At 53.9% G+C, this 57671-nt stretch carries 47 protein-coding genes (1 of these 47 only partly in view); 30 read left to right on the top strand and 17 right to left on the bottom strand.

Annotation, left to right across the window (positions count from 1 at the left end):
- Positions 1 to 768 precede the first annotated feature (768 nt).
- Entirely contained in the window at positions 769 to 2685 is a 1917-nt protein-coding gene (dhaR, locus tag CMR03_RS16375) for a dihydroxyacetone kinase operon transcriptional regulator DhaR (protein WP_096012064.1), read from the bottom strand.
- A gap of 101 nt (positions 2686 to 2786) precedes the next feature.
- Positions 2787 to 3884 (bottom strand): glycerol dehydrogenase, encoded by a 1098-nt coding sequence (locus CMR03_RS16370; protein WP_096012044.1) that lies wholly within the window; start codon positions 3882 to 3884, stop codon positions 2787 to 2789.
- Positions 3885 to 4473: 589 nt separating this feature from the next.
- Between CMR03_RS16370 and dhaK the strand changes: the two genes are divergently transcribed.
- From dhaK to CMR03_RS16340, 6 genes are all read left to right on the top strand, one after another.
- The gene (dhaK, locus tag CMR03_RS16365) at positions 4474 to 5544 is read left to right on the top strand and encodes a dihydroxyacetone kinase subunit DhaK (RefSeq protein WP_063878570.1); all 1071 of its coding nucleotides are present in this window, start codon (positions 4474 to 4476) and stop codon (positions 5542 to 5544) included.
- A gap of 10 nt (positions 5545 to 5554) precedes the next feature.
- A complete protein-coding gene (gene dhaL / locus CMR03_RS16360) occupies positions 5555 to 6187 on the top strand; it encodes a dihydroxyacetone kinase subunit DhaL (RefSeq protein WP_063878571.1) in 633 nt (210 codons plus the stop codon).
- Positions 6188 to 6197: 10 nt separating this feature from the next.
- On the top strand, positions 6198 to 7622 hold the full coding sequence (gene dhaM, locus CMR03_RS16355; RefSeq protein WP_096012043.1) for a dihydroxyacetone kinase phosphoryl donor subunit DhaM: 1425 nt from the start codon (positions 6198 to 6200) through the stop codon (positions 7620 to 7622).
- Positions 7623 to 8065: 443 nt separating this feature from the next.
- On the top strand, positions 8066 to 9730 hold the full coding sequence (locus CMR03_RS16350) for a ShlB/FhaC/HecB family hemolysin secretion/activation protein (RefSeq protein WP_096012042.1): 1665 nt from the start codon (positions 8066 to 8068) through the stop codon (positions 9728 to 9730).
- Positions 9731 to 9745: 15 nt separating this feature from the next.
- Positions 9746 to 21580, top strand: a complete 11835-nt coding sequence (locus CMR03_RS16345) for a hemagglutinin repeat-containing protein (RefSeq protein WP_096012041.1) — start codon at positions 9746 to 9748, stop codon at positions 21578 to 21580.
- Positions 21581 to 21582: 2 nt separating this feature from the next.
- A complete protein-coding gene (locus CMR03_RS16340; RefSeq protein WP_096012040.1) occupies positions 21583 to 21915 on the top strand; it encodes a DUF6572 domain-containing protein in 333 nt (110 codons plus the stop codon).
- A 659-nt stretch (positions 21916 to 22574) separates the two neighbouring features.
- Here CMR03_RS16340 and CMR03_RS16335 read toward each other — a convergent pair.
- Entirely contained in the window at positions 22575 to 23456 is an 882-nt protein-coding gene (locus CMR03_RS16335) for a LysR family transcriptional regulator (protein WP_096012039.1), read from the bottom strand.
- Between the two features lie 102 nt (positions 23457 to 23558).
- Between CMR03_RS16335 and CMR03_RS16330 the strand changes: the two genes are divergently transcribed.
- From CMR03_RS16330 to ymcF, 3 genes are all read left to right on the top strand, one after another.
- The gene (locus tag CMR03_RS16330) at positions 23559 to 24341 is read left to right on the top strand and encodes an NAD(P)H-dependent oxidoreductase (protein WP_096012038.1); all 783 of its coding nucleotides are present in this window, start codon (positions 23559 to 23561) and stop codon (positions 24339 to 24341) included.
- Positions 24342 to 24617: 276 nt separating this feature from the next.
- Positions 24618 to 24830, top strand: a complete 213-nt coding sequence (gene cspE, locus CMR03_RS16325) for a transcription antiterminator/RNA stability regulator CspE (protein WP_009091867.1) — start codon at positions 24618 to 24620, stop codon at positions 24828 to 24830.
- A gap of 3 nt (positions 24831 to 24833) precedes the next feature.
- Positions 24834 to 25007 (top strand): cold shock small protein YmcF, encoded by a 174-nt coding sequence (gene ymcF, locus CMR03_RS25625; protein ID WP_096012037.1) that lies wholly within the window; start codon positions 24834 to 24836, stop codon positions 25005 to 25007.
- Between the two features lie 295 nt (positions 25008 to 25302).
- Here ymcF and CMR03_RS16315 read toward each other — a convergent pair whose 3' ends face one another.
- Positions 25303 to 26265, bottom strand: coding sequence for a chemotaxis protein (locus CMR03_RS16315; RefSeq protein WP_096012036.1), 963 nt, complete (start codon positions 26263 to 26265; stop codon positions 25303 to 25305).
- Between the two features lie 165 nt (positions 26266 to 26430).
- On the opposite strand from CMR03_RS16315, the gene CMR03_RS16310 reads away from it, so the two are divergent.
- Positions 26431 to 26823, top strand: a complete 393-nt coding sequence (locus CMR03_RS16310) for a YgiW/YdeI family stress tolerance OB fold protein (protein ID WP_063878577.1) — start codon at positions 26431 to 26433, stop codon at positions 26821 to 26823.
- Positions 26824 to 26860: 37 nt separating this feature from the next.
- On the opposite strand, the gene dbpA is transcribed toward CMR03_RS16310, so the two are convergent.
- The gene (dbpA, locus tag CMR03_RS16305) at positions 26861 to 28240 is read right to left on the bottom strand and encodes an ATP-dependent RNA helicase DbpA (RefSeq protein ID WP_096012063.1); all 1380 of its coding nucleotides are present in this window, start codon (positions 28238 to 28240) and stop codon (positions 26861 to 26863) included.
- Positions 28241 to 28647: 407 nt separating this feature from the next.
- On the opposite strand from dbpA, the gene CMR03_RS16295 reads away from it, so the two are divergent.
- Positions 28648 to 28866, top strand: coding sequence for a hypothetical protein (locus CMR03_RS16295; protein WP_063878579.1), 219 nt, complete (start codon positions 28648 to 28650; stop codon positions 28864 to 28866).
- 66 nt (positions 28867 to 28932) lie between these two features.
- On the opposite strand, the gene CMR03_RS16290 is transcribed toward CMR03_RS16295, so the two are convergent.
- Positions 28933 to 30321: an amidohydrolase gene (locus CMR03_RS16290; RefSeq protein ID WP_096012035.1), complete on the bottom strand. Its 1389-nt coding sequence runs from the start codon at positions 30319 to 30321 to the stop codon at positions 28933 to 28935.
- Positions 30322 to 30412: 91 nt separating this feature from the next.
- Positions 30413 to 31273 (bottom strand): LysR family transcriptional regulator, encoded by an 861-nt coding sequence (locus tag CMR03_RS16285; protein WP_096012034.1) that lies wholly within the window; start codon positions 31271 to 31273, stop codon positions 30413 to 30415.
- Between the two features lie 86 nt (positions 31274 to 31359).
- Here CMR03_RS16285 and CMR03_RS16280 point away from each other — a divergent pair, with 86 nt between their 5' ends.
- The 5 genes from CMR03_RS16280 (at position 31360) to CMR03_RS16260 (ending at position 36842) form a co-directional block, all read left to right on the top strand.
- Positions 31360 to 32523 carry a cyanate transporter gene (locus tag CMR03_RS16280; RefSeq protein ID WP_096012033.1) on the top strand — a complete coding sequence of 388 codons (1164 nt, stop codon included), beginning with the start codon at positions 31360 to 31362 and terminating at the stop codon, positions 32521 to 32523.
- Positions 32524 to 32740: 217 nt separating this feature from the next.
- Positions 32741 to 34396 carry an L-lactate permease gene (gene lldP, locus CMR03_RS16275; RefSeq protein ID WP_096012032.1) on the top strand — a complete coding sequence of 552 codons (1656 nt, stop codon included), beginning with the start codon at positions 32741 to 32743 and terminating at the stop codon, positions 34394 to 34396.
- Complete coding sequence (gene lldR / locus CMR03_RS16270) at positions 34393 to 35178, top strand: transcriptional regulator LldR (RefSeq protein ID WP_096012031.1); 786 nt, start codon at positions 34393 to 34395, stop codon at positions 35176 to 35178. Before lldP ends, lldR begins: the two co-directional genes overlap by 4 nt.
- Positions 35178 to 36350 (top strand): FMN-dependent L-lactate dehydrogenase LldD, encoded by a 1173-nt coding sequence (gene lldD, locus CMR03_RS16265; RefSeq protein ID WP_063878585.1) that lies wholly within the window; start codon positions 35178 to 35180, stop codon positions 36348 to 36350. The genes lldR and lldD overlap by 1 nt, the downstream gene beginning before the upstream one ends.
- Before the next feature lie 63 nt (positions 36351 to 36413).
- Positions 36414 to 36842, top strand: coding sequence for an OsmC family protein (locus CMR03_RS16260; protein ID WP_063878586.1), 429 nt, complete (start codon positions 36414 to 36416; stop codon positions 36840 to 36842).
- A gap of 318 nt (positions 36843 to 37160) precedes the next feature.
- On the opposite strand, the gene CMR03_RS16250 is transcribed toward CMR03_RS16260, so the two are convergent.
- Together CMR03_RS16250 and CMR03_RS16245 are read right to left on the bottom strand one after the other, a co-directional pair.
- Positions 37161 to 37391, bottom strand: coding sequence for a hypothetical protein (locus tag CMR03_RS16250; RefSeq protein WP_063878588.1), 231 nt, complete (start codon positions 37389 to 37391; stop codon positions 37161 to 37163).
- 97 nt (positions 37392 to 37488) lie between these two features.
- Positions 37489 to 37668, bottom strand: coding sequence for a hypothetical protein (locus tag CMR03_RS16245; RefSeq protein WP_063878589.1), 180 nt, complete (start codon positions 37666 to 37668; stop codon positions 37489 to 37491).
- Positions 37669 to 38081: 413 nt separating this feature from the next.
- Here CMR03_RS16245 and CMR03_RS16240 point away from each other — a divergent pair, with 413 nt between their 5' ends.
- The 4 genes from CMR03_RS16240 (at position 38082) to CMR03_RS16225 (ending at position 41541) form a co-directional block, all read left to right on the top strand.
- Positions 38082 to 38390 (top strand): PTS sugar transporter subunit IIB, encoded by a 309-nt coding sequence (locus CMR03_RS16240; protein ID WP_063878590.1) that lies wholly within the window; start codon positions 38082 to 38084, stop codon positions 38388 to 38390.
- 85 nt (positions 38391 to 38475) lie between these two features.
- Positions 38476 to 39780, top strand: coding sequence for a PTS sugar transporter subunit IIC (locus tag CMR03_RS16235; protein WP_096012029.1), 1305 nt, complete (start codon positions 38476 to 38478; stop codon positions 39778 to 39780).
- Positions 39781 to 39783: 3 nt separating this feature from the next.
- Entirely contained in the window at positions 39784 to 40098 is a 315-nt protein-coding gene (locus CMR03_RS16230) for a PTS lactose/cellobiose transporter subunit IIA (RefSeq protein WP_063878592.1), read from the top strand.
- Positions 40099 to 40110: 12 nt separating this feature from the next.
- On the top strand, positions 40111 to 41541 hold the full coding sequence (locus CMR03_RS16225) for a glycoside hydrolase family 1 protein (RefSeq protein ID WP_096012028.1): 1431 nt from the start codon (positions 40111 to 40113) through the stop codon (positions 41539 to 41541).
- 25 nt (positions 41542 to 41566) lie between these two features.
- Here the strand turns inward: CMR03_RS16225 and CMR03_RS16220 are convergent, their stop codons facing one another.
- Together CMR03_RS16220 and CMR03_RS16215 are read right to left on the bottom strand one after the other, a co-directional pair.
- A complete protein-coding gene (locus CMR03_RS16220; protein WP_128604225.1) occupies positions 41567 to 42580 on the bottom strand; it encodes a LacI family DNA-binding transcriptional regulator in 1014 nt (337 codons plus the stop codon).
- Between the two features lie 94 nt (positions 42581 to 42674).
- Complete coding sequence (locus CMR03_RS16215) at positions 42675 to 43322, bottom strand: CPBP family intramembrane glutamic endopeptidase (protein ID WP_063878595.1); 648 nt, start codon at positions 43320 to 43322, stop codon at positions 42675 to 42677.
- Between the two features lie 501 nt (positions 43323 to 43823).
- On the opposite strand from CMR03_RS16215, the gene CMR03_RS16210 reads away from it, so the two are divergent.
- On the top strand, positions 43824 to 44120 hold the full coding sequence (locus CMR03_RS16210) for an I78 family peptidase inhibitor (protein ID WP_063878596.1): 297 nt from the start codon (positions 43824 to 43826) through the stop codon (positions 44118 to 44120).
- A 210-nt stretch (positions 44121 to 44330) separates the two neighbouring features.
- Positions 44331 to 44651, top strand: a complete 321-nt coding sequence (locus CMR03_RS16205) for a hypothetical protein (protein WP_063878597.1) — start codon at positions 44331 to 44333, stop codon at positions 44649 to 44651.
- A gap of 12 nt (positions 44652 to 44663) precedes the next feature.
- Here the strand turns inward: CMR03_RS16205 and CMR03_RS16200 are convergent, their stop codons facing one another.
- Entirely contained in the window at positions 44664 to 44915 is a 252-nt protein-coding gene (locus CMR03_RS16200) for a biofilm development regulator YmgB/AriR family protein (RefSeq protein ID WP_096012026.1), read from the bottom strand.
- Positions 44916 to 45655: 740 nt separating this feature from the next.
- Between CMR03_RS16200 and iraP the strand changes: the two genes are divergently transcribed.
- The 3 genes from iraP to CMR03_RS16180 all read left to right on the top strand — a co-directional run bounded on the left by iraP (position 45656) and on the right by CMR03_RS16180 (position 48082).
- Positions 45656 to 45910: an anti-adapter protein IraP gene (gene iraP, locus CMR03_RS16190; RefSeq protein WP_063878599.1), complete on the top strand. Its 255-nt coding sequence runs from the start codon at positions 45656 to 45658 to the stop codon at positions 45908 to 45910.
- Between the two features lie 117 nt (positions 45911 to 46027).
- Positions 46028 to 46330: a PsiF family protein gene (locus tag CMR03_RS16185; protein ID WP_096012024.1), complete on the top strand. Its 303-nt coding sequence runs from the start codon at positions 46028 to 46030 to the stop codon at positions 46328 to 46330.
- Positions 46331 to 46549: 219 nt separating this feature from the next.
- A complete protein-coding gene (locus CMR03_RS16180) occupies positions 46550 to 48082 on the top strand; it encodes an FAD-dependent oxidoreductase (protein ID WP_096012023.1) in 1533 nt (510 codons plus the stop codon).
- 51 nt (positions 48083 to 48133) lie between these two features.
- On the opposite strand, the gene proC is transcribed toward CMR03_RS16180, so the two are convergent.
- The gene (gene proC / locus CMR03_RS16175) at positions 48134 to 48946 is read right to left on the bottom strand and encodes a pyrroline-5-carboxylate reductase (RefSeq protein WP_063878602.1); all 813 of its coding nucleotides are present in this window, start codon (positions 48944 to 48946) and stop codon (positions 48134 to 48136) included.
- A gap of 366 nt (positions 48947 to 49312) precedes the next feature.
- On the opposite strand from proC, the gene CMR03_RS16170 reads away from it, so the two are divergent.
- The gene (locus tag CMR03_RS16170) at positions 49313 to 49762 is read left to right on the top strand and encodes a YaiI/YqxD family protein (protein WP_096012022.1); all 450 of its coding nucleotides are present in this window, start codon (positions 49313 to 49315) and stop codon (positions 49760 to 49762) included.
- A gap of 1 nt (position 49763) precedes the next feature.
- On the opposite strand, the gene CMR03_RS16165 is transcribed toward CMR03_RS16170, so the two are convergent.
- A complete protein-coding gene (locus CMR03_RS16165) occupies positions 49764 to 50489 on the bottom strand; it encodes a DUF2076 domain-containing protein (protein WP_096012021.1) in 726 nt (241 codons plus the stop codon).
- Between the two features lie 282 nt (positions 50490 to 50771).
- On the opposite strand from CMR03_RS16165, the gene aroL reads away from it, so the two are divergent.
- The 3 genes from aroL to ppnP all read left to right on the top strand — a co-directional run bounded on the left by aroL (position 50772) and on the right by ppnP (position 52042).
- Complete coding sequence (gene aroL, locus CMR03_RS16160) at positions 50772 to 51296, top strand: shikimate kinase AroL (RefSeq protein WP_063878605.1); 525 nt, start codon at positions 50772 to 50774, stop codon at positions 51294 to 51296.
- A gap of 110 nt (positions 51297 to 51406) precedes the next feature.
- Positions 51407 to 51598: a YaiA family protein gene (locus CMR03_RS16155; protein WP_063878606.1), complete on the top strand. Its 192-nt coding sequence runs from the start codon at positions 51407 to 51409 to the stop codon at positions 51596 to 51598.
- Positions 51599 to 51751: 153 nt separating this feature from the next.
- Positions 51752 to 52042: a pyrimidine/purine nucleoside phosphorylase gene (ppnP, locus tag CMR03_RS16150; RefSeq protein ID WP_063878607.1), complete on the top strand. Its 291-nt coding sequence runs from the start codon at positions 51752 to 51754 to the stop codon at positions 52040 to 52042.
- Between the two features lie 34 nt (positions 52043 to 52076).
- On the opposite strand, the gene rdgC is transcribed toward ppnP, so the two are convergent.
- Positions 52077 to 52988 (bottom strand): recombination-associated protein RdgC, encoded by a 912-nt coding sequence (gene rdgC, locus CMR03_RS16145; RefSeq protein ID WP_096012020.1) that lies wholly within the window; start codon positions 52986 to 52988, stop codon positions 52077 to 52079.
- Positions 52989 to 53132: 144 nt separating this feature from the next.
- Between rdgC and mak the strand changes: the two genes are divergently transcribed.
- A complete protein-coding gene (gene mak / locus CMR03_RS16140; RefSeq protein ID WP_096012019.1) occupies positions 53133 to 54038 on the top strand; it encodes a fructokinase in 906 nt (301 codons plus the stop codon).
- Positions 54039 to 54104: 66 nt separating this feature from the next.
- Here the strand turns inward: mak and CMR03_RS16135 are convergent, their stop codons facing one another.
- The gene (locus tag CMR03_RS16135) at positions 54105 to 54476 is read right to left on the bottom strand and encodes a cell envelope integrity TolA C-terminal domain-containing protein (protein ID WP_096012018.1); all 372 of its coding nucleotides are present in this window, start codon (positions 54474 to 54476) and stop codon (positions 54105 to 54107) included.
- Positions 54477 to 54486: 10 nt separating this feature from the next.
- Positions 54487 to 57671, bottom strand: partial view of an SbcC/MukB-like Walker B domain-containing protein gene (locus CMR03_RS16130; protein ID WP_096012017.1) — the 3' portion only. Its footprint extends 490 nt past the window's final position; only the last 3185 of its 3675 coding nucleotides appear in the window; the start codon falls outside the window, past its right edge — the gene reads right to left on this strand; the stop codon is at positions 54487 to 54489.

The raw sequence follows: 57671 nt of genomic DNA, 5'->3' as shown, positions 1-57671 counted from the left end.
CCGTGGCGCAGCCGTCCTCGTCGCGGCGTCCCTGCCGCGCCGTCCTGGCCTCCGTTCTTTCCTCTGCGCGCCGGATGCCTCCAGCAAACCCTCGCCTGTTAGGGCTTATATTTTTCCGAAATACTGCTTCGCCTGTTATTAACATGCGTAATCAGAACTGAAGACAGGGAAGCCTGACGAAAATGAAAAAATGAACAGCAATAAGATGTGAAGCTTTTCTGGCATCTGAAGCGATGTTTTCTGACATCTGAAGCGACGCGGAAAGTAGTTTTGGCACAGGTATCAAAGCGGGGGAGTGGGCCGGCCTTCCCGTCCCGCTGAGCGGATGCAGGATTTCCGGATGAGCCGACAGGACGTCGGCGAAAGTCAGGCCGCGCCAGGGACGGCGCGTCCTGACGGTCCGGCAGAAATCCTGAAGCCGCGAAGGGACCGCGCAGCGGCGGGTGGGCAGGACGGGAGCCCGGGGTCAAGGGGCCGCGGCGACTGGCGGCCCCTTGTCGGTCGCCCGCACGGGGCGGACTGAAACTGCCCGCCGCCCGGCGAGCGAAACCTTCTCGGAGCTTTATGACTGAACGCCGCTCAGGCTGGCAACCCGGCAGCCCGGGGTCAAGGGGCCGCGGCGACTGGCGGCCCCTTGTCGGTCGCCCGCACGGGGCGGACTGAAACTGCCCGCTGCCTGGCGAGCGAAACCTTCTCAGAGTTACATGACTGGATGCCGCCCAGGCAGGCAAAGCCATGAACAGCCCCCCACTCAGGCTAATTCCCCCACTATTTCTGCCTGAACTGGCTCGCATCAATGGCATAGCGTTTCATCTTTCGCCACAGGGTCGTGCGTCCAATATTCAACAGATTCGACATCTCCTGCACCCGACCGTGGGTAACACGGGCGGCATGAATAATGGCTTCTTTTTCAATCGCGCTAAACGATAAATTATCCGGTAATAACGAAGAGGACGTTTCGCTATAAGGCTGTTCAGCGAATAAAGACTCAGGCAGGTTACTCAACCGAATGTGACCGTGCTCGCTACTGATAGCGATATTCTCAATGACGCTGTTTAATTCAAAATCATTACCCGGCCAGCCATAGTTGACTAACCTTGCCATCGCGTCGTTATCAAGTTTAAACCGGGATGAAAACTGTTTTTCCAGTCGGCGCAGGCGGTGAGTGACTAACGTGGGAATGCTGTTACGCCGCGCCCGTAAAGGAGGAATAACGATTTCAAACGAATGCAGAGCGTAATAGAGCTGGCGGCTAAAACGATTTTGTTCCACCCGTTGTGCTAAATCGACCGACGTGGTGGCAATGATCTTCACATCAACGGGGATTAACCGCTGTGCCTCAAGACGCGTCAAAACCCCTTGCTTGATCACCTGTAAAAGAATCGATTGCAAGGCAGGAGCCAGATACTCAATTTTATCCAGAAACAACGTACCACCGTGTGCCAGCTCAAGACGACTCAGCCGACCATTTTCCTCCTCGCTGGGCGCATTACCGATAAAATCCTTCCCCAACGTGCTGTCGGCATATAACTGACAGTTAACGGCAATATAGGGCCCGCTCGCCCGGTCACTTTCGTTATGAATAGCCTGACTCAGCAGCTCTTTGCCCACGCCTTCTTCTCCACTCAGCAGTACGGGAAAGCTGCCTTTGGCGGCCTGACGACCAAAATGTATTAAACGCCGCGTGTCCGCATCCTGTTCTGGCATCTGTTCAAAGGTGTGGCTGACCTTTCCCAGTTGGCGAGTCATCAGTTGACGAACCTGCTCAACAGGATGGAGCAGTAAAATAAAGCTGTTGCCCTGAACTTCAACAATAGGCTTCAGGGTAATCACCGCATCAACAAACTGATGCTGGCTCTCAAAGGTGACTTCCACATGCTTTAATCCCTGCGCCTGCTTAATTGCCCGGCGCAACAGGGCGGGCAGGGTAATAAGGTCAGCAATGTTCCTCCCCTGACTGCTTAAGGCATCCAGATGCAGCAGCCGGGCTGCCTGTGCATTCAGAAATTGCAGAACGCCTTGCTCATTCCATGCCATAACACCATCATCCATGCTCTCCAGCAGGCCATAAAGCTGGTTCAGATGGCGGTTGGATTCGGCTAATAAATTGTCTGTTAATAGCGAATTACCCACTTCCCGGGCGATAGACAGCGTGAGGGAAAGATCAGAAGACGCCTGATCCTGACGCAGACAGGCCAGCGCGATAGAGCCAAATAAACGGCCATGATTATCAAATATCGGGGTTGAGCAGAAAGACCAGGCATGGAGCGCCCGTTTAAAGTGATGTTCGCCGTGGGTTTTTACTGGCTGGCCTTCTAAAGCCGCCAGCGACAGGGCGCAGGTACCAATGATGCTTTCAGCACAGTAGCTGCCGTCGTGCAGACCTAATGCCTCAAGCTGCATCAGCGTCTGTGCATCACCACAGCGGTTCAAAATACAGGCGGATTCATCCAGGATAAACAGGGCACAAGGCCGGTTCTCCATGTACTCCCACGCATCCTCAAGTGTTGCCTGACCAAGGGTGAGTAAGGCGGTTTTGCGCCGACAAATTGATTCGTAGGTTAATCCCTGCGCCTGATGTGGCGTTTGCCAGTTATCCCGCTGCATATATTTACTGCAACGCTGCCATGACTGAGTGATCACCGCAGAAACGTCCTTATCGCTATCGGGAGTTAACGCTGTCATATCCATTTCCGCTAAAAGACCATAGAAAATCCCCTTAGCAGACGCGGCCAAGGGGAAGTTGGTGCCCTTACTGATTGGGCCAGCGGTTTACCGGTGACAGATTAACGCGACAGCCACTGCTGTCCCAGCAGGTCGGCAGTGATAATCGCCGCATAAACGCTGTCTGGTGTAACCGGGAACGGCATGTTGTGGATGGTTTCCCCTTCCACACAGGCCGCGTCGGCAACCGCCCGAATTTTTTTCTCGATATCCTGTTTCACGCCCATCTGCCCCAGGGTAACAGGCAGTCCTACTTTCTGGCAGAAGGCCAGCACGGTTTCGATCTCTTCTGTCGGGCTGTTCTGCAGAATTAACTGTGACAGCGTACCGAAAGCGACCTTTTCACCGTGGTAAAGATGATGGCACTCCTCCAGCACGGTAAACGCATTGTGGATGGCATGCGCAGCGGCAAGGCCACTGCTTTCAAAGCCAATACCGCTGAGATAAGTATTGGCTTCAACAATACGTTCCAGTGCCTCTGTCACCACACCAGCCTGGGCCGCAAAGCGTGCCTTTTCGCCCTCAGCCAGTAGCGTGTCGTAGCACAGTCGCGCCAGGCTTAACGCGGCGGCGGTGGATTTGCCGCCTGCCATGCTGGTTGCGCCAGAGTCATAACACGCTTTTGCTTCAAACCAGGTCGACAGGGCATCGCCCATTCCTGCTACCAGTAAGCGTACCGGTGCTTTAGCAATGATCGTAGTATCCATCACCACCATATCGGGATTTTTGGGGTAGATCAGATACTCTGCAAACTCACCGGTTTCGGTATAAATCACAGACAGTGCGCTGGTGGGCGCATCGGTTGACGCGATAGTGGGAATCACCACCACAGGCAGTTTGAGATACCAGGCAATCGCCTTGGCAGTATCCAGCGTTTTACCACCGCCTAAGCCGATCACGCCACGACAGCCGTTCTGTTCTGCTAACGCCATCAGGCGGTCGATTTCAGTTCGGCAACATTCCCCGCCGAAGCGCTCTGCATGGCAACTGACGTCATGGTCGGCAAGGCCGCTCAAGACCTTATCGCCCGCCAGTTTCATTACAAAATCATCTGCAATCACAAAAAAACGATCGGCCAGATCCTTTGCATACTGACCAAAGGACAGGGCGGCATTGGGTCCCTGAATATATTTGGCTGGAGACTGGATAATTTTTGGCATTCCTTTCACCCTCAAGTAAGAACATGTTCGCATGGTGTACGCTGGCGTCTCTCTCTGGCTTAACTGGACATGAAAGCCGGATGATGGCCGACGTCGCTACTCACTCTACGATCGACGGTGGGGTGAAAAAGTTTTGCGGGCAACGTTCTTATATGGAACACCTTGCCGCCCTCCATGTTTCATACTGGAACAATAAACCACGGTAAAAAGTGATGTTGCGATCGGGATCGTCCCCGGCAATGTTAAAATGGCAAAACGATACCGCGATAAGCGCGGTTAAAACGCCAATGTCATAGCCAGCCCAAAAAATCGTGCTTAGTCAGTGGGATTTGCCTGTCACCACGGGAATCATTACCTGCTTTGCCTCTCATTTTTACCCGATAGCCGCGCATGATGTTTCATTATGGAACATAAAAATCATCATATTGTTCCGTTATGAAACCCTTCTGGCTGACATTTTTTTTATCCTGAACTCCCTGAGAATCAGTGCATCGACGAGCGGCCTCCCGCCGTCAGGATTTCCCAACAATCGGGTTGTCTTTGCCTCAGGCACAGACGACAGCACACCGCCTCCGACGGAGCATGAATAATGAAAAAGCTGATTAACCGAGTGGAAGATGTATTGAGTGAACAACTTGCAGGATTGGCGCTGGCCCATCCTGAACTGACGCTTCATCAGGACCCGGTATGTATGACGCGAGCCGATGCGCCTGTGGCAGGCAAGGTTGCGCTGCTTTCCGGCGGCGGCAGCGGTCATGAACCAATGCACTGTGGTTTTATTGGCCATGGCATGCTGTCCGGTGCCTGTCCCGGCGAAATCTTTACCTCGCCCACGCCAGACAAAATGTTTGAGTGCGCCATGAAGATTGACGGCGGTGAAGGCGTGCTGATGATTATCAAAAATTACACTGGCGACATCCTCAACTTTGAAACGGCAACCGAGTTACTGCATGAAAGTGGCGTAAAAGTGACGACGATCGTTGTGGATGATGACGTTGCCGTCAAAGACAGCCTGTATACGGCGGGACGGCGTGGCGTAGCGAACACCGTGCTGATTGAAAAACTGGTGGGGGCCGCCGCAGAGCGAGGCGATTCACTTGAGGCCTGCGCTGCGCTGGGGAGAAAACTCAACAATTGTGGTCATTCCATTGGCATCGCACTGGGTGCCTGCACCGTGCCTGCCGCAGGAAAACGCTCGTTTGAACTCCAGGATAATGAAATGGAGTTTGGTGTGGGGATTCATGGTGAACCCGGTATCGATCGCCGCACCTTTACTTCGCTGGATAACACCGTCGATGAGATGTTCGAAACTTTGCTGGAGAATGGCACCTACAGCCGCACATTGCGTCACTGGGATTTAAACGCCGGCGCCTGGCAAGAGGTGCAGCAAAGTAAGCAGGCCTTGACGCGCGGCGACAACGTCATTGCGCTGGTCAATAACCTGGGCGCGACGCCGCTGTCAGAACTATATGGTGTTTATAACCGCCTGGCGCAACGCTGTGAAGAACATGGCATCACTCTCGCACGGAGCCTGGTGGGCAGTTACTGCACGTCACTGGATATGGTGGGCTTTTCCATCACGCTGCTGAGTGTGGATGATGATTCTCTGGCGCTGTGGGATGCGCCGGTTCATACACCTGCCCTGAACTGGGGCCATTAAGGAGTTCGACATGTCACTTACCCGCTCCCAAATTGTGCGTTGGCTTTACCGTTGTGGCGAGGTTTTTACCCGCGAAAGTGATTTTCTTACCGGCCTGGATCGCGAAATCGGCGATGCCGATCACGGCTTAAATATGCATCGTGGCTTCAGCAAGGTTGTTGAGAAACTGCCTTCTATTGAAGATAAAGACATCGGTTTTATTCTCAAAAATACCGGTATGACGCTGCTCTCAAACGTAGGAGGAGCCAGCGGGCCGCTGTTTGGTACGTTCTTTATTCGTGCGGCTCAGGTTACCCAGGCGCATCAGAGCCTGACGCTGGAAGAACTGTATCAGATGATACGTGAGGGCGCAGAAGGGGTGATCAACCGCGGCAAAGCTGAGCCGGGTGATAAAACCATGTGTGACGTCTGGCTCGCCGTGGTGGAGTCACTGCGTCAGTCCAGTGAGCAGAATGTGTCGCTGAGTGCAGCACTGGATGCCGCCTGCGAACAGGCAGAGTCAGCCGCCCAGTCCACCATTACGATGCAGGCCCGTAAAGGGCGCGCCAGTTATCTGGGCGAGCGCAGTATTGGTCATCAGGACCCTGGGGCAACCTCGGTCATGTTCATGGTGCAAATGCTGGCCGCCGCCGCCCGGGAGTAAGGAGAAGCGAATGGTAAACCTGGTGATCGTGTCCCACAGTGCGATGTTGGGGGAAGGCGTAGAAATGCTGGCCCGGCAAATGTTAACCGGCGATAAGTGCAAGCTGGCCGTCGCCGCCGGCATTGACGATCCTGATCATCCCATCGGCACGGATCCGCTGAAAGTCATGGAGGCCATTGAGTCTGTGGCGGCGGATACCGATCATGTTCTGGTGATGATGGATATGGGAAGTGCTCTGTTAAGTGCTGAAACGGCACTTGATCTGCTCGATCCTGCCATCGCTGCCAAAGTGCGCCTGTGTGCGGCACCGCTGGTGGAGGGCACACTGGCCGCGACCGTCAGTGCTGCCGCAGGTGCCGACATCGACAAGGTTATTGAGGTTGCCATGCATGCGCTGGAGGCTAAGCAGGCCCAGTTGGGCATAATCCCTGCCGTGCACACCACCACACTGACCACAACGGATCGCGATCCGGATGCCCGTTCGGTAACGGTCATCATCAAGAATCATCATGGCCTGCACGTTCGTCCTGCCTCACGGCTGGTTGCTGCCCTGGCAGGACTCAACGCGGAACTTGTATTAGAGAAGCAGGGCCAGTGTGTTAAACCAGACAGTATCAATCAAATCGCCTTGCTGCAGGTGCGCTGTAATGATGCCGTCACCTTGTCGGCGAGTGGGCCCGATGCCGAACGCGCCCTGGCGGCGTTTGCATCCCTTGCGGCGGAAAACTTTGGCGAGCATTCCGAGTCGATGTTACTAAAAACATCGGCCTCCGCCATCGAAAAGATCGAGGGTAAGGCGGTGTTTTATCCCTTGCCGCTGGCGCAGCCTGCCAGGTATCACTGCAGCGATGTCGGAGATGAGCATCGGCGGCTGCAACAGGCAATCGCGGCTACGCTCAGCGACCTGAATGCGCTGGCTACACTGGCAGAGAAAAAATATGGTTCTTCGGTGGCCGCTATTTTCTCAGGCCACCATACGTTGCTGGACGATGACGACCTGTTTGACGCTGCCTGTGAGGTCATTCGCAACGACCAGTGTTGCGCGGAATCTGCTTGGTATCAGGTGCTTATGGAACTGAGCGAGCAATACCAGCAACTGGACGATGCCTACCTGCAAGCGCGTTTTATTGATATCGAAGACATCCTGTATCGTAGCCTTTGCCATCTGAAAGGCAGTGACATCAGGATGCCGACTCCAGACATCCCGGCGATTATTGTTGCCGACAACATCTTTCCTTCTGCGGTCGTCAGTCTGGATGCGCGACAGGTAAAAGGCATTTGTTTGCGGGAAGGCAGTGCGCTTTCTCATGCTGCGATTATTGCTCAGCAGGCCGGGATCGCTTTTATCTGCCAGCAGGGCGCAGTACTGGATATTATTCAGCCGGGGGACAGGCTAATGATTGATGCCGACGGACCGCGCGTGAGCAGCTTATAGCTCGGTTTTTATTTGCCTCTGATGCGTGACTCAGGGGCTTTATTTTATTTGGCTGTCACTCAAATTTTTAGTCAGATTTCTCTCTCCCGCCCTTTTAAATTCAACGCATCCCTTTACGTTCTGACGCATTTTTAGCCAGTAATCACTCGATATTTCAAGCAGAAAACATAAATAAATGTATTTACATCAATGCATCTCAGGCAGAGGCTGCCTGTAAATTTCATGTTTATTTTTATTGGGGAATACCAGGGAGGGCTGCATTTTAGTTAGGGGAATATTTTTCTGAGGGTATTTGTCTTAAGGTAAATATGATTCGTCCTTTAAATTAAATATTTAAAAACCTGTCGTCTTTTCAGTTTATCCGGAATTTTCTAATAGTTTAGGTGATATTATGCTTTCGCTGCTTTACAAAAAACTTACATTTCTTTTCATTGGGCGTACCTATGAGAATAAAAACAGGGAAGTGGCTGGCGTTGAGCGCGGTGCTCATCACGGCAGGTGCACTGGCTGCACCACTGACGCCGGGCGATCGCGATTTTATTCAGACTCAGCAGCAGCAACGCCTGCAACAGGATCAGCAGCAGCGCGATGCACTCTGGCAGGCGATGTCGCCTCATATTGCACCGGCACCCGATTCTGATGCGGCAGGCCGCTGCTTTACCGTTCACCAGATCGTCATTCGCAACGCCACGCTCCTTTCCGCCAGCCAGCAACAGTCGCTGACGTCTGCTTACGTCAATCGTTGCCTGAACTTAACGCAAATTAATAACCTGGTACATGCCATATCCGACTGGTATATGCAAAGAGGCTATATTACCAGCCGCGCCTTTTTAACAGAACAGGACCTGACTTCCGGCCAGCTTATTATTCCCGTGCTGGAAGGCAAACTGGATACCATCATTCTGGACGATAAACATCCACGCCTGTTGCGCATGGTCTTTCCGGGGCTGGAAGGCAAAATCCTTAACCTGCGCGATATTGAGCAGGGCATGGAGCAGATTAACCGCGTACGAACGGTGCCCGTGCAGATTGAAATTCAGCCATCACCTAAACCGGGTTATTCCATCGTTAATCTCACAGCAAAACCTGAATTTCCCCTCAGCGCAACGTTGGGTTTCGATAACAGCGGACAGCGCAGCACCGGCGTGGGCCAGCTTAACGCGTCACTGACCGGCAATAACCTGCTGGGGCTGGCGGACCGCTGGTTTGTCAGCGGCGGACGCAGCAGCGCGTTCAGCCACTGGCGCGATGCGCAAAACCTGCAGGCCGGCGTCAGCGTGCCTTATGGCTATGGCCTGCTGGATTACAGCTACAGCTGGAGCAACTACCACAGCCATTTTATCAATAACGATTTCACATGGTTCAGCAACGGCGACAACATTGCGCATCGCCTCAACGGCTCATGGGTACTGTTCCGCAATGGCGATATCAAAACCGGCGTGCAGATTGGGCTGAATCACTATTCCAGCCACAACTACCTTAATGATGCGCCGTTAGTGAGCAGCAGCCGCAAATTATCCAGCCTGCAGTTTGGCCTGAACCATACCCAGAAAATTGCTGGTGGCGTTGCCACGCTTAACCCGTCGTTTAGCCGCGGCATGCCGTGGTTTGATGCCGAAAGCGATGAAGGCAAAAACGGTAACCTGCCGAAAGCAGAGTTTCGTAAGTGGAGCATCAGCGCCAGCTATCAAAAACCTCTGACCAACAAACTGTGGTGGCTAAGCAGCCTGTACGGACAGTGGTCGCCCGACACGCTTTACGGCAGTGAACGACTTACGCTGGGCGGTGACAGTTCAGTGCGCGGTTTTAAAGAGCAATACCTGTCGGGCGATGTCGGCGGCTATTTACGTAATGAGCTGGATTACAGCCTGTTCACCTTGCCGGGGTTGGGTGACGTCACGGCACTGGCTGCGGTGGACGGCGGCTGGCTGAGAAGCGATCCGCAAAACCAACAGTTTACCGGCACGCTCTGGGGCGGTGCCGTGGGACTTGGCACCCGCAATCAACATTTTTACACCCAGTATACCGTCGGCATTCCGCTCAGCTATCCCGGTTATTTACAGCCGGATCACGTCAGCATCTACGCCCGCGTCGGGCTGGTTTTCTAAAAAGAGGAACTGATTATGGACGATCGTCAGCCTGTTTCCCTTGCCCGTCGCGCGCTCAGCTATCTCATCTGCTATCTGGTGGCGGTGCAACCAATGCTGCCAGTAATGGCCGCAGAGATCACACCGGTCACGCCGGGGACAAAGATGGACACGGCAGGCAATGGCGTGCCTGTGGTCAATATTGCGACGCCGAATCAGGCGGGCATTTCTCATAACCAGTACGATCAATATAACGTCGGGCAACAGGGGCTTATCCTCAATAACGCCACGGGTCAGCTCACGCAGACCCAGCTCGGCGGCCTGATCCAGAATAACCCCAACCTCAAAGCCGGTCAGGAAGCGCGCGCCATTATCAACGAAGTGGTGGGCGCTAATCGTTCACAGCTGCAGGGCTATACCGAAGTGGCCGGTAAAGCCGCCAATGTCATGGTGGCTAACCCCTACGGCATTACCTGTAACGGCTGTGGCTTTATCAATACGCCGAACGTGACGCTGACCACCGGTAAACCGCAGTTTGATGCCAACGGCAACCTGGCCGCACTGGAGGTCAGTAAAGGTACCATTACCATCGAGGGCCAGGGACTGGACGGCAGTAAAGCCGATGCCGTGTCGATTGTGGCGCGCGCAACGGAAATTAATGCCGGTATCCACGCCAAAGATCTCACCGTGACGCTGGGAGCAAACCGCGTCGGACAGGATGGATCGGTAACGCCCATTAGCGGAGAAGGCCCTGCACCCGGCGTGGCGGTTGATACCAGTGCGCTGGGCGGCATGTACGCCAACCGCATTCATCTGGTGTCGAGCGAAAAAGGCGTTGGCGTCAATCTGGGTAACTTACTCGCCAGACAGGGCGATATCACCCTGGACGCGAACGGGAAACTGGCGGTGCATAACAGCCTCAGCAGCGGGGCGTTAACCGCCAGTGCGCAAAGCGTTGAGCTGAGCGGCGAACACAAAGCGTCTGGCCCGGCGACGATAACCGCACAAAACGGTATCAGTCTGAATAACGGGAGCCTGGGAAGCGATGGTGCCGTTTCATTGCAGGGCGGCAATCGCCTGCAAGTCAGCGGCGGCAAGATAATGGCCGGTGACAGCATCAACCTTGCCGCGACCAGCCTGTCGCTGGACAGCGGCAGTGCGCTCAATGCCACAAATAACATCTCGTTCAACGCGCAGCCAGACTTCACCGGCGGCTTAAGCCTGGACCCGGCCGGTCAGTTTGATAATGCGGGACAGTTAACAGCGGGCAATAGCCTTTCTCTGAATGCCTATAGTGTCAGTAACACCGGCGGGCTGTTAGCTAAGGGGCAGTTCACTGCGGTCGGCAACCAGTTCGCAAACCAGGGCATTCTGCAGGGCAATGACGTCAGGATTAAAAGTCAGAGCCTGAACAACGGCGGGACTTTGCAGAGTGGTGATGCTATTACGCTGGATGGCTTCACGCTGGAAAACAGCGGGACGCTCATTGCTAAAGGACAGTTGAATGCTGTCAGCAACAGTTTTGACAACAGGGGCACATTGCAGGGAAGCGGTGTTGACATAAAAAGTGGTGCCTTACGTAACAGCGGGACTTTTCAGAGTGCTGGTTTACTGACCCTGAACGGCAATTCGCTGGATCAACTGGGTACGCTTGGGGCAACGGGCGACGGCGTTTTAACTTTTCGCGATCGCATAAGCAATGGGCAGGGCGCCAGTTTGTTGAGTGATGCTGCGTTAACCCTGTCAACGGGCGATCTGTTTCAGGATGGTAGCCTGTCCGGGCGCTCGGGCCTGGCAATCCGTAGCAACAATCTGAGCAGCGCAGCCGGTGCTTCAACTGCCAGTCAGGGTGATATTGCGCTTCAGGTAAATAAGCAGGTTGATATCAACGGTGACGTCAACGCCGACGGCGCGCTGACATCAACAAGCAGCAGTTTACATACCGGAACGACGGCGCATTTACAGGGGCAAAACATTGACCTGCGGGCAGGACAGATCGCGCTGGAGGGAGCGCAGGCGGCAAGGCAACAACTGCAAATTGCGGGAACGGACCTGACGCACGCAGGGAAAAGCAGCGGCGATAGCATTGTACTCAACGCGTCAGGCGCGCTGAATAACCAGGGTTCTCTGGTGGCAAACGGTGAGTTACAGGCCACCGCCGCAAACCTGAGTAATACAGGAACGGGCAGCGGTAAGGATATTAACCTCACTGCCGCCGGTACGCTGATAAACACCGGTGCCCTGGTGGCAAAAAAACAGTTGCAGGCGGGAGCCGCATCAGTAAACAACAGCGGTTCGCTGACGGCACCACAGTTGGTCCTCAACAGCGACGCTATCACCAACAGCGGTCTGTTGCAGGGTACGCAGAATCTGACGTTATTAAGCCAGCATCTGACTAACTTAAAAAAGGGCAGTATTGCGACGGCGGGCGATTTGACGCTCAACCTGCCTGACTTCAGCAACAGCGGGCTGCTGAGCACGGAGGGTGCACTGCACCTGAGCGGCAACAGTCTTGTCAACGATGGCGAAATCAACGCCAACACGCTTCATTCTGACAACGGTCAACTGACCAACCTCACAAATGGCAAACTGCTGGCGACAGGCTCACTGCAACTGACAAACGACCAGCTTACTAACGGTGGGCAGATTGCCGCGAATCAGTCTGAGCTCACGGCCGCTACGTTAAATAACGCAGGCAGAATTCAGGGCGCCAGCAGCCTGAACCTGAATGTGGACACCATGAATAACCGCCAGGGCGGCGAGCTTCTGACCTCAGGGCAGCTGACGCTTAACGGCAACGACCTGAATAACGCGGGATTAATTCAGGCAGATAAACTGGCTCTGACGGCGGGCAACTGGCAAAACAGCGGCAATGCGCTCAGCGCAGGCGATGCCTCGCTGAAGGCGAAAACCCTCACCAACAGCGGAAAGATACTGGGTCAGCAAAGCGTCACGCTGCAGGGTGACACAACCGATAACAGCGGCTGGCTGGTGGCAAAAGTGCTGGCCTTCCAGGGGGATTTGATCAACAGCGGCCTGATTCAGGGCGACACGGCGCTGAGCCTGAAGGGCAGCAGCCTGAGCAATCAGACCGCAGGACAGTTGCAGACGGCGGGTCGTGCTGACATTACGGCATCCTCTCTGGATAACCAGGGACAGTTGCAGGGCGATAATCTTGCTGTCACTGCCCAACGCTGGCAAAACAGCGGTAGTGCACAGGCCACAAAAAATATCACCGCCTCTGTGGCCGGGGAGCTTAACAACGGTGGCACCCTGACAGCCCAGCAGGCAATGAACCTGCAGGCTGGCAAAGTAACCAATGCGGGCACGCTTGCTGCCGATCAGTTAACGGTTCAGGCACCGCTGCTCAGTAATGCTGGCCTGCTACAGGGCAACAGTGCTCTGGCTATCACCAGTGATCAGATGGCTAACCTGGCGAATGGTCGGCTTGTCAGCGGCAGCGGACTGAGCCTGGCACCTGTCCAGTTGGTGAATGATGGGTTGTTACAGGTGGCTGGCACCTTCAGCGTCAACGGCGGTGATTTTACGAACAACGGCCAGGTGAATGCGGACGCGTTGAATACCGCGCTGACCGGCACGCTGAATAATGGCGTAAACGGCAAGCTGCTGGCGCGTCAGCTGGCGCAGGTACAGGCGCAGTCACTGACTAATGCCGGTATCGTTGCAGGGCAGCAATTACAGATAACGGGCGATACATTACAAAACCAGGGGCTGTTACAGGGCGATAATGCGCTGACGGCAGGGTTCCGTCAGCTGGATAACCTTGCGGGCGGCCAACTGATTACCGGTGGCGTGCTGACGTTGCAGGGTACGGACGCTCGCAACGCAGGAACCTGGCAGGGTAGCCAGCTCAGTTACCGCTTCGGTACCTTAAAAAACACCGGCACTGTTAACGGCACCGGCACACTGGACGGGCAAACCACCGGGCTGCTGGATAACAGCGGCAACCTGATTACGGGCGGTAACGCCAGCCTGAATGCCGGTAGCCTGCTTAACAGCGGCAAAATCATGGCAAGCGGCCTGACGCTGCGTGCCGGGTCGCTCAGCAACAGCGGCCTGTGGCAGGGCACCATCTCCCTGGATGCACTCAGCACCGGCGATCTCAGCCAGTCTTCAGCAGGCAGAGCGTTAAGTGGTGGCGATCTGCTGCTGGGCGCGGCAACATTAAGCACGGCCGGCACCTTGCAGGGCGGTAATGCCCAGATCACTGCCGGCAGCTGGCAAAACCAGGGATCGCTGCTGAGCACCGGCGATCTTACCGCCGCGATTGACAACGATCTTAATAACGGGGGATCACTCCTCAGTCAGGGCAGTGCGCAACTCAGTGCGCAACATCTGGTGAATACCGGCTCTGTCCTCGCCGAAAAAGCCATGACGCTTAGCGGCGGTTCGCTGAACAACAGCGGCGCCATTCAGGGCGATACGCTGTCGGTTACTCCCGCCAGAGTGACCAACCAGGGCAACCTTATCGGTCTGAAATCCCTGACGCTTGGACCGGCCCCCCAGCGTTTCAGAATGCTGCTGGCGCAGAGCGCGCCGACGCGTGAACTTGTGAATAACGCGGGAGGACAGCTTCTCACGCAGGGCGCGTTAACGATTACAGCCGATAACGTCACCAACAACGGATCGTGGCAGGGGCAACAGATCCTGCTGAATGCGGCAAAACTGGCCAACGGTGGAGCGATTCAAAGTGCCGATGGCCTGCAACTTACCCTGAGCGACAGGCTGGATGCCGCCGCAGGCAGCAAGATCTCTGCCAACGGCACAGCAGCCTTACAGGCGCTGACGCTGGCGAATCAGGGTCAATGGGTGGCTAAAAACCTCACCCTGAAAGGCGACACGCTAAACAATAACGGGGAAATTACCGGCGCGGACAGCCTTACCGTGCAACTCAACGGCGCGCTGACACAGCAGCAGGATAAGAACCTGCTCAGTGCCGGAAAAATCAGCCTGCAGTCGGCATCGCTGAATAATCTGGGCCGTATTCAGGGGAGCGATCTTCAGATTAACACCGGTGTGTTAGATAACGCGGGCCGCCTGCAGGGTGACAATAACCTGCTGCTCAGCGCCGCCGGGCATCTCACCAACGCCGCAAATGGCACCCTTGTTTCTCAGAACGCGCTAACGCTGACCACGCCGGATCTCTATAACTATGGTCTCATTCAGGGGGCCAGCGGCACCGTAAATGCCACCAACTCTGCGACCAACAACGGCAGATTACTGGCTGGCGGCGCGCTGACCTTTACCACACCGCAACTGGTGAATAATGGCTGGCTGCAGGCCGGACAGCTCACACTGAATGCGTCCGGTTTAACCAATAACGGCACGCTACTTGCCGATCAACAGGGCACCCTGAACGGCACCTATTTCCAGAACCAGGGCATGGCGCAGGGCGGCAACCTGGCCGTTAACTATCAGAACCTCAGTAACAGCGGCACCGTACTTGGCACCGGACAACTGAATGTGAATGCCGCACAGGTTAACCTGGCCGGTTCGGGAGGGCTGTTCAGCGGCGGTGGTTTGACGCTGGTGAGTAACGGTTTTGATCAGTTCGGTCAGGTTGTGGCGCTGGGCGATGCGGTGCTGAATCTGGCGAACAGCTTCGTCAGTCATAACACGCTGGCGGCAGGCAACCGGCTGACGCTTAACAGCAACGGCTCGCTGGAAAACCAGAGTACAATGCAGGGCCAGGGCGTGACGCTCAATGCGGGCGGCGACCTCACCAACAACGGCCAGATCACCACCGGCGGCGCTGACAGCAGCCTGACAGGCAACCGTATTGCCATGAACGGCGCTGGCACGCTGCAGGGCGGCGGCAACGTCACCCTGAACAGCCGCAGCGATGTCACCCTGGACGGTTTTACCGGCACGCTCGGTAACCTGACCATCAGCACGCCAGGCAGCCTGGTCAACACGGCACTGCTTTACGCCGGGCAGAATCTCTATTTATTTGCCAACAGCATCCGTAACCAGCGCGGCGATATTCTGGCGGGCAACAGCCTGTGGATGCAGCGCGATGGCGCGGGCAATGCCAACGGGGAAGTGATCAACACCTCTGGGACGATTGAGACGCAGGGTGGGGATATTACAATCCGAACGGGTAACCTTCTTAACCAACGTGATGGCTTAAGAGTTGATCAAAGTACACAAAAAACATCAGGATTACCCAAGGAAGTTGGACAAGCATCTTTTTCTTATTACCTCGGACAGCTCCCAACTGACGAAATTGGTTATTACACTAAGACAATACGTCATGGTGGAAGCGAAGGTAAAGGTAATGGTTCTGAAACCACATATATCTATTCCGCACCTAATCTTAAGGGGGCAGTGAAACGATTTCTAACTGAAACTACTACTTTAACAGCTAATGCAGACGGTGGTATTGCAAGAATTTCCTCGGGCAATAATTTGGATGTTTTTGCTGGTCAGGCTAATAACTTAGCAAGCTTCATTCTGGCTAATGGCGCTATTACACTGAGTGGAAATACATTAAATAATCAATCGTGGTTTAATGGAGTACAAAAAACATATCTCACTTATAAATATAATGGTCCTATTGGCTCTGAGGCGCTTCCCAAATATTCTTCATATTGTGGGTGTATGAGTGGATCCGAAATCAGTAAAGTTGTTTATAATCTTTCTTCAGCACCTGAACAAGAAACTACCTTGAGCGGTGAGGCTTTACGTTCAGTTATTCAGGCTGGAGGTAATATATCCGCAAATTTTAGCGGTAATATTAGTAATACAGCCTTAACACCAAACGCAGGCAGAACTGGCAACACATTATCGGCACCTCATCTGCAAGGTTTGTCTGCATTAAGCGGGGTCGGCACGCAACAGCGTCAGCAGATCGGTGGAACCGATAAGGTCGCGGTAAATTCGCCGCAGTGGCGCGATCAGCTTCAGGGCGCCTTGCAGCAGGTCAATGGTAATAGTTCACTGGATAGCAGCGCACCTGATAAGGCCTCACTTGTTACTCATGCATCGGATAGCTTTGGTCGTGCCGATTTAAGTCAGTCAGGTAGACTGATTTCCGATCCTTCAGTCAGCACAGCAAATCTGCGCAGTTATAAGCCAGCCAGTGTGGACACCAGCGCCTATCCGATTCCGTCTGGCGATAATGGCTATTTTGTTTTTGGTAACAGTAAAAGTCCCTATTTAATCACTCTCAATCCGAAACTTAACGGTCTGGGACAACTGGATAACAGCCTGTTTGGCGATCTTAACGCGCTGCTTGGCAGACAACCGGGACAGGCACCGCAGGAAAGCCGTCAGCTTTATACCGATAAAACCACGTTCCTGGGGTCGTCTTATCTGCTTGATCGGCTGAGCCTCAAGCCAAACTATGATTACCGTTTCCTTGGTGATGCGGCCTTTGATACGCGCTATGTCAGTAATGTGGTGTTGAACCAGACCGGCAGCCGTTATCTGAATGGCATTGGTTCCGAACTGGATCAGATGCGCTATTTAATGGATAACGCGGCATCTGCTCAGCGTGCGTTGGGATTACAGTTTGGTGTGTCATTGTCTGCGCAGCAGGTAGCCTCGCTTGATAAAAGTATGGTCTGGTGGGAAGCCACGACGATAAATGGCGAGACGGTAATGGTGCCGAAAGTCTATTTATCATCCAAAGATGTGGAAATGCATGACGGCAGCGTGATTGCAGGTAACAATGTGGCGCTTTCCGGCGGTGATATTACTAATAGTGGCAGCACTATCACTGCTAAAAATAATCTGAGTGTTAACAGCCAGAATAGTATAAATAATCTCAATGCCGGCATGCTTTATGCTGGTGAAAACTTACAACTAACAGCGATAAATAATATTAACAACGTCAGTTCGAATATCAGTGGAAAAAAGGTCTCACTTGAGAGTATAAATGGCGATATCAATAACACGACGTCGACAACGTTATGGCAATCCAATATTCCTGGCGATAAGAAAAATATCACTTCAGCAAGCCAGACTTTCATTGGTCCTTCCGCAACTATCGCATCGCTGGATAGCCTTAGTCTTAAATCTGGTCACGATATTAATATTATAGGTGCCAATCTCAACGCTGGTGGTGATCTGCTAGTCAATGCCTGGCACGATATTGCCATTAAAGGGGAGCAAGTTACATCAGCCTTTGACTACCAGAATAGTGGTAATCAAAACGTTACCAACACGGCCAGCCAGATTTCAGCGGGTCATAATCTGGCAATTCAGTCAGGCCATGATTTGAATGTGACGGCCAGTAATCTTAATGTTGCAAATGACGCTCTGCTGGCAGCAGGCAACGATCTCAATCTTAATAGTGCTGTTAATAGCCAGAGCAATAGGCGCGGTAACCAAGAATCCCATTCCACCAGTCTGGATCGCACCTCTGTCAGCAGCGGCGGTAATCTCAGCCTGGCTGCGGGTCAGGATATCAACAGTCAGGCCGCCGCCATCGCCGCTACCGGCAACGCCGCGCTGAAAGCGGGCCGTGATATCAACCTGAATGCCGAAGCCACCGGTTCCGGTTACAGCGAGAGAAGCGACAAGAAAACTGTTATCAGTGAAACCGTGCGTCAGCAGGGCACCGAGATCGCCAGCGGCGGCAGTACCTCTCTGGCAGCCGGTCGCGATATCAATACCGAAGCAACCGATGTGACGGCAAAGCAGGATATCGCCCTCCAGGCCGGGCGCGACGTTAACCTGAATACCGCGACCGAAAGCGATTATTACTACAAAGAAGAAACCAAAACTAAAAAAGGCTTCCTGAGTAAAAAGACCACGCACACCATTCAGGAAGACAGTGCGACGAATGAAAAAGGCACCTTGCTGAGCGGCAACAATGTCTCCGTTAAAGCAGGTAATGACCTGCTGGTAAAAGGTTCTCAGGTCGTTGGTGATGCCAATGTGGTACTGGATGCCGGTAACAATGTCGATATTGCTGCCGCAACTAATACCGATTCCACCTGGCGTTTTTCGGAAACGAAAAAGAGCGGCCTGATGGGAACGGGCGGCATTGGTATCAGCATCGGTAGCAGTAAATCACTGCAGGAGATGCGCGATAAAGGGACAACGCAAAGCCAGAGCATCAGTACCGTCGGCAGCACTAAAGGGAATGTTTCAATTACCGCTGGCAAGCAGTTGCAGGTTAACGGTGCCGATTTGGTGGCGGGCGGTAATATGGCGCTCCAGGGTGATAGCGTTACTGTTACACCAGGACACGATCTGCGTACTCACGATGAAAGAACAGAGCAACGTACCAGTGGTTTAACGCTGGCGCTGTCTGGTGCGGTAGCGGAAGCCGTGAACAGTGCAGTCGCTGCGGCGCAGTCAGCCAAACAGCAGAGCGATGGTCGTTTGGCCGCGCTTCAGGCAACCAAGGCGGTCTTGTCTGGCGTGCAGGCGAATCAGGCCAGTCAGCTTGCTCAGGTACAGGGTGATCCTAATAACGGCATCGGCATCAGTATTTCACTTTCTACCCAGCAGTCGAAATCGGAGCAGCATCAGCAGTCAGACACGGTTAACGGCTCAACGATCAATGCAGGCCGTAATCTGAGTATCAATGCCACGGGCAAAGGCCAGGGGCCAGATAGCGGCAATCTGGTGATTTCTGGTAGTCAGCTGAAAGCAGGCGGCGATACGACGTTACAGGCGGCAAACGACATCACCCTAACCGGTGCGGCAAACACCCAGCAAACCACAGGTAAAAACAGCAGCAGCGGGGGCGGCATTGGTGTCAGCTTCGGCGTTGGGGCAGGCAGTGCGGGATTAAGCGTTTTTGCCAGCGTCAATGGTGCTAAGGGCAATGAGAAAGGCAACGGCACGGTCTGGAGCGAAACGACCCTGGACAGCGGCGGCAAGGTTGCCATCAGCAGCGGTCGCGATACCACATTGAGTGGCGCTCAGGTCAATGGCAACAGCGTGAAGGCGGATGTGGGCCGCGATCTGACCATTACCAGCCTGCAGGATAGCGACAAATACGACTCGAAGCAGTCCAGTTTTGGTGCAGGCGGCAGCTTTACCTTTGGCTCCATGACCGGGTCCGGGTATATCAACGCCAGCCAGGACAAGATGCACAGCAATTTCGACAGCGTGAAGGAGCAAAGCGGTCTTTATGCTGGCAATGGCGGCTTTGATGTCACGGTGGGCAACCATACACAGCTTAACGGTGCGGTCATCGCCAGTCAGGCCGATGCGGATAAAAACCGTCTGGATACCGGTACACTGGGCTTTACCGATCTGCGTAACGAGGCCGACTACAAAACCGAGCACCAGGGTATAGGCATGAGTTCAGGTGCCAGCTTGGGCGGTCAGTTTGCCGGTAATATGGCAAACACCATGCTGGCAGGTGCAGGCGATAAAGGCCATGCTGAAGGGACTACCCAGTCAGCTGTGGCTAACGGTACGATAGTGGTGCGCGATCAGGCTAACCAGAAGCAGGATACCGCCACGCTGAGTCGTGACACGGCACATGCCAACGACAGCATCAGCCCGATCTTTAACAAAGAGAAAGAACAGCAGCGACTGCAAACCGCGCAGATGATTGGCGAGATTGGCAGCCAGGTGGCGGATATTGCTCGTACACAGGGCGAGATTGGTGCGCTGAAGGAAGCCCAGAAGGTAAAAGGCCCCGCACCTGAAGGCGCGTCTGAAAAAGTACGTAATGCCTATATTGAGAGCCTTAAAGCGACACCTAAGTACAAAAAAGCAATCGCTGACTCAGGTACCGGAAGTTCATTACAGCAGGGGATTCAGGCGGCCACCGCAGCAGTGCAGGGACTGGCTGGCGGAGATTTTAAAGCGGCACTGGCTGGCGCATCCGCCCCTTACCTCGCCGAACTGATCCACAAAAATACCACCACAACAGGCCCTGACGGCAAGGAAGTGGTGAATACCGCAGCAAATCTGATGGCGCATGCGGTTGTGGGCGCCGTCATTGCACAGGCTCAAGGCAATAGCGCGCTGTCCGGTGCCAGTGGGGCAGCGCTGGGCGAATTTATAGCTCAGGAGATGTATCCGGGTATCGCGCGGAAAGATTTGAGTGAAGAGCAGAAGCAAACTATCAGCGCACTCGGAACGCTGGCCGCGGGGCTTGCTGGCGGTCTGGCAAACGGCAGTGCATCAGGAGCAATAGCGGGCGCTCAGGCGGGGAAAAATGCGGCTGAGAATAACGCTCTTGGATCAATTGATAGCTATTTATTCGGGGATAAGAATGAAGAACATGAAAAAGAAATGGGTGATAGGCCAATTCATGTTTTCACTCTTACCCCGGGGCTTGAGCCTAAACGAGACGAGCAGGGACATCCTCTTACTTATGCTTTTGGAGTAGCAGTTCCCATAAAAACCGATAGTTTGCCTGCAGGCTACAGTCCTACTTCGTCTGGTCAAATTGTCGGACCGAAAGGCGGAGTTTACACAAGTACTGGTAAGTCAGATTCAAATGGGAATACTATTTATAGCAATAGTGGTGGGTATTATGTCTTTGACGGAAAGACGAAAGCATCAGTTGAATCACCCAACGCATCTAATCAAATACGTAATAATTATGAGCAGGGCAAATCATTCGAAGATGAAATGTATAATAAATACTCAAAGGGACAACGAGAATCGGCACGTGAGATTACAATCAAAACAGGCAGTGGCACAAACGTCAGGGTTGATATTATGACGAGGGATGGGAATGGTGGGCTTTCTTGCATCGAATGTAAATCTTCATCAACTGCACCATTAACACAGAATCAAAAGATCGGTTATCCTGACCTAGAGAAAAATGGTGGCATTATAGTGGGGGCAGGCAAACCCGGCTTTGAGGGAGGCACTAAAATCCCTCCAACTCAGGTGATAATTATTAGGCCAGAAAGTAAACGGGAGTAGCTATGTCAATTGAAGAAATAAATAAGATCGACTTTATCAACACATCGAATGAAGATGATGAGCTTGTACTTTTGGGTATTACAGATCATTTATCATGGGGGGATGATGTTAATGAGCATTTACTTTTGCTTCAAGATAAAGTAAATGCTTATTTAAACTTCATTCTTAGTGGGCAAATGATAGAGTTATTCCCCGCTGCATGTGGGAAAAGTAAATTCTGTATTCAGGTTTTTTTTAAGTTTTTACCACCGAAAGAAGTTGATGATTTTTTATCTAAATTTCAGGCAGCATTAAAAGAGTACAATGTTGATCTGATCACTCACCATGTTGGTTGATTTTTTCATTAGTGGGTTTTATTAATATGGGTGCTGTCGATTTTTATTGAATGGATGAGGCCTTAAGCCATCTTATGATTTTTTTCTGAAGCTTAGGCTACGGGTTTCTTGATGAAGGTGACTAAATACTTAATGAATACTGCTTACGCTCTAGAGTGCTTAACAACTTGGTGAGTTGAGGTTGGCTTTTGTAGGAATATCATCAAATAAGGAGTTAAGTGGTTATAATTTAAGGGTTTTTATTTAGAAGGCATGAGTAATGAATAAAGTAATTCAAGGCATAATATTACGGTGGATGGGGGCTTCCACGCGAGGAATATCAACTCACTCAGCATTATATCGGACGCGCTAATCAATCATTTTGCCTCTATGCTTTACGGGGAAATGGACTAGCTTTAGTCTTTTAAAAAAATCGAGTTTGTATGCTCCTGCAAAAATTGTAAAAAGGAAAGTGTAAAAAGAGTAGACTTGCATTAACACAAATTGGCTAAATACAAGGGAAATTATTGTCTCAACCACCCGAATCGAGCGATCTGTGATATTTTTAATGTACTCTTTCACGGAATGCGGAATAATGCCAAAGCGGAATCGTTGTTAAAAGTTCAACATTACGTAGATTCAGCACTAACTCAGAAACTCCTCATTATACAGACATGCTTTTAAAACCTCCCCACCACCCGCTCCCTCAACCACCTATGCCCCAAATCCCGGTGTGATCGCTCATGCCACAGCATCACCAGCTCAAAGCCCGGAATCGCCATCGGCGGTAGCACGGTCATCAATCCCGGCATCATCGCCGCCACTCTCTCCGGCATCAACGCCACCAAATCGCTGGTGCTCAGCACGCTGCCCATCAGCAAAAAGTGGGGCACAGAGAGCACCACTTTTCGGCTCAACCCTCTGGCTTCCAGCACGCTATCCGTCACCCCGCGAAAGCCGCCGCCGTCGGGCGATACCACTACATGCTCCAGCGCGCAGAGCGCTTCGGCGGTGATATCAGAGTGCAGGGCGGGATGACCCTGACGTCCTGCTACAACATAGCGTTCCTGAAACAGCGGGCGGATATGCAGCCCGTCTGGCACGCCGTCACGCAAATGAAGCACCAGATCGACCGTGCCTTTTTCCAACTGCTGGGCGATCAACGCGGGTTTCATATCCAGAATGGCAAGCCGGGTGCCAGGTGCGTCCTGACGTAATGCAGCCATCAGGGGAACCAGTGCCGTCTGGGCACCGTAATCCGTGGCCGCTACGCGCCACTCCTGAACGGCGTCGGCAGGGATAAACGGGCCTGGCGCAGCAACCACCTCATCGATCATGCCGCTCAGTTGCGCCAGCGAAAGGCGTAACGCCTCGGCGCGCGCGGTGGGGCGCATGCCATGAGATACCGGAATCAACAGGGGATCGTTAAACCACTCACGCAGGCGCTCAAGCCGGGCACTGACAGAAGGCTGAGAAAGATTAAGCCGCTGCGCGGTCCGGCTCACGCTGTTTTCCTGTAACAGCACATTCAGGGTCATTAACAGGTTGAGATCGGGTTTCATGGTATCAGTCTTGCCTATAGTGAATATCCATTCATTTACTTTTACTGATAGCACATTCGGATGCAGGCTACATCTCAGATTCCCATCAAAGCAGGTGATTTTATGAATGTGTTAATCGTTGTTGCTCACCCTGAACCTCATTCTCTTAACGGCGCGCTGGCGCGTTTCTCCGTCAGCCACCTGGAGCAGTTGGGTCATCAGGTGCGCGTTTCCGATCTCTATGCCATGAACTGGGAGGCGCGCGTATCGCCCGCTGATACGCAGCATCGCCAGAATGCCGAACGGTTTGATCCCTCTTTTGAATCCACCCAGGCTTTTGAAGGCGGCTTCCAGAGTGAAGATATTGTGCAGGAACAGGAAAAACTGTTGTGGGCCGATGCAGTAATTTTACAGTTTCCGCTCTGGTGGTTTTCCATGCCGGCAATCATGAAAGGCTGGATTGATCGTGTTTACGCCTGCGGCTTTGCCTATGGCGTGGGGGAGCACTCAGATACGCACTGGGGCGACCGCTATGGCGAAGGTACGCTGGCAGGGAAGCGTGCGATGCTGGTTGTCACGATGGGCGGATGGGAGTCCCACTACAGCCCACGCGGCATCAACGGCCATATTGATGACATCCTGTTCCCTATTCAGCACGGCATCTTGTTTTATCCCGGTTTTGACGTCCTGCCGCCTTTTACGCTTTATCGCACCGGCCGCACCGACAGCGCGCGCTTTGCAGCAGCGTGTGCAGAACTGGGCGAGCGGCTGGATAATCTGTTTGTGACCGAACCTGTTGCCTATTATCGGCAAAACGACGGCGATTACACGATACCGTCTCTGACTTTACGTGACGATCTCGCCGCCGGTGAACAGGGGCACCAGGTTCATCTCCGCAAACAGTAACAGCAGACAGTCACAGACGATTGGGTCAGATTGCCGCTCGCGGGCTCGTCTGGCCCGCCTTCATTTTTTTAAAATAAGCCTTGCATGCATCAGCAGGATATGACCTAATGAATCGTCGGTTTGATTAACAGACACTATCAAAGTAAGTAACCAAAGCAGTTCTCATCTCTAAGCCTGTCGCGAGACATTCCTTCTTTTTGAGTCTTCTCTTACGTTCTGATTAAAATCTGTTCTCAGGCCATTACGCCGGAAGGCTCTATTATTAAGGAATTAAACATGTCTAACAAAATCCGCGGTACCGTTAAATGGTTCAACGCAGAGAAAGGCTTCGGTTTCATCTCTCCTCAGGACGGCAGCAAAGATGTATTCGTACATTTTTCTGCAATCCAGGGCACAGATTTCCGTTCATTAGATGAAGGTCAACAAGTTGAGTTTACAGTAGAAAATGGTGCCAAAGGCCCAGCTGCTGCGAACGTTGTTGGTCTCTAAGGACTGAAAATTACGAGTTTTAAATGTCCTCACTGTAGTGGCTCGCAGTACAGAAAATCACATTTCGATGTGACAAGAGCCAACCCGCATGGAGCGAAATGCATTTTTTGCAAAACGATCGTTGTTCAAATCAACACGACCAGGATTGCAGCTCAGAGTCAGCCACAGGCACTCTGAAAAGGCTAAAGAGCTCTATAGCGTTGTTGCATTTACCGTAATAAGAGGCTGCCATTGGCAGCCTTTTTTATTTCCCTTCTGACCGCTTTCCCGCTGCTATTTACTAAACCATCAGGGCAAGAACGCCGCCCCAAAACAGCAGACAAAAAACAACAGCCGCAATCCAACTCAACTGACGTGCACGCCCGCGAAACAAGGGCTTACGAGCAACGGGTAGCGCTTCACTATGCATATTTATATTCTCAAGTGGTGGATATCAAGCCTCACTGGGCAGGGGTAAGCTGCCCGTTACGTCTTAGCTCGCGGCTTCCATTGCTTTAAAAATCACGTCAGACAGCTCATTCAGTTCAAACTTAGCGACATAGCCATCGGCACCCACTTTGCGCACGTGATCTTCGTTCGCGCTGCCAGAAAGTGATGAGTGAATCACCACCGGAATATGGCGCAGTGTCGTATCGCGCTTGATGTTACGTGTCAGCGTAAAGCCGTCCATCTCCGGCATTTCCAGATCGGTTAACACCAACGCAATCTTGTCATGGATGGATTCGCCCTGCGCCTGAGCCTGCTGGTGCATCTCTTTAATTTTTTCCCATGCTTCAAGGCCGGTATTACACATGATGGCAGGAATGCCCATGCTCTTCAGGCCCTGCTCCAGCAACTGACGGGCAACTTTAGAATCTTCTGCCACAATCGCCACCGAACCCGGCTTCATTTTGAACTGACGCTCTTTAGGCGTTTCAGGCTCAACGCCGCGCACCGAGGGGATGATGTCATACAGAATTTGCTCAACATCCAGCACCATAGCCAGATTGCTTTTTTGTTCATCGTCATCAAGGCAGGCGATACTGGTGATATTGCGACCACCGATCCCGGCTTCCGCGGTATGCACCTGGCTCCAGTTAAGGCGCACGATGTTTTCCACTGACTCAACGGCAAACGCCTGGGTGTTACGCGCGTACTCAGTCACCAGCAGCAGGTTCAGTCCCGTTTCTGGAACACAGCCTGCTACGGCAGGTAAATCAATCACCGGAATAAACTGCCCACGAATGCTGGCCATGCCGAGCAACGGTGAACGCATGCCTGCTGCTTTGGTAATCGGCGGCATCGGTACAATTTCACGCAATTTAAATACGTTGATACCAAACAGCTCTGATTTACCTTTTAACTGGTCAGAGCCCAGGCGAAACAGCAGCAGCTCAAATTTGTTCGATAGCGCGAGATTCGCTCTCTCGTCGATCTCTTTCTGAAAATTATCCATTGTTGCCTCAGCATCAGCGCAGCAGGTGAAAAGGGGTGTGATGAAGTTATCGGCAGCAAGTGAAAAAAGGTGAGAGGGGAAAATCCAACAGCAGCATATTATTCTTGTGCCAGGCTTAACAGTGATAACTAAACATGGACACCTTTCCCCTTAAAGGAGTACGAGATGAAGAAAGTGTTACTGGCAACGCTGTTGGTGATGGCCACTTCCGGCGCATATGCAGAACAAGGTGGCTTCAAAGCAGGCGATACGCCGCCGCCACAGAACAAGCAGGATGCGGGTTATAAAGGTTCGGAAGATACAGGGCAAACCCACATCGATCAGATCCGTGACTTCCGTCAGGGCGGTTATGTGACGCTGGAAGGCTATATCGTTAAAAAATTAAAGGGCGATAATTATCAGTTTCGTGACGAAACCGGCCATTTGACCATCATTGCGCCGAAGAAAACGTTCGATGGTAAAACCTATACCGCTGATGACAAGGTTCGGGTAAGCGGCAAGGTTCATGGGAAAGGCGATAAAACAACGCTGCACGTAACGCGGATTGATGAGCCATAAGTCAGAGTAAGGGCGAGAGTGACTCTCGCCCGTTTTTTTAGTCTTTTAACAGCACAGCCCGACAGGTTTTACCTTTAATTTTACCCTGCTTAAGCTTCACCAGCGCGTTTTTAGCCTGAGCCGCTTCTATCGCGACATAAGCATGGGTAGGGGTGAGATCGATTTTACCGATTTGATCGGCACGATAACCGGCTTCACCCGTCAGCGCGCCGAGAATATCGCCGGGACGAATTTTCGCTTTACGCCCACCATCAATGCACAACGTCATCATGGCGGCGGGTAATGGCTGACTGCTTTTCTTCAGCGAACTGGCGGCAATCCAGGGCAGTTTCTGTTGCAGGAAGTCTTCAAGTGCGTGCGCGCGCGCCATTTCATCTGCGGCAACAAAACTCACGGCAGCGCCTTTTTCGCCAGCGCGTGCGGTGCGGCCGATACGATGTAAGTGCACTTCCGGGTCCCATGCCAGTTGATAGTTTACCACCAGCGACAGTGACTTAATGTCCAGCCCACGGGCTGCAACATCGGTGGCCACCAGTACGCGACCACTACCGTTGGCAAAACGAATCAGCACCCGTTCGCGATCGCGTTGCTCGAGATCGCCATGCAGGGGAAGGGCGCTGATATCGCGCGCATTCAGCGCAGCGGCAATATCGTCGCATTCACGTTTTGTGTTGCAGAACACGACGCAGGAAGAGGGCTGGCGTTCGCTCAGCAGACTGATCAGCAGCGAGAGCTTCTCACCGTGGCTGGCCTCAACAAACTGCTGTTCGATAGCCGGGAGTTCACTCACTTCTTCTGTGACCACGCTCAGCGCTTCACGCTGAAAGCGCTGGCTCAGGGTGGCAATCCCTTCCGGCCAGGTTGCCGAGAACAGCAGCGTCTGACGCGAAGCGGGCGTGGCAGCGATGATGGTTTCCATATCGTCGCGGAAGCCCATTTCCAGCATACGATCGGCTTCGTCCAGTACAAGCGTACGCAGGCTGTCCAGCTTCAGCGTCTCACGCTTAATGTGGTCCAGAATGCGGCCTGGCGTTCCGACGACGATATGAGGCGCATGCACCAGCGAATCGCGCTGGGCGCTCATTGGCTGGCCGCCACATAAGGTTAAAATTTTAATGTTGCGTGTAAAGCGGGCTAACTGCCGCAGGACGTTACTAACCTGATCGGCCAGCTCCCGGGTGGGGCACAAAATTAACGCCTGCGTCTGAAAAAGAGCGCTGTCGATATGTTGCAGCAAGCCAATGCCAAAGGCGGCCGTTTTACCGCTGCCGGTTTTTGCCTGAGCGCGCACGTCGCGTCCGGCTAAAATAGCGGGCAGCGTTTCGGCCTGAACCGGTGTCATGCTGGTATAGCCCATCTCGCGCAGGTTATCGAGCTGGCTATCGGGAAGAGAATTAAGCGAGGAAAAAGCGGTCACGGGTGCGGCCTCTGCGGCTAAAAGTGGGGGCATCATTGCGTGCGCAAGTCTGTCAGAAAGCGAGCACAACGGCAACGTTAACCGCCTGAATAAATAATATCCATTTCACCCAGGTTTTTTTTAGGAATAAACTGAAGATTACGTGCGTTAGGTGGATTATTTTAATGAATGGCTGCGGAAAAAAAAGCCAAAAGGGAAGCCTGATAAACGTCTGAGAACGTTAATAAATTCATAATCTTTTGTTTATAAGAGCGAATATTGAGGTTATCGGAGAAGCCCGTTTTTTTCGCATTGAAAATAGCATTAATAATGTAACAGTATGGGCTTAAACCCCTGTAAAAATCATTCATTAACTCCTTTATATTGAGCAACATAGATCGATATAACCACTGGCAGAGGGTTTTTCATTGAATAATATCCCGAAGATATTGCATGAAGACATACTTAAAATCGTTGGTCGTGCTGTCCTGACATTGCATCTTTATGGCGAAAGTTTATCGGCTGATAAGGTTGCCTCCATGATCGAATGTTATGCCGAAGACGATCCCGTTGCCCCTGACGGCGCGCATCTGTATGCGCTGGCCATGGAGTTGATGTCAAAGAAAAGTGAGGCAAGCCGGGTTTAACATCGCTGTGCCTCAGATGTCTGCGCCTCACTTTAGGCAATAGCGTTAAAGTGAGGCGTATCTGCGTTACACCTGCTGTTGCATAAACAGGGGTTTTCCCCGCGAGAAGGTCGCCGTAACGGGCGAAATCCGCGCTACCGCCTCCGCTGAACAACTGGCCTGAACCAGCATCATATCGGCACTGTCTCCGATGCGGGGCCATTGACGTTCGCCACTGGCAGAAAGAGGAAGTACGTCATTGGTGGCAATCGCCAGCGCGCGACTCAATGAGAACTCATCAGAACCGCCGTACAACTGGGCATAGAGATTGGCCTTTTCCAGCATGCTGCCTGTGCCAAACGGCGACCAGTGATCGATCACGCTGTCGGTGCCGGTCATGACTTTTATCCCTGCCGCCTGCAACTGCGGCACGGGCATGGTCAGCTTGCCGATGGGAAGCGTGGAGGCAATGCTGAACTGCTGCTCCGCCAGGTCGGCAATCAGGTTATCCCGTTCAGCGCCCTGTAAGGTTGCCAGTGCAAAACCATGACTGAGGGTGACCTTACCGCGTAAGGCGGGATTCTCCCGCACGGTTTTAATCATGTAACGGATAGCCTGAACGCCAGCGGCAGAGGTTTCATGCAGGTGGATATCGACGCCACGCTGGTAGTCGAGCGCAATCTGGAACAAGGCATCCAGGGATTTCTCCATCGCACCATCCACATTCGTGGGATCAAGACCGCCGACATAGTGCACGCCACGTTGCATGGCTTCACGCATCAGCCCGTCGACCTGAGAATGCAGCAGTCCATGCTGGGGGAAGGCGACAATCTCACAGGGGAAATCGGGATGCTGTGCCAGCGCAGCCTGTAAATGTTCCAGGCTCTTGAGACCACTGACCGGGTCGATATTACAGTGGCTGCGCGCCCGGGTGGTGCCCCTGGAATTCAGCAGGGCAATAAGCCCTTCGGCCCGCGCCTGAGAAGTGGGCAGCAACTGTGGAATCAGCACCTGCTCACGGGCAATCATGTCCATAATCGTTTTGCCTTTACGCGGGCGAGGTGCCTGCCAGGGGCCCCCATAAAAGGTTTTGTCGAGATGGATGTGCATATCCTGCGTGGACGGCAGCAGCAGGGCACCCTGCGCATCCCAGAACGGCAATGAACGCGTACCTTGCCCGGCCGGGCTGAACTGGTGAAAGTGGCCATCGCGAAGGGTGATGTCGTAGCGTGCTGTTTTCGTTGCAACAATTTCGCTACCTTCGCGTGCGAAATCCTCTTCGAGCAATACATTGCCTAAAACATAGTGGTTGCTCTGGGGCAGCGCGCCAGGTGAGAGGACGGGCGTTGCGTTAGCGTTGGCGGCAACACCGGAAGCCGCGATCCCGGCGATGATCATACTCATACTGCTGGCGGCGGTCAGGCGAACCCCCTGACGGAGAAAGCGGCGGCGGCTGGTGGAAGAGGCGGTCTGCATCAGCGATTCCTGCGAAAATAAGTGAAGGCTTAATCTGACAAACCGCAGCTTTCTCTGCTGAGGAGTTTTTCACTGCCTGCTATTTAAAAACTCACTGCCAGCTCAGGCCGGCGAAATCGGCCAGAGCGTTGGCCAGCTGGCGCTGAAGGCCATCTTCTGGCTGACGGCAAAACAGCGCCAGCTCAAAGGTATCGATTACCGGCAAGCCCTGTTGGCTGCCGAGCACCCGATGCGAAGGTAAGCGGCAACTGGCCGGTAACAGCGTTATCCCTAAGCCCTGCGCGCTGGCGGCGGACAGCGCCACCAGGCTGGCGCTGCTGTAACCAATTCGCCAACTGCGGCCCAGAAAATCCAGTGTCTGGCAGATTTCCTCCCGATACAGCCCCAGTTGCGGAAACAGCACTAAGGGAATGGGGGACTGTTCGAAGCAGGGATGGGCAGCGCTGTCCAGCCACAGTAACGGCTCCGGTCGGGAAGCCAGCGGACGTTCCCCGTAGGGCTGTTTGATCAGCATGATATCCAGCTCTTCCCGTTGCCAGGCACGACGAAGTTCTACCTGCATCCCGCTCATCACATCCAGCCGCAGGTGGGGATGCTCGCGACTGAACAACGCCAGTAGCCCGGCGGTGGGTGCAGCGAAATCCTCCGGTACGCCCAGCCGCAGGACGCCATCGCGCCACTTATCGCTCAGCACATCGTGGGCTTCACCGTTCAGGGCAATAATCCGGCGAGCATAACCCAGCAATTTTTCCCCTTCTTCAGTGATCTGCACCTGATGGGACGAGCGTGCCAGCAAAGGCTTGCCGACCATCTCTTCCAGCCGCCGTACCTGTTGGCTCACGGTCGACTGTGACAGGTGAACCCGTTCAGCGGCGCGCGTAAAGCTGGCGGTTTCGCATACGGCGACAAAGCTCAGCAATTGCTGAGGCGTAAACATGGGCTGGCGATTCATTTTTCCACTGCCTGTCATCCTGATATTTCATTTCCAAATAGTAATGGCTGCTGTCAGGCTGACAATGTTTAATTCCAGGATTGCCCATGAAAAAAGATCGCTTATTACTTATTGCCGCTCTGATACTGGCGGGACTGAACATGCGTCCTCTGATGACCTCCGTCAGTCCGCTATTGGATCAACTGCGTGAAAACATTGGATTATCATCGCTCGCCGCCTCACTCCTGCCAGCTATTCCGATGATGATGATGGGCGCCATCGCGTTAGTGAGCGCGCCGCTTCTGCAACGTATCCGACTGCGTGGGCTGCTCTGTGGCGGGCTGGCGTTGCTGGTGCTGGCGCTGGCCAGCCGGTTTTTTATCTCGCAAGGCCTGTGGCTGGTATGGAGCACGGTCCCCGGTGGTATCGGCATCGGTATTGTACAAATGGCCATGCCGGGTTTGATTCGCCAGCGCTTTGCGCAGCGCAGTGCCATGATCACCGGGCTATGGGCGGCGGCATTAATGGGTGGCGGCGGACTGGGCGCTGCGCTGACGCCATGGCTCAGCCTGCATCTGGGCTGGCACGGCGCGCTCAGCAGCTGGTCTGCGCCTGCGCTGCTGGCCGTTATGCTCTGGTGGTGGATTCCGGCGGCGTCTCCGCCACCGCAGACATCGACAGCCATGCCATCAGTCTGGCGCAATACGCGCGCATGGATGCTGGCGCTGAGTTTTGGTTTAGTGAACGGCGGTTATGCTATTTGTGTCGCCTGGTTGCCCGATTTTTATCATCAACTGGGCTGGAGCGCCCAGGCGGGCGGCAGCCTGCTTGGCGTGATGATTGCCTGTCAGGTTGCTGGTGCCCTGGTATTTCCCATGCTGGTAAAGGGGGCGGATCGACGACCGTTGCTCCTGCTGACGCTGGTATTACAGCTTGGCGGTATGCTCGGTCTGCTGGTGGCACCGCTCTACCATCCCTGGCTGTGGGCAGGGATAGCGGGCATTGGCCTGGGTGGCGCATTCCCTCTGTCCCTGGTGCTGGCGCTGGATCACCTGGCGCATCCGCAGGCCGGTGCGCGTCTGGTGGCATTTATGCAGGGTGCGGGGTTTATCATCGCGGGCAGTATGCCTTTTCTTGCCGGACAACTGCATAACCTGACAGGCCACTTTTCCAGCATCTGGCTGCTACAGGGCAGCGTAACAGTGATCCTGATTGGCCTGAATCTGCGTTTTCACCCCCGAAGCTACCAACAAGCCTTTCCGCAACGCTAATTGGTCCTACCAACCCGGCAAAACGTTTTCAGCGGCTCACATAACGTTAAAAATAGTGCCGCAACTGTTGCCTAGAGTTAACAGCGGGTTAAGTATCTGTAACGAGCAAGCCCTGATCGCCTGATTGGTAGGACCAATAGGTGCGTCAGAGGTGACAGATGCGCCACCCGCCTTTGCCGATCGCGCATCGCTTTCATCATCCCATGGAGATAATGGCATGCAGGTCTGGCAACAACATTACGATCCGCTCAACAACATCTGGCTCTCCAGCCTGATTGCATTGCTTCCTGTTTTGTTTTTCTTCTTTGCGTTAATCAAGCTAAAGATGAAAGGCTATCAGGCCGCGACCATTACGGTCATTCTTGCGCTGCTTGTGGCGCTGTTGCTGTATAAAATGCCGCTACAGCAAGCGTTGGCGTCAGCGGTTTACGGCTTTATGTACGGTCTGTGGCCCATCGCCTGGATCATCGTGGCGGCGGTTTTTGTCTACAGGATCTCGGTTAAGACCGGCCAGTTCGACATTATCCGCGCCTCAATTTTATCGATCACGCCCGATCAGCGCTTACAAATGCTGATTGTAGGCTTCTCCTTTGGCGCCTTTTTAGAAGGTGCGGCAGGGTTTGGCGCGCCGGTGGCGATCACGGCCGCGCTACTGGTGGGGCTGGGTTTTAATCCGCTCTATGCCGCGGGCTTGTGTCTGATCGTGAATACCGCGCCAGTGGCGTTTGGCGCGATGGGAATCCCGATTATTGTGGCCGGGCAGGTGACCGGGCTGGACAGCTTCGCTATCGGTCAGATGGCAGGTCGACAGCTTCCGTTTCTTACAATCATCGTGCTGTTCTGGATCATGGCAATCATGGATGGCTGGCGCGGCGTGAAAGAGACCTGGCCCGCCGTGATGGTGGCGGGGGGATCGTTCGCGATTGCCCAGTTCCTCAGTTCGAATTTTCTTGGCCCAGAGCTGCCCGATATCATCTCCTCGCTGGTCTCTTTAATGTCGCTGACGCTGTTTTTACGCGTCTGGCAACCGGTCCGCATCTTTCGCTTCAGCGAAGCAGAAAGCCAGCAGGACAATCAGCCGCTGACCCGACAAAAATACACTACCGGGCAGGTGGTGCGTGCCTGGATGCCGTTCCTCTTTTTGACCGCGACCGTCACGTTATGGAGCATTCCACCCTTTAAAGCGCTGTTTGCAAAAGGCGGTGCCTTCGCAAACTGGGTTTTCAGCCTTCCCGTGCCGGGGCTGGACGGAGGGATAACACGGATGCCGCCGGTGGTCGCGCAACCCAGCAACTGGCCAGCGATTTTCAAACTCGACCTGCTGTCGGCAACCGGCACGGCAATCCTGGTCGCCGCCATCGTCTCCATCGTTTTTCTGAAGATGAAACCCAAGGCTGCGGCAGTAATCTTTGCAGAAACCCTGAAAGAACTTATGCTTCCCATCTACTCGATCGGGATGGTGCTGGCGTTTGCCTTTATCTCTAACTACTCCGGCCTGTCTGCCACCCTGGCGCTGGCATTGGCGCATACCGGTCATGCGTTTACCTTTTTCTCGCCTTTCCTGGGATGGCTTGGCGTGTTTCTGACTGGCTCGGATACGTCATCCAATGCGCTGTTTGCCGCCTTACAGGCGACGACCGCGCAGCAGATTGGCGTTTCCGATATCCTGCTGGTGGCGGCAAATACCACCGGTGGCGTGACCGGCAAGATGATCTCGCCGCAGTCGATAGCCATTGCCTGTGCCGCTGTTGGTCTGGTGGGCAAAGAGTCCGATCTGTTCCGCTTTACCGTCAAGCACAGCCTGATATTTACCTGCCTGGTGGGCATCATTACCACGCTTCAGGCTTACGTTTTCCCCTGGATGATCCCATGAAAACCAGTTTATCGCCGCACGCCGATCCGCTGCGGGTTCGGCTCGAACAGTATATTCGCGAGCATCAGATTGAACCCGGCACGCGTTTGCCTGCCGAGCGCCAGCTCGCCGCCGCGCTTGGCGTCTCCCGCTCATCGCTGCGCGAAGCCATTCAGCAGCTTATCAGCAGCGGGATATTGACGAGCCGACGCGGCGACGGCACCTGGCTGCGTCAACCTCAGGAACCCTGGTCTGAACAGCGCATTGTGGAACCGATTCGTCAGCTGCTGGCCAACGATCCGGATTACCGCTACGACATTCTGGAAGCGCGTTACGCCATTGAAGCCAGCACCGCATGGCATGCCGCACTGCGGGCGACTGAGTCCGATAAAGAACGCCTAAGGTACGCGTTTGACGCCACGCTGGCGTTAAAAGAGAGCGACGATCCCCATCTGGCCGGTCAGGCCGACCTGCGGTTTCACCTCGCTATCGCGGAAGCCTCACATAACGTGGTGCTGTTACAAACCATGCGCGGTTTTTTTGATTTGCTCCAGTCGTCGATGCTGCACAGCCGCAGGCTGATGTACACCAGCCCGATCATTTTTGACCAGCTGACAGATCAACACCGTGCCATGCTTGACGCCATTTTACTCGGCGATGCCGAGGCCGCGCGCTTAGCGGCGATGGATCATCTTGGTTTTGTGCATACCACAATGAAAACGCGAGATGAAGATGAAGCCAGACAGGCACGTATTACACGTTTACCTGGCCATGACCTGCACAATCACAAGGAGACACGCTGATGATTATTTCTGCTGCCAGTGACTACCGCGCCGCCGCGCAACGCATTTTGCCGCCTTTCCTGTTTCACTATCTGGATGGCGGGGCTTATGCGGAGCACACGCTACGCCGCAACGTGACCGATCTCTCGGACGTGGCGCTGCGCCAGCGCATCTTACGTAATATGTCTGAACTCAGTCTGGAAACCACCCTGTTTAATGAAACGCTGTCGATGCCAGTGGCGCTGGCACCAGTAGGGCTGTGTGGCATGTATGCACGACGAGGCGAAGTGCAGGCCGCCCGCGCGGCGGCAGGGAAAGGCATTCCCTTTACGCTGTCCACCGTCTCCGTGTGCCCCATTGAGGAAGTTGCGCCGCAGATTAACCGCCCCATGTGGTTCCAGCTCTATGTTCTGCGCGATCGTGGCTTTATGCGTAATGCGCTGGAGCGCGCCAAAGCGGCGGGCTGCTCTACGCTGGTGTTTACTGTGGATATGCCTACGCCGGGCGCGCGTTATCGCGATGCGCATTCAGGCATGAGCGGGGAAAATGCGGCGCTGCGGCGCTACTGGCAGGCCATCACGCATCCCAGATGGGCGCTGGATGTGGGGTTACAGGGAAGGCCGCACGATCTGGGGAATATCTCAACCTATCTCGGCAAGCCTACCGGGCTGGAAGACTATATCGGCTGGCTGGCCAATAATTTTGATCCTTCCATTTCCTGGAAGGATCTGGAGTGGATTCGCGATTTCTGGGATGGCCCGATGGTGATCAAAGGCATTCTGGACCCTGAGGATGCCCGTGACGCGGTGCGCTTTGGTGCTGACGGTATCGTGGTTTCTAACCATGGCGGTCGCCAGCTGGACGGCGTCCTGTCCTCGGCCCGTGCCTTACCTGCGATTGCGGATGCGGTCAAAGGCGATATCACGATCCTTGCTGATAGCGGCATTCGTAACGGACTGGATGTGGTGCGTATGATTGCGCTGGGCGCAGACAGCGTCCTGCTGGGACGCGCCTTTATCTATGCGCTGGCAACACATGGACAGCGCGGCGTTGAGCATTTACTGACGCTGATTGAAAAGGAGATGAAAGTCGCGATGACCTTAACCGGCGCGAAGCGCATTGCCGATATCACACAGGATTCGCTGGTGCAGGCAAATGCCCTCTTGCAGGAAGCAAACCTGCGCCCGGCATAGTTGCCTGCGGCGAAATCACAGGTGTTGTCTATACTTACCTTCTTTACCAACAGGAGGAATGACATGACCATTCATAAGAAAGGTTCGGCGCATTGGGAAGGCGACATCAAAGGCAAAGGCACAGTCAGCACCGAAAGTGGTGTACTGAACCAGCAGCCCTACGGCTTTAATACCCGTTTTGAAGGGCAAAAAGGCACTAACCCGGAAGAGCTGATTGGTGCGGCACATGCGGCCTGTTTCTCTATGGCACTGTCGCTAATGTTGGGCAATGCCGGTCATAAAGCGGAAAGCATTGATACCAGCGCAGATGTATCGCTGGATAAAAAAGGTGAAGGCTTTGCGATCACCAAAATCGCCTTAACCAGCACCGTTTCTCTGCCAGGTATTGATAATGATACCTTTGATGAGATCATCAACAAAGCCAAAGCGGGCTGCCCGGTTTCTCAGGTGTTGAATGCTGAAATCACACTGGATTACACCCTGAACAACTGATTGCGGACCGGTATCACTTTTTCGTGATGCTGACGCGAATCTTGCCGTACCCAGATGCGCCTTCGGGCGCATCTTTGCGTTGTGCAGAAGGACGCGGAGATGACAAACGCGTTTCGGCAAACACACACGGAAAAGGCGGCGGGTCTTGCTGGAAATCTGTGGCGCACGCGTGCTAATCCGTCAGGCGGCGATGATATGAGCATGAGGTCGTGGCTTTCTCGCCATAAGCCTGGCGTACTGCTGATGGTGGTGTTACTGCGGGCGTTACTCTGTTTGCTGGTTACCGCTTCCTGGTTACCCTGGAACGCGTCTTAAACGTCAGGCGTAAATCTCTTCTGCGCGCCTGGCCCGCACGTCGCTGCGTGCAATCCGATAAGCCTTACCGGGATCGCCCGCCAGAAATTCAAAGGTAGGTGAATAGTAGAACGGGAGCCAGCCGCCATAAGCGCCTTCCCATTCCCAGCGTACCGGGCAGGGCCAGATAATGCCTTCATACAAAATGTAATAAACCCAACGCCCAGTTGGACGGCGGGGACGAGTAGTTTTCATGGGATTCACAACTATGTTGGTGTAAAACAGCTTATATTTTGAACGCTAACCTGCAAGCTTGCAATGTTGTATGTGCATTTTTGTGTCCTTGACCTGTTCAGTTATCTGAACGATGCACTTCACCACACATCAGTACCACGTTAGGACGGACCTTGTGGATGCGGTTTGCCATCACTTCGCAGGCGGTTTTCGTTGGATAAATGCGCTCTGATACCGGCAACGCTTCACAGGCATCATGTCCACAGGCGCTTACCAACAATACAAAACCAATTAACATAACCGACTCCTTCTCCCGTCGCGCACGTCACGAGAGGGGTGAATGTTCCTTTTTATAAAACCAGTATAGCTAATTGCCGGAAGGGACAATCATCACGCTGGGCGGTATCGGATTGCTCTGAGCGATTATACGCCTTCCGGACGCGTACAGCAGTGAAATCTTACCCATCGCTGCAATGGGCAACGCAGCGTTCGCGCTGCATTTCTGACCAGCTACAAGGGCGACTTTCCATTCCTGCCATAACGAATTTTAAAATCGGCAAATTTTCATACCCGTTGACTAGTTTGGCGGTAATCCCTTAAGGCAACGCGTTTTGATATTTCTCACACTTCTGACATGCAAATCTGAAACCGGTTGCAGAAAATCTTTCCCCTGTGTATTCGTTAATTATTCATCACACGGAGGAATGAACCATGCCCAAAATTTTACTGTGCTGTGCCGCCGGAATGTCCACCAGTATGGTGGTGCAAAAAATGGAAAAAGCTGCGAAAGAGCAGGGAATGGATGTAGAGATAAAAGCAGTAGGAATTGAAGAGTTTAGCGAGGCAATTGCCGACTATGACTGCTGCCTGTTGGGGCCGCAAATTAAATACAAGCTGGCCGATTTCGAGCCGATTGCTCAGCAGTACAGTAAATCCGTCGCGGTGATTAACAGCATGGATTACGGAATGATGAATGGCGAAAAGATATTAAGTGCCGCGCTAAAGCTTATTCCTGGCTGATCGCTAAAGAACTGAAAAATATAGCGCAAACCTGCATTCACTTTATGCAGGGTTATTCTCTTTTGCCTGAGCAAGGAGTGACGGGATGAGTCGCTTGAGCGAATCTTTATTCGGTGTCATCGAAAATCGTATTAGTCCGCTGGCTGGCCGCCTCTCCAGCCAGCGCCATGTCATCGCCATCCGTGATGGTTTTATTGCCTCAATGCCGTTCCTGATTGTCGGTTCATTTATGCTGTTGTTTGCCCATCCGCCTTTTTCGGCAGACAGTAGCTGGGCGTTCGCACAGTGGTGGCTCGGCATGGTGAAGGCGCATGAAGAACAAATCATGATGCCTTACAACATGACGATGGGCATTATGGCGCTCTATATTGCCAGTGCTATCGCCTACAACCTGGCGAACAGCTACAAAATGAACGGCTTTATGGCCGCCAGCCTGTCGCTGATGGCGTTTCTGGTCGTGGCTGCGCCGCAAACGGGCAAAACGCTGCCGGTAGGTTCGCTGGGCGGTGAGGGGATTTTTACCGCCATTCTGGTGGCGTTATTTGCTACGGAGCTGATGCATTTTCTGCAGAAACACAATATCGGCTTCAAATTACCCGAACAGGTACCGCCGAAAATCCGTCAGTCGTTTGATCTGCTGATCCCGATTATCACCATTTTTATTACCCTGTTTCCGCTCAGCCTGTGGGTACAGGCACAGTTTGGTATGCTGCTGCCGCAGGCCATTATGGCGATCTTTTCCCCGATTATTTCTGCCTCAGATTCTCTGCCTGCCGTATTGATCGCGGTGCTGCTGTGTCATCTGCTGTGGTTCGCCGGTATTCACGGCGCCGTGATTGTCGGCGGCATTTTACAGGCATTCTGGTTGACCAACCTTGGGTTGAATCAGCAGGCGCTGAACGCAGGCGAGCCTGTCAGCCATGTGTTTATCGAACCCTTTTGGCAATTTTTTATCGTGATTGGTGGCTCCGGTTCCACGATGGGGCTGGTGCTGCTCTATTTGCGGAGTCAGTCTGCCCATCTGCGCTCAATTGGTAAGCTCAGCATTGTGCCCAGCATGTTCAATATCAACGAACCGGTTATTTTTGGCTCGCCCGTGGTGATGAACCCCATTCTGTTTATTCCCTTCGTTCTTGCCCCGCTAGTCAATGCCGTCATTGCCTGGACCGCCACGAAAACCAATCTGATCAATCACGTGATCTCGCTGGCACCCTGGACGACGCCAGCACCGATTGGGGCAGCCTGGTCAACCGGCTGGGACTGGCGCGTCATCGTGTTGATTGCCCTGCTGGTGACGATTGCCACATTGATTTACTACCCGTTTTTCAAAATGTACGAGCGTCAATTGCTGCAGCAGGAACTGGCCGCAGCGCAACCGGTAAAGGAGTAATGCATGGAAATTGATGAAAGCACGGTCATCGAACTGATTATCCAGGCGGGCGAAGCACGATCCTGCTCAATGGAAGCCTTGCGCGCGGCCCGCCTGCAAAACTGGGAGCAGGCAGACAGCCTGCTCAGCGCCGCGACTGCGGCGGCAAAGGCAGCGCACCAGACGCAGACCCAGCTTATCGGGGCCGATGAGGGCAGCGGAAAGATCCCGGTCAACCTGATTATGGTACATGCCCAGGATCATCTGATGAACGCGATGCTCTGCCGCGAGCTGGCGGAAGAAATTATTCAACTGCGCCGGGAGTTAGCCGCACGCTAAAAAGGAGGTGTTATGCAACATTCGACAGTGACCGCGTTTCCAGAAGGCTTTCTCTGGGGCGCGTCGACCTCGGCTTATCAGGTTGAGGGTGGATGGAATAGCGATGGCAAAGGGCCATCTGTTATCGACAAAGCAACGTTCCATCAGGACATCACGGACTTTACCGTTTGCAGCGACCACTATCACCGTTTCAAAGAAGACATCGCCTTGCTGGCGGAGATGGGCCTGAAAACTTACCGTTTTTCCATCGCCTGGAGCCGCCTTTATCCCGACGGCGATGGCCCGGTAAATGAGGCGGGCGTGGCCTTTTATCAGCAGTTGATTGATGAGATCTGCCGACAGGGCATCACGCCACTGGTGACGCTTTATCACTTCGATCTGCCCTGGGCGCTGCAGCATGCCGGTGGCTGGTCTTCTCGCCGTACGGTGGCGGCTTTTGAGCGTTTTGCCATCACCTGTTTTGAGCGCTATGGCAGCCAGGTCAACTACTGGCTGACCATCAATGAACAGAACATGATGATCCTGAAAGGGGACGTGATTGGCACCTTGCCGCCGGGCACCGCCGATCCGCAGAAAACCCTGTACCAGCAAAACCATCACATGATGCTGGCGCAGGCCAAGGCGATGATTGCCTGCCATGAACGGCTGCCGGAGGCGAAAATTGGCCCGGCACCCAATATCTCTTGCGTATATGCCGCGAGTTCCCGCCCAGAGGATGTGCTGGCAGCTGATAATTTCTCGGCAATCCGTAACTGGCTCTACCTCGATTTGGCCGTTCACGGGCGCTACAACCACGTGGTATGGGCTTTTCTGAAGCAGCGAGGTTGGCTACCCACCATCGAGGCGGAGGATATGGCCATCATCGCCGCCGGTAAGCCTGATTTTATCGCTTTTAACTATTATGCTTCCGCCACGGTAGGCGCAGAAGGAGAGCATAATACGCCCGACAGCAGGCCGCATGCCGATCAACAAATGGCCGGAATTGACCGGTCTGTGTATGTCGGTTGCGATAATCCGCATCTGAAACAAAACCAGTTTGGCTGGTATATCGATCCTGTCGGCTTCCGCATAACCGCACGACAGATTTATGCGCGTTATGCCTTACCGCTCATCGTGACCGAAAATGGTTTAGGGGCTTTTGACACCCTGGATGCAGAGAATAAAGTGCATGATGATTACCGTATCGACTATTTGCGTGAGCATATCGCTCAGTTGCAGCTGGCGATTGCCGATGGCGTCGAGCTGTTCGGTTATTGCCCGTGGTCGGCAATTGATCTGGTGAGTACCCATCAGGGCATCAGCAAGCGTTACGGTTTTATTTATGTGAACCGCGATGAGAAAGATCTCAAGGATCTGGCGCGCTACCGCAAAAAAAGCTTCTTCTGGTACCAAAAGCTGATTCGCAGTAACGGAGCCACGCTGAACGCGTCAGTGGACTACTGAGGTCGCGCGGCAGGGAGGCCGCGTCTTACTGCTTATAAGGGCCGTCCGTCACCGATGCGCGCGCGATCAGGTGGCCGCTAAATGGCGGCAGGGCCGTGACCGCTTCACCTTCCAGCATGGCAACCAGCTGCGCCAGCGTGTGCTGAATCATCTCCGCGACCGGCACATGCACCGTGGTGAGCGGCGGCAGGAAAAATTCAGCCATGCGAATATCATCAAAGCCCAGCAGTGAGACATCTTCTGGCAGCCGTTTTCCCGCCGCATTGAGAGCCAGCGCGGCACCAATCGCCATATCATCGTTACTGGCCATCAGCGCGCTAAAGGTCACTCCCGAATCCAGCAGCTGTTTTGCCGCCGCCATCCCACTGGCGGGCGTCCAGGCGCCCTGCACGATGAGTGCTTTATCTGCGATGCCATGCGCGACCAGCGCCTGCTGATAGCCCGCCAGACGCGCGTCAGCGGTCGGCGAACCGGCCAGTCCACGAATAAAGGCAATCTCGCGGTGGCCGCGTTCAATCAGATAACGCGTGGCGTCAAACGTATTCTGCTGATGCGTGGCCCAAACGCAGTGGGCAGGATGGCGCTTAAGCTGGCGGTTCACCACCATGATGGGAATATCATGCTGTTCAATAATGGCATCCAGCGCCTCGGTATCCAGAAAGCGGGGATAGATGATGATAGCGTCACAGCGCAGGTCGAGCAAAAACTCAATCGCGGCCCGCTCATCATCAGCGCAGGTTTTGCCATCAGCCAGAATTAACTGCCGACCATAGTTATTGGTCAGCGTGGCCGCCTGAAACAGCAGTTCGCTGAAGTAGGGACCATTAAAGAGTGAATGGGTAACAATGAGGCCAATATTCTGGGATTTTTGGGTCGCCAGGCTTCGCGCCAGCAGATTTGGGCGATAACCGGTTTCGGCGATGGCCTGAAAGACCTTCTGTTGCGTACTCTTACTGACGTAACGATTTCCGGCCAGCACGCGTGAGACGGTGGCTTTAGAGACTCCGGCCTTACGGGCCACATCCAGCATGGTAATCATTGGCTTGCAGACCATCCATCCCTGTGGGTAAAAAACGATACTAGCTGATTTTTCGCAGGTTATTGCAGGACAGGTAATAAAAAAGTGAAGCCTGTCAGGCGAAATACCAGGCGGGCAGGATGGCAATCAGGTTGTTCAACGTATGCAGGAAGACCGGCAGGGCCAGCGTATTGCTGCGCAGGCGCGCGTAGCAGAGCAGCAAAGAGAAAAGCGTCAGCGCCACCACCGTTTCCCAGTGGACATACTGAGTATGCATCAACGCAAACAGCAGGGAAGTGAGTAGCATGCAGGCAAAACGGCTGTTGGGGGCCCACAGCAGGAAGCCTTGCAACAAAAAGCCGCGAAACATCACTTCTTCAAATACGGGGGCCAGCAACACGGCGGTCAGTAACAGGATAAGCATTGAGCTGCGTCCCTGTTGTGATTGCGCCACCAGCCAGCCTTCAGGCTGTAAATACTGCGTTTGTGCCGCCATTAAAATAAACAGGGCGCCAATAAACAGTAACGTCTGGCCGGAGCGTAAAAACCCCAGGGGAATATCCGTGCGACGCTGGCAGTAAAAACGATACAGCGGATAGATCACTGCAAACTCAAACAGGCAGAGCACGGGCACCAGCAAACCGTCATTACGCAGGATACCGTAATTAGGGAACAAGGTAATCAGCATGGTAACAAGGTAATAGACAACAAAGCTGCCGACATAAAACAGTGTCAGCGTCACTCTGTCGGAATTGGTGTTCATAGGCGACCCAGCCAGCAACGATAAGCGCATAGTAGCAACGCGTCGGATCGCTGTCGAGAGAACGGACGACACAATATTATTCGTTTATGATCGTTTCAGGTTTGTGCGAATTTTAAGTGAATAATATCAGTTTGTTAACTAATTGCCTTGCGGTGTTGCAACCGGGCGTCAGGCGCTTATTCGCCTGGCCTGAGAATAAGGCCCACAGTCAATCGGGCGTGATGACAGATTACCGGACACGGATCGCCGTCAGGGTAATTGACGCGGCAACGCCGATAAAAAAGAGCGGTTTTGTTATTCCCGCAGGAATAATCTGTCGACTGTCTCAGCGGCTTATTATCGTGATTTCAGCCAGCAGCTGTGATTCATCTACAAATAGCGTTATTAGCCAGCATTTAATGCTTAATATTGTGCGGTAAGTTTGATTTTAACGGTTCATACCTGCAGTCAGGCTTGTTACTCTTCGATGTCAGGTTTTACACGTCGATGAGGAGAAAACACGTGAATCACTATGGAAAAGCGCTGATGGCCACCGGTTTCTTACTGCTTACGGCCTGCCAGTCGGCCACGCAACCCGACCAGGCTGCCAGGCTGCCCGACGCGCAAGCGGACAGCTGTGGTGCGTCCCAGTATCAACATTTCGTCGGTAAGCCGCTGTCCGCCATCGATAATCAGCGTTTCACTCAGAAGGTGCGCGCCATCCCGTGGAATTCTGCGGTAACAATGGACTTTAATTTCACTCGCCTGAACTTTATGGCAGACAAAAACGGTAATATTAGCCGCGTCTATTGTGGGTAAGTGTCAAATAAACAACGCATTGTCATAGAGTTGTCATGGCGTCAGGCGAAGATAGCGCCTGTATCCTGTCGTGCCGCGCTAACCGTGATCGGTAGCGTTAAACCAACAGGGTAAGGATTTCCTCGTCACTTCAATATGCAATGCTCGTCTTGTTTATTCCCGCTCAGGCGGGAATTTTTTTCTGGTTCAGGCCGAAAGAAGGAGCAATGCATGGTACCTCTCCAGCGGATTTCACTGTCAGTTTTACTTCTGGTCAGCCCGCTTGCGCTGGCGTCCAGCCCTGACGCATGGCAACAAAGCCAGCAGGTGATGCGCCAGGCGTGCATCAATGCCAGCACCTTAAGCAAGGTAAAGGTGTTGGGGCAGGCGGTTGAGTATGACGACAGCGTAGGCTATAGCGCGTTACTGCTCGAAGGGCATTATCCACAGCAACAGATGAAAAACCGGCGTGGACGAGAGCTTTGCCTGTTTCAGCGCAGCAGTGGTCGGGCCAGCGTAAGCGAAGCCAATCAGCTCCGATGGGTTAAGTAACCGGAATGCGGCTCACTCACGTGGCCGCGTTTCCATCAGCCGGTCCAGCAGGGAGCGATAGCGTTGCAGTCGCTGCTCATCCCCTTCAAATTCCAGCTTATTGATGACGCGCGCGATAACGGCCTTATTGGTGGTTGGCTGACCGGCTTCCATCAGTTCCCGCATTATCACGGCCAGCAGATCGGACTCGGGCGGAACATTCCAGTCCGGGCTGTTGAAGTAATCGGTGATAGCACGGCTGGCGCTGTTAGGTTGCACTCTCATTCTCCCTCTCCGCGAACAGACAGCCCGCCCGATGCAGAGATGCGCAGCAGGCAGAGTCAACTGAGTTAGTGGCTCCCAAAAAGAACGGTGGCAGTTTTATCGGGAGCTTTACGCGGGTCAGAACAGCCCACGTACCGCACGAAACTGGCGGTTTTTTAAACATAGGTCGGTCATCAGGACTTGTCAGTAACAACCTGCAATATTTTTCAAATGTGATGAATGGTTTTTGAATAATGACGACATATTATGAGAACGTTTAGGGTTTTATTTCTTTGAATAATAAGTTTTTTTAAGCACATCATCGGTCGTCAAACGCGTGCGTTGAGACGCGCTTCAGGTCAGGTAAAGCCGTGGCGGCAAAATGTGTTTTTCGCAATCCCCTGTGCATTGACGGCGTGAGCCGAGTGAGGGCAAGACTCATCCCCATAGCACTGAGGGATGCTGGCCTCGCGGGAACGTAGTATCTGTTTCCTGAAAACCGTTCCGATTATATTTTCGCGTAAAAAGAACCCTAATAGTTGAAGCGGAAATATTGCATCTTTCATATCGGTGTCATCAAAATAAAATAGTCATGCCTTGGGTTTCGAGTAGATAAGCGGTTTCGCGATTCAATAAATGAAATAACATAACATCGCAGCCGGCTGATTATTTTAACCGCCTGATAAACCCAATGAAAAATTCCTTTTTTTTTATTCCGACGGGTGATATTTTTTTCTGCACCTGGCTGAAGGGGCATCGGCATGAAAAATCTCATCGCTGAGTTACTGATTACTCTGGCAGAAAAAGAAGAAGCGTCTAAAGAGCAGGTGGCGCAGATTGAAGCGCTGGAGATCGTCATCACCGCCATGTTGCGCATGATGCCGCCTGAACAGCATCAGTCCATTGTTAATAACATTGAATCGGCCATGGTTCATGCCGGTGTGGATAACCATGAGCAAAATGGTGCCTTGCTAAAACATTATGTCAGTCGCTTACTTAAGCGCCCCTCTGCCTGAATCCCCTTTTTCTACCTGTAAAAGTGCGATCCCTGCCTTATTCCTGGGCAAAAGTGATCGACGTTGCCTGTCGCGTGCCAGACTGAATAGTGTCTTCATCACAATGGAGTAAAGACAATGAAAGGCAGTTTTATGATGATGGTGTTAGCGGGAATGCTGATGAGCAGCAATGTCAGTGCAGCCGATAAAACGCCGCAGCAGCAAAAAATGGCCATGTGTAATCAACATGCCAGTTCGCAAGCGCTAAAAGACGATGTGCGTAAGCAATTTATGAGCGATTGCCTGAAAAAAGACAGCAAGGTGGCTGACATGTCGCCACAACAGATAAAAATGAAAACCTGTAACCTGCAGGCCGGTGATAAAAAGCTGGCTGGCGATGCGCGTAAAACCTTCATGAGTCAGTGCCTCAAGAAAAGCTAATACGATGTCGGCCATTTCGGTGGCCGCTTCATTCTGTTCCCCGCCCTACATGCCGGTCACACTTTTAATGGCTGATTAAACAGGCCGTTAGCCAAAAAAATCGACATCAGGACCTAAGCCTCTGCGATCCTTTGCCACACTTACTGTTTATAAGGGATTGCGTAGCCTGTGATTATGCGCTGCGCTTTCAACAGTGACGGTCGGAAAAGGAGCCATGTCGTGAACTATCAATTTGTTGTTGCTCTCAAGAATTTACCGCAACGTCAGCCAGTCAAAAAGAAGCTCGGTGAAACGGAGCTGTTACTGATCCGCGAGGGTGACAGCGTCCAGGCTTTTCAGGCCAAATGCCCTCACGCAGGTGCGCCGCTTGAGCAGGGTGCCATCTGTGGCGACAGGCTTATCTGCCCCTGGCATAAAGCGGCATTTGAACTGAGCAGCGGTAAAATGTGTGAGCCGTTGGCATTGGCTGACCTGAAACAGTATCCCCTGCGAATCGAAAATGACAATGTTCTGGTTAACCCCAAAGCGATGTCACCGGCTTCTCCCATGGGCAGCGGTGCCACAGAACCGGTCTTTGTGGTGCTGGGCGGAGGCGCGGCCGGGAGCGCGGCGCTGTGGCGATTACGTCACGATGGTTTCAAAGGTCGCCTGGTGCTGGTGGAGCGTGAGCCGGAAGCCCCTTACGACCGTACGGCGCTGACGAAATTTGTGCCGTCTGGAAAAATGGATATTGACGATGTACCGTCGCTGCTTGGCAGTGACGTACTGGATCACGTCGAGCGTATTCAGAAGCGGGTTGAGCGGGTCGATAATCAACAGCATCGCCTGGTGTTTGCCGACGGCAATACATTGCAGTTCGACAAATTATTAATCGCCACGGGCGCAGAACCTGTGAAACCTGAACTGGCTGGCGCTGATTTAGCCGGCGTGCATATTCTGCGTAACAAGCAGCACACGGCAGCACTGCTACAGGCGGTCGATCAAAGCCAGCAGATTGTCATTGTCGGCAACAGCTTTATTGGCATGGAACTGGCCTCGTCACTGCGCAACCGTGATGTCGACGTGACCGTTATCGCCCGCAATCCGTTACCCTTTGCAAAACAGTTTGGTGAGGCGGTCGGTCGTTATTTTTATGAATTGCATCAGGCGAATGGCGTGAAGTTTGTGGAAGATGAAGCCGCGTCGCTTCAGGGTGAAAACCACGTTACCAGCGTTCGGCTGAAATCCGGTCAGCAGATTGCCGCCGACGTGGTGCTGTTCGCCACCGGCGTTAAACCGGCCACGTCGTTTATTCACGATCTGCCGTTAGTGGAGGACGGTAGCCTGCAAACCGACGAGCAACTGCGCGTAGCAGAAAACGTCTGGCTGGCGGGTGATATCGCGACCTATCCCTCCGCGCAGGGGCCGCTTCGCATTGAGCATTTCCGCGTAGCAGAGCAGCAGGGCCAGACCGCGGCGATGAACATGATGGGGAATGTTCATCACTATGACCGCGTTCCGTTTTTCTGGACCGCGCATTACGGTACCCGCTATGAATATTTAGGTCATGCTACCGACTGGGACGACTACCAGCAGGTGGGATCGCTGGAAGATAAGGTCTTTATGGCTTTTTATGGCAAAGAGGGGAAGCTGGCGGCGGTTTTCTCGTGCGGAATGTACACGTTGACGGCGGCGCTTGTTGAAAAGATGCAGCAACCGATGACAATAAAACAGGCACTTGAGCTGTATCAGGCCCAGCGTTCTGCAGAATAGCAGGCCAGCGAGACGGTCTGGCAAACGGCATGTTTGCCAGACGCGCCAGATTTAACTGCGGCTCAGCTTGTCCGACTTCGCCATGCACTGTTGCATGGCTTCTATCACGGCGGAACGAAAGCCTTTTTCTTCCAGCACTTTTACCGCTTCAATCGTGGTGCCACCGGGCGAACAGACCATATCTTTTAACTCGGCGGGATGTTTGCCCGTTTCCAGTACCATCTGCGCGGACCCTTTCACGGCCTGGGCGGCAAAGCGGTAAGCCTGCGCGCGTGGCATACCGCCCGCGACGGCAGCATCGGCCATGGCTTCGATAAACATAAACACGTAAGCCGGGGCGGAACCACTGACGCCCACCACCGAGTGAATCAGGTATTCATCGACCACCGCCGCCTGACCAAAGCTTTCAAATATGGCGACCACTTCATCGGTTTCGTTCTGTTCAACCAGAACGTTGGGCGTGACTGAGGTCATGCCTTCGCCCACCAGAGAAGGTGTGTTCGGCATCGCCCGAATGATTTTACGATCGTGGCCCAGCACGGAGGCCAGATTATCCAGCGTGACGCCGGCGGCAATAGAAACGACCAATGCGTCTTTCTTCAGGCTGTTAGCCAGTTCTTTCAGGACTTTGAGGATGACATTCGGTTTAACCGCGCCAAACAGAATATCCACATGCTGGGCCAGGGCCTCTGCACTTTCCGCGGCATTAATACCGTACTGCTCGGCCATTTGCTGATTGGTGTCTGGTTTGCGATCGTAAATCCAGATAGCCGACGGTGTAATTTGTCCGCTGTTTATCAGCCCGCCAATGATGGCCTTTGCCATGTTGCCACCGCCAATAAATCCGATTGTCTTGTCCAGCATCACCGTCTCCTTAACTGTCACTGTTTCGCCTTTATCAACGATGTAGCTTACTGCAGACAGGATTAATAACAAGTTAGCGGTCACAGACAGGCACTGGCACCCGTCGGCGGGCGGGCAGGAAAGCCGAACGCTATCGCCGCGATCCTGCCCCGCACGCGGGGGTGCTCTCAAGCGGCTACAGCATGGGGTTCCGCGAGTCAGGCCCGGCAAATGCAGCGTGTTTTGGTGGGCAGGGCAAGCGCTGGCAGCCTGGCTTACGCGGCAAAGCAGAGATAATCTCAACCCTGAGGGCGCGGGGAATTTTACTTAACCCCCTTTTGGAAACCAGGTTACCATCGTCGCTATTTTCCAGCAGAAGGAACAACCATGTTTATCTGGGTCGATGCGGACGCCTGCCCCAACGTCATTAAAGACGTGCTGTATCGGGCGGCGGACAGAACGCAAACCATGGTGACGTTTGTCGCGAATCAGTTTTTACGTGTGCCGCCGTCGCCCTGGCTGCGTACGCTACAGGTGCCGGCCGGGTTTGATGTTGCAGACAATGAAATTGTGAAACGTGTGCAGGTCGGGGATTTAGTGATTACGGCGGATATTCCGTTGGCCGCAGAGGTGATTGAAAAAGGCGCGGCGGCGCTCAATCCACGCGGTGAGCGTTACTCTCCCGCGACCATACGCGAGCGGCTGACAATGCGTGATTTTATGGACACCATGCGTGCCAGCGGCGTACAGACAGGCGGTCCCGCCGCCATGAGCCCGCGGGACCGCCAGCAGTTTGCCAATGAACTCGACAGCTGGCTCAGACAACGGCAACGCTGAATCAGACGAAACTGTCGTCATCGTCGTAATCATTGCCGCCAAAATCATTCAGGTCGCCGTTATCGGCATAGGTATCACTCCAGCCGTTACTTTGATCAAGGAATGACTGATTATCGGCGCCGGTGCCCTGATCGAGAAACGACTGATCGTTGCCGCCGTTAAAGGTATTGAGGCTGTCGTCTACCTGGGGCAGCGGCGGCTGCTCATTAATGATGTTGACGATTTCCTGCGGCTGCGACTGATGGAACATGCTGGTCAGCATGTCGGCCATGACCACGCCACCTGCCACGCCCACTGCGGTTTGCAGTGCACCACCCAGGAAACCGCTGCCGCGTGGCGCAGGTGCGCTGGCATAAGGCTGCTGTGGTTGAGGTGGCTGCTGCGGCGCGCTGTTCCACTGAGGCTGCTGCTGAGCCGGTTGGGGCTGCTGGCTGCCTCCGCCAAACAGGCTGGATAAAAATCCACCGCTGCTCTTGGGCTGCTGCTGCTGTTGCGCCTGTTGCTGAGCAAGACGATTTTCCAGCGCCTGAACCCGCTCATTCAGTTTTTTAAGTGCCGCTTCCTGAATCAAAATGGCCTGAGCCATATAGTAGGGCGCACCTGGTTGCTCCTGCAGATGTTGTTTGATCAGTTGTTCGGCTGCAGCATCGCGTGCCGCAGTCTGGCTTTCAGCTTGTTTCAAACGGCTAAACAGATTTTCAATCAGTTGTTGTTCTTCGCGTTGCATGATGACTCTCCGGTTGCGACTGTTAACAGTATATGGGGGCGATGAGCCGCAATGTAAATTCGTGGCGGTAAGCAAATGTTGCTGACGTAAACTTTTTTGCCTGATGCACAAAATGTGCATGGGTAACTGCCTGTATTTCATTGTGTTGTCGGATAGCAGGGCGCAATCATGCGTAAAATACGCTCAATGAGTAGAGCGCGAAATAAATTCCCGCTATGATGCGTCCTATTATTGAGCCTAACCAGCAGCTGTGATGGGCTGCGCGGCGGAGGAACTGCCCTGATGTCTTTGTCCATTTTTTTGATCGGTGCGCGCGGATGCGGAAAAACCACCATTGGTGAAGCCCTGTCTCAGGCTCTGGGTTACGCGTTTCGTGATACCGATCATCACCTGCAATTCACGACCCAACGTACCGTGGCGGAAATTGTGGCGGCGGAAGGATGGGAAAGCTTTCGTGCACGTGAAACCGACTCGCTTAAAGCCGTGACTGCGCCCTCAACCATTATCGCCACGGGCGGCGGAATGGTACTGGCAGAAGGTAACCGGCGGTATATGCGTGAGCACGGTCAGGTGATCTGGTTAAGTGCACCGCCTGATATTCTGGCCCGGCGTCTGGAAAGCCAGCCGGAAGCCGCTCAGCGACCGACTTTAACCGGGCGTCCAATCGCTGAAGAAATGAGTGAAGTGCTGCGCGCCCGCGCCCATCTGTATCAGGCTGCCGCCCATCATGAGGTGAATGCCATGCAAGCGCCAGAACGCGTTGTTGAGCAGATACTGCAGTCGTTATCCCTGGCGCGTGCCAGCTAACCCTCAGATTTATCCCCCTTTGGCCGCCATTTCCGCCGTTTTGACTATACTTAACCCATGACAGGCGTCGCCTGTCGTGTGGAATGTCATTCAGCCAAGAGGGACACATTATGCCGACAAGACCTCCTTACCCCCGAGAAGCGCGCGTTGTGACTGTCGAAAAAGGCCCCGAAGGCAAAAAAGTCATGTCCTGGCAACTGCGGGCCGATCATCCTAAGCCTGACTCGTTAATCAGTGAGCACGACTCTGAGCAGGAAGCGCATGACGCAAAAGCGCGTTATGAAGACGTCGAAAAAGAGTAAGCCGTCGCTCTGGCAAGGATGCCATCGGTCCTGCTTTTTTTCTTCTGCCAGCCTTCGCCGCGTGAGGATCACAATCACTCACTATTTCACGTGACAGATCAGCAAGTTCCCTTCTACACTGCCAGACACCTTAATGTGCTGTGAGGAAGTATTATGCTCAATGTTAGTGAGTATTTTGACGGAAAAGTTAAATCCATCGGTTTTGACAGTGCGAGCACCGGTCGTGCCAGCATTGGTGTCATGGCTGAAGGCGAATACACGTTTGGAACGGCCCAGCCGGAAGAGATGACCGTGGTCAGCGGCTCGATGAAAGTGTTGCTGCCGGGTGAAACACAGTGGGCATGGTTTGAGGCGGGGTCGGTGTTTAACGTACCGGGTCACAGCGAGTTTCATCTGCAGATAGGCGAGCCAAGCGCTTATCTTTGCCGCTATCTGAAAGACTAATAAAACGGCCGCATGTTTCCTGCGGCCGATTGTTTTAACGCTGGGCTTCGCCACCTAAGGCTTCAACCAGATTGCTGGTCAGGGCGGCCAGTTCGCTGGTCATCAGGATAAAGTCTGCATCAAAACGCTGCGCAAAATCTTCCCGGTCAATATCATCGTTCTGGTCACGCAAGGTATCGCTGAACTTCAGGCGTTTCACTGAACCGTCGTCGGATAACACGAACTGAATACGCTCCTGCCAGTCGAGCGCCAGTTTGGTCACCAGCTTGCCGGCTTCAATGTGGTTGGCAATTTCATCGCACACCAGATCCTGTTTCTTGCAGCGAATCACACCACCATCTTCCAGAATGGCCTTAAGCTCGGCTTCATCCATCAGGGCAAAACCGGAAGGCACATCACCAGAACGCACCCATTCGGTCAGGGTAAGTTCAATCGGGCTTTCCAGCGTCAAGGGCACAACCGGTAACGATCCCAGGCTTTTACGCAGCAGGGCCAGCGTATCTTCCGCTTTTTTCGCACTGGCGCAGTCCACCATGATCAGGTTGTTGACGGTGTCGATCCACAGATACGTCTGACTAAAACGACTGAATGCGCGCGGTAACAGGCTGTGCAGCACTTCATCTTTTAGCGAATCTTTTTCCGTCTTTTTCAGCTTGCGGCTCTGTTCTGCTTCGAGCTTGTCGATTTTGGCTTCCAGCGCCTGCTTCACAACCGGAGAAGGCAGGATTTTTTCTTCTTTGCGCGCGCAAATGACAATTTGACCGTTGTTCACATGGGTCAGTGCATCGCTGCGATTGCCCATCGGGGACACCCAACCGGTCTTGCTCATGTCCTGACTGCCGCAGGGAGAGAAGGTGAACGCATCCAGCTGTTTTTCCATTTCGTCTGCGGACAAAGGAATGTCACGATTCAGACGATAAACCATCATATTTTTAAACCACAACATCGGGATTCCTTACCGTGGCGCGATCGGGCGCACAAATCTCACTAAGTGTGCGCATGATAGCGAAACATCGGAGCGGTTTCATTGCCTTTCAGGCAATCGCCTTTTAGTGTAGAAAACACCTTAACGAATAATGAGGAATAAACTGTGCGTATAGGCATTGATTTGGGCGGCACCAAAACGGAAGTCATTGCGCTGTCCAGCGAGGGGAACGCGCTGTTTCGTCATCGAATTTCCACGCCGCGCAACGACTACCCGGCGACCGTACAGGCTATCGCTGATTTGGTGCGTCTGGCCGAAGAAAAGACCGGGCAAACCGGGACGGTAGGCTTGGGTATTCCGGGGACGATCTCGCCTTACACGCAGCGGGTGAAAAATGCCAACTCCACCTGGCTTAACGGGCAGCCGCTGGACAAAGATTTGGCGCAGGCGCTGAATCGTGACATCCGCATCGCCAATGACGCGAATTGCCTGGCCGTGTCTGAAGCGGTCGATGGTGCAGGCGCAGGGCAGGCGCTGGTGTTTGGCGTCATCATCGGGACAGGATCGGGCGCGGGCGTGGCGATAAACGGCGCGTCGCGCATTGGCGGCAACGGCAATGCAGGCGAGTGGGGCCATAATCCTCTGCCGTGGATGGATGAAGATGAACTGCGTTACCGCGCTGAAGTGCCTTGCTATTGCGGACAGCAGGGTTGCATTGAAACCTTTGTTTCCGGTACCGGTTTTGCCATCGACTATCAGCGTTTAAGCGGTGTGGCGCGCAAAGGCGCAGAGATTATTACCCTGCTGGAACAGCAGGACCCTGTGGCAGCACTGGCGATGAGCCGCTATGAAATACGGCTGGCAAAATCCCTGGCTCAGGTTGTTAACCTGATTGATCCGGACGTGATCGTGCTGGGCGGCGGCATGAGCAACGTGGACCGTCTTTACCAGACGGTGCCAGCGCTGATGAAAAAATGGGTTTTCGGCGGTGAGTGTGAAACCCCGGTGCTGAAAGCGATGCACGGGGATTCAAGTGGCGTGCGCGGGGCTGCCTGGCTGTGGCCGGAGTAAACACATCAGGCAAGCGGTGACCTTGTGCAACTGACTGTGGGATGCCCAGGGTCACTCTCTGCTGGCTTAGCGAGTCGGGGCGAAAGCAAACACGATTTGCTGCGGTGCGCCCTGTGGGGGTAAAGGCATATCGCGTGCGCTGCTGACGCTCTGCCAGGCTTTCAGACACAGCGACTCGTTTCCTTCCGTGCGCATCACGTTATAGCGTCCGTCCGGGCGACGCTGTGCCGTCACCAGGCAGCGCTGGCCCGCATATTTTGGCGCATCGTGAAAATTGCGCATGACCAACGCATTGATCTGATGAATATAACGGTTCACGTCCTGGCACTGTGCCTGAGACAGATCGGTCGTGCAGCGCGCTTCTTTCGCCTCAGGATGATGACTGCATCCTGCTAACAGCAGCATTGTGGCCGCAATAAATCCTGTACATCTCAACATGCATTACCTCTTACAAACCGGGCAATTCCAGCTTGCTGTAACCCAGTCCATTCATTTTACGTACTTTAATTTGCACGGGAATACGCTCTTTCATCGCCTCAACATGGCTGATGACGCCAATGGTTTTTCCACTGGCGTTGAGTGCATCCAGTGCATCCAGCGCGGTATCCAGCGTTTCCGCATCCAGTGTCCCGAAGCCTTCATCAAGAAATAACGATTCGATACGCGTTTTATGGCTAACCAGATCGGACAGCGCGAGTGCCAGCGCCAGGCTCACCAGAAAGCTTTCTCCACCCGACAGCGTACGCGTATCCCGCGCGCTGTCCGCCTGCCAGGTATCCACCACGTCCAGTTCCAGCGCATCGATAGCACGGCGCTGTAAAAGATAGCGTCCATGCAGGCGATCCAGCTGACGATTAGCCAGGGCTACCAGGTGATCAAGCGTTAATCCCTGCGCAAAGCGTCGGAATTTATCGCCGGTTGCCGAGCCAATCAACTCGTTAAGCAAGGCCCACTGCGCCAGCTCGGTTTCATCCTGAGCAATCTGCGCCAGTAAGGTTTGCTGTTGCGTCCGCAGGCTGGCATCGCTTTGTAACTGCTGCTGCAACTGCCCCTGCTGACTGGCGTTATCCCTGAGTGACAGCCGTAAGTTTTCCAGCTGTGCAGCCAGCGCATCGGCGGAGTCGGGCATATTATCGGGTTTCGCCTGCTGGTGGGCAGCCAGCCGCTGTTGCAACTCTGCCAGACGTGACTGTTGATGGAGCAGATGCTGATCAATCTGCTGCAGTCGCTGGCGCAGTTGGTGCGCTTCCTGCTCGTCCAGCAGTGCGGCCCGCAGGCTCGCCTCGTCCGGGAAGTCGGCCGCCGCCAGTGCGGCACTGAAGCGCTGCTCAGCCTCGGTTAACCGTGTGCTCAATGTATGCAGCTGGCTTTCCAGTAGCGTCAGTTGGCCGGTAAGACGGCTGACCTCTGCCTGAGACTGCTGCAGCCGCTCACGTTGCTGCGTCAACAGCATCTCGTGACCATCGACACTTTCCTGCATTTGCTGACGGGCCTGGGTAACCTCGCGATCACCAAACAGCGCCGCGCGCTGCTGGCATTTTTCCTGGTGCTGCTGATCCAGTGAGGCGAGCTGCTGCTGTAGCTGAGTCAGGCGTTGCTGCTCAAGCAGCAACTGTTGTTGCAGGGCTTCTGCCTGGCTTTCCGCACGTGCCAACTGAGGCTGTAAGTTAGCAAGCAACCGCTCACTTTCCTGCCAGCGCCGCCAGCGCTGTTGCTGCTCCGCCAGCCAGCTTTCGCGCTGGGCACTGTCAGGCAACGCCAGGTGATAGTCTTTGAACTGCTGATTCAGCGTTTCCTGAAGCTGCTGAGCACTCGCCTGGGCCTGCTGTTGGTGCTGCTGTAAGCGTAGCAATGCCTGTTGCTCATTCTCCAGCTGCTGTTGGGTCAACTGGATCGTTTGCTGATGCTTCTGTAACGCTTGCTGCTGCTGCAGATGTCGCTCTTTTGCCTCCTGATAAGCCCGTTCTGCGCTTTCCAGCGTCTCGACCTGTGCAGTTAATGCCTGTTCCTGATGGCGCTGGGCCTGCTGCCAGTTGGCGAGTTCTTCGGCATCGTTCAGCGTGGAGGTAAGCGCAAGCTCACTGCTCAAGGCCTGCCAGCGCTGGGCTAAACCATCAAGTTGCTGCGTTAAACTGGCGATTTCGTCCTGCAGAGACTGCTGCTGCACCTTCAGGTGTTTTATCTGCTCTTTTTTTGCCGTACCGGTTTCACTCAGTGCCTCTACCTGCTTTTGCAGGTCAGCTTTTCGCTGTTGGTTGGCACTGACTTCCAGAGCACGGTAGGTTTCAACCGCAGGATGTTCGCAGGAGCCGCACAGAGGGCAGGGTTGTCCGGCCTCCAGCCGCGCCCGATGCTCCTCCAGGTCGGCAATGTGGCTTTCGAGCTGGCAAATTTTCTCCACGTCGGTGAGCTGCTGTTTCTCCCGTTTCCATGTTTCCCGCAGCGTTAGTAATTCTGCCTCAGCCTGCAGGCTGGCTTTTTCAAGATCCTGGCGTCGTTTTTCATACTGACCGCGCTGTTGATGCAGCGGCTGCCACTGGGTAGCCAGTAACGTCAGCGTCTGACGTGCGTCACGCTGCTGATTTAACTGCTTTAACGCCTGACGTATTGCTTCGGGAGGATGGGCTTTCTGTAGCGAAGTTAGCGCTTGCTCAGCTTCAGATAATGCGTGCTGAGCCTGCTGCCCGGCCTGATTCAGGGGAGCCAGTTGCTGATCGAGCTGTTCGATCTGCTGTTGGCACCGATGAATTTGCTGTTGCTGTTGCTGCACCTGTTGCGCTGACGCCGCCTGTTCGGTTTCATACCGTGCCAGCTGAGCAAAGCGGTCCTGCCACAGTGGCAGGTTTTCGCCCCACACCGCCAGCTCTGCAAGCTGCTGCCGAAGAGCCTGCTGCTGGGTCATCGCCTGTTGCAGATCGCTCACCTGGCGTCGCTCGGCTTGCATCGCCTGTTCGCGCTGCGCGCAGCCTGCCTGCTGCTGACCCGTTTCATGCTGCAACTGTTGGATTTGCTGAGCTAAGGCGGAAAGCGCCTGATCGAGCGGGATAACCTGTTCGGTCAACAGGGTTTCCTGTTGTCGCTGTTGCTGACGCGCCTGCTCGCGGGCCGTTTCCATTTCCTGATAGCGCTGCTGCAACTGCTGCTGCTCATGGGCCGTGGCCTGCCTCTGCTGATTGACCTGCTGCTGACGCTGTTGCACCTCATGACGTTCAGCCTGCAGGCTGTCGCGTTGCTGCAGCGCACCGCGCAGTTTTTCTGCCGGTTCACTTCGGGCCAGGCGCTGGCGATCGGCTTCTGCCGCCTGACTTGCCGTTTCTGCTGCCTGACGGGCGGCATTCACCTGCTCACTGTCCGCGCTTAGCTGCTGTGCCAGTTGCAGCCAGTGCTGCTGGCGCTGAGCGGTGTCAAGCTGGCGGCTGAGTTGCTGCTCGGCTTCCGTCAGTGCAGCTTGCTGCTGTTGCAGCCCGGTTCGGGTCGCCTCATCAAGCAGTGCCATGCCGCCCGCCCGGCTGCGCAGCAACTCCAGCGCATTTTTCGCTTCTTTATGGCGCTCGAACGCGGCCATAGAAACCAGACCGTAAATCTCCGTGCCGGTCAGCTCTTCCAGCAACTCCGCGCGCTCGTTGGCTTTGG

Origin of the sequence: Pantoea allii, assembly GCF_002307475.1 — a bacterium.
Classification (GTDB): Bacteria; Pseudomonadota; Gammaproteobacteria; order Enterobacterales; family Enterobacteriaceae; genus Pantoea; species Pantoea allii.
The sequence above is the reverse complement of the archived record's forward strand: the minus strand, read 5'-3'. Positions and strand labels throughout refer to the sequence as shown.

Bases quoted from the DNA above. Each gene is read 5' to 3' on its own strand.
- CMR03_RS16240 (WP_063878590.1), top strand. From the start codon at position 38,082: ATGCCCAAAATTTTACTGTGCTGTGCCGCCGGAATGTCCACCAGTATG.
- CMR03_RS16310 (WP_063878577.1), top strand. From the start codon at position 26,431: ATGAAGAAAGTGTTACTGGCAACGCTGTTGGTGATGGCCACTTCCGGC.
- lldD (WP_063878585.1), top strand. From the start codon at position 35,178: ATGATTATTTCTGCTGCCAGTGACTACCGCGCCGCCGCGCAACGCATT.
- CMR03_RS16200 (WP_096012026.1), bottom strand. From the start codon at position 44,915: ATGAGAGTGCAACCTAACAGCGCCAGCCGTGCTATCACCGATTACTTC.
- lldR (WP_096012031.1), top strand. From the start codon at position 34,393: ATGAAAACCAGTTTATCGCCGCACGCCGATCCGCTGCGGGTTCGGCTC.
- rdgC (WP_096012020.1), bottom strand. From the start codon at position 52,988: ATGTTGTGGTTTAAAAATATGATGGTTTATCGTCTGAATCGTGACATT.
- CMR03_RS16280 (WP_096012033.1), top strand. From the start codon at position 31,360: ATGAAAAAAGATCGCTTATTACTTATTGCCGCTCTGATACTGGCGGGA.
- cspE (WP_009091867.1), top strand. From the start codon at position 24,618: ATGTCTAACAAAATCCGCGGTACCGTTAAATGGTTCAACGCAGAGAAA.
- CMR03_RS16250 (WP_063878588.1), bottom strand. From the start codon at position 37,391: ATGAAAACTACTCGTCCCCGCCGTCCAACTGGGCGTTGGGTTTATTAC.
- proC (WP_063878602.1), bottom strand. From the start codon at position 48,946: ATGCTGGACAAGACAATCGGATTTATTGGCGGTGGCAACATGGCAAAG.
- CMR03_RS16345 (WP_096012041.1), top strand. From the start codon at position 9,746: ATGGACGATCGTCAGCCTGTTTCCCTTGCCCGTCGCGCGCTCAGCTAT.
- iraP (WP_063878599.1), top strand. From the start codon at position 45,656: ATGAAAAATCTCATCGCTGAGTTACTGATTACTCTGGCAGAAAAAGAA.
- CMR03_RS16315 (WP_096012036.1), bottom strand. From the start codon at position 26,265: ATGGATAATTTTCAGAAAGAGATCGACGAGAGAGCGAATCTCGCGCTA.
- CMR03_RS16260 (WP_063878586.1), top strand. From the start codon at position 36,414: ATGACCATTCATAAGAAAGGTTCGGCGCATTGGGAAGGCGACATCAAA.
- CMR03_RS16330 (WP_096012038.1), top strand. From the start codon at position 23,559: ATGAATGTGTTAATCGTTGTTGCTCACCCTGAACCTCATTCTCTTAAC.
- CMR03_RS16225 (WP_096012028.1), top strand. From the start codon at position 40,111: ATGCAACATTCGACAGTGACCGCGTTTCCAGAAGGCTTTCTCTGGGGC.
- dhaL (WP_063878571.1), top strand. From the start codon at position 5,555: ATGTCACTTACCCGCTCCCAAATTGTGCGTTGGCTTTACCGTTGTGGC.
- CMR03_RS16285 (WP_096012034.1), bottom strand. From the start codon at position 31,273: ATGAATCGCCAGCCCATGTTTACGCCTCAGCAATTGCTGAGCTTTGTC.
- lldP (WP_096012032.1), top strand. From the start codon at position 32,741: ATGCAGGTCTGGCAACAACATTACGATCCGCTCAACAACATCTGGCTC.
- CMR03_RS16245 (WP_063878589.1), bottom strand. From the start codon at position 37,668: ATGTTAATTGGTTTTGTATTGTTGGTAAGCGCCTGTGGACATGATGCC.
- CMR03_RS16235 (WP_096012029.1), top strand. From the start codon at position 38,476: ATGAGTCGCTTGAGCGAATCTTTATTCGGTGTCATCGAAAATCGTATT.
- CMR03_RS16370 (WP_096012044.1), bottom strand. From the start codon at position 3,884: ATGCCAAAAATTATCCAGTCTCCAGCCAAATATATTCAGGGACCCAAT.
- ppnP (WP_063878607.1), top strand. From the start codon at position 51,752: ATGCTCAATGTTAGTGAGTATTTTGACGGAAAAGTTAAATCCATCGGT.
- dhaK (WP_063878570.1), top strand. From the start codon at position 4,474: ATGAAAAAGCTGATTAACCGAGTGGAAGATGTATTGAGTGAACAACTT.
- dhaR (WP_096012064.1), bottom strand. From the start codon at position 2,685: ATGACAGCGTTAACTCCCGATAGCGATAAGGACGTTTCTGCGGTGATC.
- dhaM (WP_096012043.1), top strand. From the start codon at position 6,198: ATGGTAAACCTGGTGATCGTGTCCCACAGTGCGATGTTGGGGGAAGGC.
- CMR03_RS16290 (WP_096012035.1), bottom strand. From the start codon at position 30,321: ATGCAGACCGCCTCTTCCACCAGCCGCCGCCGCTTTCTCCGTCAGGGG.
- CMR03_RS16165 (WP_096012021.1), bottom strand. From the start codon at position 50,489: ATGCAACGCGAAGAACAACAACTGATTGAAAATCTGTTTAGCCGTTTG.
- CMR03_RS16220 (WP_128604225.1), bottom strand. From the start codon at position 42,580: ATGATTACCATGCTGGATGTGGCCCGTAAGGCCGGAGTCTCTAAAGCC.
- CMR03_RS16230 (WP_063878592.1), top strand. From the start codon at position 39,784: ATGGAAATTGATGAAAGCACGGTCATCGAACTGATTATCCAGGCGGGC.
- CMR03_RS16205 (WP_063878597.1), top strand. From the start codon at position 44,331: ATGGTACCTCTCCAGCGGATTTCACTGTCAGTTTTACTTCTGGTCAGC.
- CMR03_RS16135 (WP_096012018.1), bottom strand. From the start codon at position 54,476: ATGTTGAGATGTACAGGATTTATTGCGGCCACAATGCTGCTGTTAGCA.
- CMR03_RS16335 (WP_096012039.1), bottom strand. From the start codon at position 23,456: ATGAAACCCGATCTCAACCTGTTAATGACCCTGAATGTGCTGTTACAG.
- CMR03_RS16170 (WP_096012022.1), top strand. From the start codon at position 49,313: ATGTTTATCTGGGTCGATGCGGACGCCTGCCCCAACGTCATTAAAGAC.
- CMR03_RS16350 (WP_096012042.1), top strand. From the start codon at position 8,066: ATGAGAATAAAAACAGGGAAGTGGCTGGCGTTGAGCGCGGTGCTCATC.
- CMR03_RS16340 (WP_096012040.1), top strand. From the start codon at position 21,583: ATGTCAATTGAAGAAATAAATAAGATCGACTTTATCAACACATCGAAT.
- aroL (WP_063878605.1), top strand. From the start codon at position 50,772: ATGTCTTTGTCCATTTTTTTGATCGGTGCGCGCGGATGCGGAAAAACC.
- CMR03_RS16215 (WP_063878595.1), bottom strand. From the start codon at position 43,322: ATGAACACCAATTCCGACAGAGTGACGCTGACACTGTTTTATGTCGGC.
- CMR03_RS16155 (WP_063878606.1), top strand. From the start codon at position 51,407: ATGCCGACAAGACCTCCTTACCCCCGAGAAGCGCGCGTTGTGACTGTC.
- CMR03_RS16185 (WP_096012024.1), top strand. From the start codon at position 46,028: ATGAAAGGCAGTTTTATGATGATGGTGTTAGCGGGAATGCTGATGAGC.